Here is a 50,359-nt window from a genome sequence, read left to right on the forward strand (position 1 = left end):
TGAGGACAATACATTAAATTTAGATGAGATGTATCTAGGATCCGACATTAGAATAGGGGGGAGATTATTTGAGTAATTGGAACTTAAAATGATAGGAAAAAAACGTGCTATGTGTAAGTAATAGACCAATAGTCTAAATTGTCACTAACGTTATACTTTTTAATTTAAAATGTTGATGATTGAAAGTAAAGAAATCATGAACTCATATTTTAAAAAGCTCTATGTAGTGTGATAGCTTGATCTTCAAATGATAAATGCTATCATAATCGGAATAACATTTATCCAGTTTCCAATTTTAAAGAATAATCTGTACAGAATGATAGGAGGACTCATGAAAAGTCGAAAAATCATGATAATAGTTTCATCAATTGCAGCACTACTTATTGTAGGTGGATGTACTGTGAAACAGAAAGATGATACAAAACAAGGAAAAACGATTGCTGCTTCATCTACTAAAGACATCAAGGAAGATGAAGAAACTATAAAGAAAAAACAACTGGACTACCTAAAAGAACACGAACAGAAGGTAATTGATTTAGTCAAAGCACAAAATTCAAAAGTTGAATCCGTTCAGATTGATTGGGATCAGACACAATGGGGTGATGGTGGACTGACAACTCCTGAATATTATATGAATGTTTATGGACGTATAAATCATATTGAAGAATCGGGTTGGGGAGTAGATATCCCAATTAATGAGGACAATACATTAAATTTAGATGAGATGTATATAGGATCCGACATTAGAATTGGGGGGAGATTATTTGACTAATTGGAATTTAAAAAGTTTTGATAATCTATATGCTTCATTAGCAGAATCAGCTTACAGATATAGACCCAAAAAGTTTCCATATGAATGATTGGATCAATTCCAGGAAGAGCGTTCAAAGCTCAAATGGGAGTATGACAACGAGATAGATGCTTTCTATAAAAATCAGAAAAAGCTGGAATCGAAAGATAAAAAAAATCAGTAAGGTTGTCCTTACTGATTTTTTAGTTGGTTCCAGATGATGCTGTATCTGCGCCACTGTCTGTTGCTGTGGAGCCTTGGTCTTGTGCGGCAGACGAGCTAGATTCAGTAGCAGATGAGCTATCGGTTTCTTTTTGTGAACTTGTTTCTGTATTGCTTGAATTGGTTTGTGTATTGGTGTTAGCATCTGTATTAGTAGCGCTTGAGTCAGATCCCTTATCGTGGACCACGACGACGCTGGTGCTACTAGATGGTTTGTCTTCTGTTTTTTGATTGTCTTTATTGAGCAGACTCATGATGGTAAAGGAAGTGACGATAATCCCTAGGAGACTGGCAATCGTAGCTACAACCGTTTGAAATACGGACAAACCTTGTTTGACTTTCTCACCGCGAGATGGTCTTGTATCAACTTTTTCCTCAGGTTTTTGGTTTTTGTTACTTCTTGAATATTGTGACATGTTCATTCTCTTTCTATCAAAAATTGTTTTTTAACACTTTCCTATTATAAGTCATTTTCTGAAAAATGTCTAAAAAGAACTGATTTTTATAGAGTGATTTTGCCGGATCTCTCTTTATCAAATCCTTGTCCCAAGCGGTTAGAAATGATAAAATAGAAGTTACGTAAAAAGAAAGTGATGGATGCGTAGGACATGATCTATTTTGACAATTCAGCAACGACTAAACCCTATCCAGAAGCCCTTGCGACTTATACAGAAGTAGCGACTCGGATCTGGGGCAACCCTTCTAGTTTGCACAATCTAGGTAGTCAAGCTACTCGTATTTTGGAAGCTTCTCGGAAACAAATTGCGGAGCTAATTGGCAAGAAAGCTGAGGAAATTTACTTCACGTCTGGTGGGACAGAAGGGGACAACTGGATCCTAAAGGGTGTCGCCTTTGAGAAAGCTCCTTATGGCAAGCATATCATTGTCTCTGACATCGAGCATCCCGCTATCAAGGAGTCCGCTGCTTGGCTAAAGACGCAGGGATTCGAAGTGGATTACGCTCCAGTGGATGCGCGTGGCTTTGTCAAGGTGGATGCCTTGGCTAACCTACTCCGTCCGGATACGACCTTGGTCTCTGTCATGGCCGTCAACAATGAGATTGGCTCCATTCAGCCCATCCATGACATCGCGGCTCTCCTGGAAGATCGCCCAACGGTTAGTTTCCATGTCGATGCTGTTCAAGCTTTGGCAAAGGTAGCAACAGAAGTTTATCTACCAGAGCGCGTGGACTTTGCGACCTTCTCTAGTCACAAATTCCATGGACTTCGCGGAGTCGGCTTTGTCTACATCAAAGAAGGCAAAAAGATCACCCCTCTCTTAACCGGAGGTGGTCAAGAAAAAGAAATGCGCTCGACAACTGAGAATGTGGCAGGAATCGCAGCAACAACAAAAGCTCTACGCTTATCCATGGAAAACCAAGAAGCTTTTGCCAGTAAGACCCAGCAGATGAAAGAAGTCATCCGCAAAGAATTGGCCAACTATCCAGATGTCACTGTCTTTTCTGGTGAGGATCACTTTGCGCCTCACATCTTGACTTTCGGGATCAAGGGAGTTCGTGGAGAAGTAGTGGTCCATGCCTTTGAAGAGTTTGATATTTACATCTCGACCACTAGTGCCTGTTCGTCCAAAGCAGGTAAGCCAGCTGGAACCTTGATTGCCATGGGAGTGGACAAGAGTATCGCACAGACAGCTGTTCGCTTAAGCCTCGATCTTGAAAATGACATGAGCCAAGTCGAGCAATTCTTGACTAAGTTCAAACTGATTTACGAGCAAACACGAAAAGTACGTTAATTTTAGAAGGAAATCAACATGACCTTAACCTATTCAGAAATTATGATTCGCTATGGAGAGCTTTCTACTAAAGGAAAGAACCGTATGCGTTTCATCAATAAACTTCGCAATAATATCCAAGATGTTTTATCTATCTATCCAGCTGTCAAAGTGACAGCCGACCGCGATCGGGCGCATGCTTATCTGCATGGGACGGATTATGAGCCAGTAGCAGAATCCCTCAAGCAGGTTTTTGGAATTCAAAATTTTTCACCCGTTTACAAGATTGAAAAATCTGTTCCGGCCTTAAAAGCGGCAGTACAAGAGATCATGAAGGAGATTTACAAGGACGGCTTGACCTTTAAAATCTCAAGTAAGCGCAGTGACCATACCTTTGAACTCGATAGTCGCGAGCTCAACCAAACCTTGGGAGGTGCTGTCTTTGAAGCGATCCCAACCATCCAAGCTCAGATGAAAAAACCAGATATCAACTTGCAAGTTGAAATTCGAGAAGAAGCAGCCTATATCTTTTATGAAACCATTAAAGGAGCAGGCGGCCTTCCTGTTGGTACGTCTGGCAAGGGAATGCTCATGCTTTCTGGTGGGATCGACTCTCCAGTAGCTGGTTACCTAGCCTTGAAGCGGGGAGTGGATATCGAGGCAGTCCACTTTGCTAGCCCACCTTATACCAGCCCAGGTGCCTTGAAAAAGGCCCATGATTTAACACGGAAGTTGACTAAGTTTGGCGGCAATATCCAATTTATCGAGGTGCCCTTCACAGAGATCCAAGAGGAAATCAAGGCAAAAGCGCCAGAAGCTTACCTCATGACCCTGACCCGCCGCTTTATGATGCGCATTACAGACCGCATTCGCGAGGTTCGTGGTGGTTTGGTCATTATCAATGGTGAAAGCTTGGGACAAGTGGCTAGCCAAACCTTAGAGAGTATGCAGGCCATAAATGCGGTAACCAATACGCCAGTTATCCGTCCAGTGGTAACCATGGACAAGTTGGAAATCATCGATATTGCCCAAGAGATTGATACCTTTGAAATCTCCATCCAACCGTTTGAAGACTGTTGTACCATCTTTGCACCAGATCGTCCAAAGACGAATCCGAAACTCAAAAATGCGGAGCAGTATGAGCAACGGTTGGATGTGGAAGCTTTGGTCGAGCGTGCTGTGTCAGGCATCGTCGTAACGGAAATCACACCAAAAGCAGAAAAAGATGAGGTCGATGACCTGATCGAGGATTTGCTATAGGGGAGACTGGGAGTATCCAGCCTCTTTTTCTACTCAAATCTAAAGGAGACAAAATGAAAAAAATTATCGTATTAATGACAAGTTTGCTTCTGTTGACAGGCTGTGTCAAAGTATCATTTACTGGTCCGAAAAAAGAAGAAAAGACCAGCCAGTCAACCAGCAGTAAAAAAGAACCCCTCACATTTGTCAGAGCCGACCAGTACAAAGATCAGGACAACGAAGTCTTGGAAGCCTCTGAGAAATTTATCAAGGAACATCCAACGCTTGGAGAACCTGGAAAATTATTTGTCTTTTTCCCAGGCTATACCTTTGGAAATGAGGAAAACCGCTTCGCCTTGTTCTTTATCGTGAATCGTACCACCACAACCATTGATCGTGATGGATCCTTTGTTCTAAATTTGGAATATGATGGAGAGCCACTTTTTAAAGATGTCACAGTGGACTATGAAGTGAGCGAATCAGGGGTGTTGAAACCTAATACGGCTGCAGCCATTCCTATCAAAATCACCAAGGAACAAGAAGAAAAGATGAAGAGCATGAACGATTCTTCAAAAGCAAAAATGAGCTTCAATGACTTTAAATTTAAGGATAAGTAGATGAAGAAGTCGGACTGACAAGCGATCTTAAAATAAAAGATATAAAATAATCGATTTTATAAAAGAAATTCGTTTTCAAAGCGCAAAAATACTTGTCTTTGTCTGATAGAAGTGATATACTAAGAGAGTTGACTATGCACATGCCTGTGCAACCGCTCGAACATCGTCGCTCATTTCCATGAGAGTAAGTGGTTCGTCCCACGATGCTAGGCGAGTCTTCACAAAAATACGGGGAAACCCAAAAATACATAGGAGGTGCATAATGAGCACATACGCAATCATTAAAACTGGCGGAAAACAAGTTAAAGTTGAAGTTGGTCAAGCAGTCTACGTTGAAAAATTGAACGTTGAAGCTGGTCAAGAAGTTACATTTAACGAAGTTGTTCTTGTTGGTGGTGAAAACACTGTTGTCGGAACTCCACTTGTTTCAGGAGCTACTGTTGTTGGAACTGTTGAAAAACAAGGAAAACAAAAGAAAGTTGTTACTTACAAGTACAAACCTAAAAAAGGTAGCCACCGTAAACAAGGTCACCGTCAACCTTACACTAAAGTTGTCATCAACGCTATCAACGCTTAATTTTAGGAGAACACATGATACAAGCAGTCTTTGAACGAGCCGAAGATGGCGAGCTGAGGAGTGCAGAAATCACTGGGCACGCTGGAAGCGGTGAATACGGCTTTGATGTCGTGTGTGCATCGGTTTCGACTCTAGCCATTAACTTTGTCAACTCTGTTGAGAAATTTGCAGGCTACGAACCGGATCTAGAATTAAACGAAGAAGAAGGTGGTTTCCTTCGGGTGACGATCCCGACAGATATTCCACCTCATCAGAGAGAAATGACCCAACTATTCTTTGAATCATTTTTCTTAGGGATGGCAAACTTATCGGAGAACTCATCAGAGTTCGTCCAAACAAGAGTTATCACAGAAAACTAACATGGAGGAAAACAATTATGTTGAAATTGAATCTTGCTAACTTGCAACTTTTCGCCCACAAAAAAGGTGGAGGTTCTACATCAAACGGACGTGATTCACAAGCAAAACGTCTTGGAGCTAAAGCAGCTGATGGACAAACTGTAACAGGTGGATCTATCCTTTACCGTCAACGCGGTACTCACATCTACCCAGGTGTGAACGTTGGACGTGGTGGAGACGATACTTTGTTCGCAAAAGTTGAAGGCGTAGTACGCTTCGAACGTAAAGGTCGCGATAAAAAACAAGTTTCTGTTTACCCAATCGCAAAATAAAAAGGTTTCCTTAACCTTTTTATCCCGAGCCTTGATCCAAAGGTGAGGAAGCTAGAAATAGCATAAATCAAAGCTTTCCGGATTGACGGAAGGCTTTTTTCTTTTATCTATTATAAAAATATCATGTTTACTCTTGTTAATATAATGTTTGAATTTGTGTTTTTTGAAAAATGTAGTATAATAGAGACAAATATAGTAGGAATGGAAGTAGTACCATGAAAGATAGCAGACATGTTGAAATTCTTCAGGAGCTGGATCGAAAAAGTGTGGTATCGGTCAAAGAGCTCAAGGAACTCTTTGGGGTGACAGACATGACCATTCGTCGCGATCTGATCGATCTTGAAAAACAAGGTCTTTTAGTTCGTGTACATGGTGGGGCCCACAAAAAAGTCAAAGATAGTTTATTAGAAGCTTCTCACAGTGAGAAAAATCTGATCAATATTGATGAGAAACGATCCATTGCCAAAAAATGTGCAGACTTGATCGAAAATGGGGATACCGTCTTTATTGGCTCTGGTACAACAACAGACTTTATCGGAGATTATTTGGAAGGAAAAGAAATTAGCATCGTCACTAATTCCCTACCTATTTTTGAGAAACTCAAGGATTTCCCAAATTATGACTTGATCTTAGTTGGTGGTCGCTACCGGGTAAAGACACAAACCTTTGTCGGTCAATTTGCCAATAAACTCTTGAAAGAAATCAAGGTTTCTAAAGCCTTTATCGGGGTGAATGGAATCGATGGCCATAGTGTCTCTACAGCTAATGAAGAAGAAGGAAATGGCAATGCCATTATTCTGAACAATGCGATAGAAAAATATGTGGTAGCTGATAACAGCAAGTTTGATAGTTATTCCTTCTACAGTTTCTATCGAGTGGAAGATCTAAATGCCATTATTACCGATGATAGCATTCCTAAAAAGATCAAAGACAAATATGGCTTGTATACGAAAATCATTTAAGATCAAGTGGCTGGGACAAAAGTCCTAGCCTCTCGATTATTTTTGGATTGTCGAGCAAGACGCAGTGGTTGATGGGCTCTACTACGCTGATTTCATCAGCTTTTACAGCCCTACTCAACTGTGCGAAGGAGGGACGACGAAATCGAATTCTAACGAATTACCGATTTCTGTCCCACTCTCTTTTTACTTTTTTAATGATGTTGGAAAATGACGGTTAGGAAGCGCTTTAAAGAAGGGATGTAAACAAAAATAAACAAAATACGACAAAAAATGATTGACATTCAATCAATATAGTGATATACTGAAGCCATAAAATAAATAGTTAGATAAGGAGGTGGCAACAATGGGATTAAATCAACTCTTTAACAAAGATCTTGTATTTTGCCTACATGCCAAGGATCAAACAGATCTCTTTGAGCAGGTAGCAAGCTTATTGGAAGAGCGACAGATTGTGACACCAACCTATCGTTCCGCTTTGATTGAGCGTGAAAAGTCTTTCCCGACTGGATTAGACATGGAATTTCTTGGTAAGGACTTACCAAATGTGGCGATCCCGCACACAGACATTGTCCATAATCTCACTGAGAATGTGGTTGTGGTTCGTTTGGATCAACCGGTAACTTTCCATAATATGATTGCTCCAGATAAGGAAGTTCAAGTTTCACTCTTATTCTTTATTATCAATAATACGAGCTCAAGCCAAACGAATATTTTGGCCCAGCTGATGGATTTCTTTACTTCCAATGGAAATCTCGAAGCTCTATCAAAATTAGATAGTGAAGATAAGCTTTATCAATACATAACGGAAACTATTTCCTAAAACATTCGTAAATATTTATAATGGAGGACATCCAAATGATTAAAATTTTAGCTGCCTGTGGGGCAGGCGTTAACTCTAGCCACCAAATTAAGAGTGCGGTAGAAGAAGAGTTGTCAAACCGCGGTTATGATGTGCGTTGTGACGCTGTCATGGTCAAAGACGTCAATGAAGACTTGATTTCAGGTTATGATATCTTTACTCCAATTGCTGCAACTGATTTGGGATTCGATCCTGGTATTCCAGTGGTAGAAGCAGGACCAATTTTATTCCGTATTCCAGCAATGAGTGCGCCAGTCTTTGATAATATCGAAGCTGCCATTAAAGAACATGGATTAAGTTAATATTTTTTTAAAACAGTTTGTAAGCGTTATCCAATGATAAAATTGGGAACGATTAAAGCCTAATATAACAAATTATAAATCGGGAGGATTTATTATGAATGGCATTATTGATTTTGCCAATAAGTTTTTCAAACCCATCCTAGACATGGGTGCTCCGATCATCATGTTGATCGTCTTGACTTTATTGGCTCTCTTGTTTGGAGTGAAATTCTCTAAAGCCCTTGAAGGTGGTATTAAACTTGCCATCGCCCTTACTGGTATCGGTGCTATCATCGGTATGTTGAATGGAGCTTTCTCAGCGTCTCTTGCAAAATTCGTTGAGAACACAGGTATTCAATTGAATATCACTGACGTTGGTTGGGCACCTCTTGCGACCATCACTTGGGGGTCTGCCTGGACACTTTACTTCTTGTTGATTATGTTGATCGTCAACGTTATCATGCTTGCGATCAAGAAGACTGATACACTTGACGTCGATATCTTCGATATCTGGCACTTGTCTATCACTGGTCTTTTGATCAAATGGTATGCGGACAACAACGGTGTCAGCCAAGGTTTATCACTCTTCTTGGCAACTCTTGCAGTTGTCCTTGTAGGGATTATGAAAATCATCAACTCAGACTTGATGAAACCAACATTTGATGATTTGTTGAATGCACCAAGTTCATCACCTATGACTTCAACTCACATGAACTACATGATGAACCCAATCATCATGGTCTTGGATAAAATCTTTGACAAATTCTTCCCAGGTCTTGATAAATACGACTTCGACGCTGCTAAGTTGAACAAGAAGATCGGTTTCTGGGGATCTAAATTCTTTATCGGTTTCCTTCTTGGTATCGTCATCGGTATCATGGGTACTCCACATCCAGTAGCTGGTGTCCCAGATGCTGCCAAATGGGAATTGGTTATTAAAGGTTGGTTGAGCCTTGGTTTGACTGCCGGTGTCTGCTTGGAATTGTTCTCATTGATCGGTTCTTGGTTCATCGCAGCGGTAGAACCATTGTCACAAGGTATTACAAACGTTGCTACTAAACGTCTTCAAGGACGTAAATTCAACATCGGTTTGGACTGGCCATTTATCGCTGGTCGTGCTGAAATTTGGGCTTGTGCCAACGTACTTGCACCAATCATGTTGATCGAAGCAGTGCTTCTTTCTAAAGTCGGAAATGGTATCTTGCCACTTGCAGGTATCATCGCTATGGGTGTGACTCCAGCCTTGTTGGTTGTAACACGCGGTAAATTGATCCGTATGATCATCTTCGGAAGCCTTCTCTTGCCACTCTTCCTTCTTTCAGGAACATTGATTGCACCATTTGCAACTCAATTGGCTAAGAGTGTTGATGCCTTCCCTAAAGGGGTAGCTTCTACTCAATTGATCACTCACTCAACTCTTGAAGGACCAGTTGAAAAATTGCTCGGTTGGACAATCGGTAACGCAACAACTGGTGATATCAAAGCTATCCTTGGTGTAGTTGTCTTCTTGGCATTCTATATCGGAATCTTCGCTTGGTACAGAAAACAAATGATCAAACGTAACGAAGAATATGCTGCAAATGCAAAATAATCATCACATGTAGTTTGAAAACTGACACCATATCTTTTCTAGATATGGTGTTTTTATTTTAAAAAATGTTCGAAAATAAACAATTAAATGTTGACTTTCGTTCGAAATAGGTGTAATATAATATCAAAAGTAAGAAAATGTTTCTTTGTGAAAAATTAACAACAGGAATATTTGCTGAAACAAACAAAAGGAGGACAGGACATGTCTATTGTAATTGGTGCAGATGTTGCAGGATTAAGATTAAAAGATCTCGTGAAAGAGTTTCTTGTAAAAGAAAACTTCGATGTTGTAGATGTAACCGCTGAAGGTCAAGATTTTGTAGATGTGACACTTGCAGTTGCGAGCGAAGTGAACAAAAACGATCAAAATCTTGGAATCGTGATTGATGCTTATGGAGCTGGTCCATTTATGGTTGCGACTAAAATCAAAGGAATGGTGGCAGCAGAAGTTTCAGATGAACGTTCTGCTTATATGACACGTGGACACAACAATTCTCGAATGATTACCATGGGAGCTGAAATTGTTGGAGATGAATTGGCGAAAAACATTGCCAAAGGCTTCGTCAATGGTAAATACGACGGTGGCCGTCACCAAATCCGTGTTGATATGTTGAATAAGATGTGCTAATGAGAGGAGAATTCAAATGAGAATTGCAATTGGTTGTGATCACATTGTGACAAATGAAAAAATGGCTGTTTCTGATTTTTTGAAATCAAAAGGATACGAAGTGCTCGACTTTGGGACTTATGACCATACACGTACCCACTATCCAATCTTTGGTAAGAAAGTCGGTGAAGCCGTAGCAAGTGGCCAAGCAGATCTTGGAGTTTGTATCTGTGGTACTGGTGTTGGGATTAACAATGCGGTTAACAAAGTACCAGGTATCCGTTCTGCCTTGGTACGCGATATGACAACTGCTCTTTATGCAAAAGAAGAATTGAACGCAAATGTCATCGGGTTTGGTGGTAAAATTACGGGTGAATTGCTCATGTGCGATATCATTGAAGCATTCATTCACGCTGAATACAAACCAACTGAAGAAAATAAAAAATTGATCGCTAAGATCCAACATGTGGAAACCCATAATGCTCATCAAGCGGATGCTGATTTCTTTACAGAATTCCTTGAAAAATGGGACCGTGGTGAATACCACGACTAAGAGGTGACGTATGATATTAACGGTCACGCTGAACCCTTCGATTGATATTTCTTATCCTTTGGATGTACTCCAGTTGGATACAGTCAATCGTGTGGCTGAGGTGAGTAAGACAGCTGGTGGGAAAGGTCTCAATGTTACCCGTGTACTTTCTGAGATTAAGGATCCAGTGGCAGCGACTGGCCTACTTGGTGGTCGAACGGGGCAATTCATTCTCGATCATTTAGGAGAAGGAATAGAGGAACGTTTCTTTGAAATTGCTGGAGATACACGTAATTGTATCGCCATCCTTCACGAAGGCAAGCAAACAGAAATCTTAGAAAAAGGTCCAACCATTTCTGAGAAAGAAGGGCAAGACTTTGTCGACCATTATCGTCACTTGGTTGAACAAGTAGAGGTTGTAGCCATCTCTGGAAGTCTTCCTGCTGGTTTACCAGTGGACTACTATGCTAGCCTTGTCAAGGTTGCAAGGGAAGCTGGGAAACCAGTCGTACTCGATTGCTCGGGAGCTTCTTTAGAAGCTGCCATTCAAGCAGCTGTTAAGCCTACGGTCATTAAACCAAACAATGAAGAATTATCACAGTTGTTAGGAAAAGAAGTGAGTAAGAATGTGGAAGACTTAAAAGAAGTTCTTCAGGATTCTCTCTTTGATGGCATCGAATGGGTGATTGTCTCCCTTGGTGCAAATGGCGCTTTCGCTAAGCATGGGGATGTCTTCTATAAGGTAGATATTCCTAAGATTGCTGTCGTCAATCCAGTCGGATCTGGTGATTCGACTGTTGCAGGGATTGCATCTGGTCTCTATCATCATGAGAGTGACGCAGACTTGCTCAAGAAAGCAAATGTTCTTGGAATGTTAAATGCGCAAGAAGCAAAAACAGGACATGTCAACATGGGGCACTATGATGCCTTGTATCAACAATTAATCGTAAAAGAGGTATAAAATGGTATTAACAGAACAAAAACGCAACTATTTGGAACGTCTTAGTACAAAAGACGGTGTTATTTCAGCTTTGGCCTTCGACCAACGTGGGGCTTTGAAACGCTTGATGGCCAAATACCAAGACACTGAGCCAACTGTAGCACAAATGGAAGAATTGAAAGTTCTCGTAGCAGATGAATTGACAAAATATGCTTCATCAATGTTGTTGGACCCAGAATATGGTTTGCCTGCTACGAAAGCCTTGGACAAAGATGCTGGTCTCTTGCTTGCATACGAAAAGACAGGCTACGATACATCCAGCACCAAACGCTTGCCTGACTGCTTGAACCTTTGGTCAGCAAAACGCATTAAAGAACAAGGTGCTGATGCTGTGAAATTCTTGCTCTACTATGATGTAGATAGTGCAGAAGAACTCAACCAAGAAAAACAAGCTTACATCGAACGCATTGGTTCAGAATGTGTGGCAGAGGACATTCCATTCTTCCTTGAAATCTTGGCTTATGACGAAGGAATTGCAGATGCAACCTCTGCTGAATATGCGAAAGTGAAACCTCGTAAAGTCATTGAAGCTATGAAAGTCTTCTCAGATCCTCGTTTCAATATCGATGTCTTGAAAGTGGAAGTTCCAGTTAATGTGAACTTCGTGGAAGGATTTGGAGAAGGAGAAGTTGTCTATAGTCGTGAAGAAGCAGCTGCTTTCTTCAAAGAACAAGAAGAAGCAACCAACCTTCCATACATCTACCTCAGTGCAGGTGTATCTGCAAAACTCTTCCAAGAAACCTTGGAATTTGCTCATGCATCTGGTGCAAACTTCAACGGTGTTCTTTGTGGACGTGCGACATGGGCAGGTTCAGTAGAAGCTTACATCAAAGATGGAGAAGCAGCTGCTCGTGAATGGCTTCGTACAGAAGGTCGTCAAAATATTGAAGAATTGAATGCGGTCTTGGCTAAAGTGGCAACACCTTGGACAGAACGCGTGTAAGAAACAAATCGTTATTGCCTCCTAAAGCAACATTTAGAACATTGGAAGGAAGAAATTCCTTCCAATGTTCTTCATTATTTTTAGGCTTTGTTTATTTTTTATAAAAAAATGTTTAAAAATTTTCGCTGTAAGGGTTTACAAAATAAAAAACATATGATAGAATAAGTTCATAAGTTGAATAGCAGTGAGCGTTACTAAGTTAGATTAGGCGTGACCACAAGTAGACTGAACAATTAGTGTATGCTAGTTTTTTCAGTTGCTTCGTGGTCATTTTTATTTGCTTTTAACAAATTTTACAAAGGAGAGCCTCATGTATCGTATTATCCATCCAATGAACAATAATGTTGCTTTGGTTCAAAATGAACTACAACAAGAGTTGATTGTTATTGGGAGTGGGATTGCATTTGGGAAAAAGAAAAATGATCTAGTAGCTGATGATAAGGTCGAAAAAGTATTTCGTTTAAACACGGATGAGTCAAGAGAAAACTTTATGGCCCTTCTAAAGAATGTTCCTCTTGATTTCATTACAACCACTTATGAAGTGATTGATACCTTGTCTAAGAAATATGCCTATCCTGTTCAAGAATATATCTATGTGACATTAACAGATCACATCTTTTGTTCTTACCAGGCAGTTCAACAGGGAAGATATAAATACAGTGACCTTCCTGATGTGTCTGCTATGCATCCGATTCCCTATAAAATCGCAAAAGAAGCGATTGAGATCTTTCGAAAGCGGCTCTTGGATCAATTTCCTGACGATGAAGTGAATCGCATCGCTTATCATTTCATTAATGCACAAGGGGAAATGATTCATGAGCAAGATCCAGATGTTCAGGACCGACAAGTTATTTTGAAAGCTGTAGAAGAAAAACTAGCTCAAAATGGATTGAAACGGAAAGAAGAAAACAGTCATTTCTATGATCGCTTTATGATCCATCTCAATTATTTCCTAGATTCGCTAGATAAGGGAAGAGAAGATCCAGAAGGTTTGAGCGAGATGGAACAACTGATTCAGCTAAGTTATCCAAAGGCTTATGAGATTAGTCATCAAATCTACCAAACCATCGCTGAACAGACAGGAGCCAAGATATCTCCTAATGAAAAAGTCTATTTAGCCCTTCATATTCAACGTCTATTATAAAAATTTTCAAAAGGTATCATAAGGAGGAACCAACATGAATAAAGAAGAAGTCCAATTACTTGGCTTTGAAATTGTCGCTTATGCCGGTGACGCTCGATCAAAATTAGTGGAAGCCTTAAAAGCTGCTGAAAATGGTGATTTTGCTAAAGCAGAATCCTTAGTAGAAGAAGCGGGGTCTTGTATCGCTGAGGCTCACAAATCTCAAACGACCATGCTAGCGCATGAAGCAGCAGGAGAAGAAATCCCCTATAGCATTACCATGATGCATGGTCAAGACCATCTCATGACAACAATCCTATTAAAAGACGTGATTCACCATCTGATTGAACTATATAAAAGAGGAGCGAAATAATGAATAAACTGATTGAACTGATTGAAAAAGGGAAACCTTTCTTTGAAAAGATTTCTCGAAACAAATATTTGCGAGCGATTCGGGATGGCTTTATTGCAGGGATGCCTGTTATCCTTTTCTCATCTATCTTCATCCTAATTGCGTATGTACCAAACGCTTGGGGATTCCATTGGTCTAAAGATATTGAAACTTTCTTGATGACTCCATATAGCTATTCTATGGGCATCTTGGCCTTCTTCGTTGGTGGTACAACGGCTAAGGCTTTGACTGATTCAATGAACCGCGACCTTCCAGCAACTAACCAAATCAACTTCATTTCTACAATGTTGGCTTCTATGGTTGGCTTCTTGCTCATGGCTGCCGAACCTGCTAAAGAAGGTGGATTCTTAACAGCCTTCATGGGTACAAAAGGTCTGTTGACAGCCTTCATTGCAGCCTTTGTTACCGTTAATGTTTATAAGGTCTGTGTGAAAAATAATGTGACGATTCGCATGCCAGACGAGGTTCCACCAAATATTTCACAAGTATTTAAAGACCTGATTCCATTTACATTGTCAGTTGTACTCTTGTATGCACTTGAATTAGTTGTGAAAGCAAGCCTTCATGTAACGGTTGCTGAATCAATCGGTACCCTTCTTGCTCCACTATTCTCAGCAGCAGACGGTTATGTTGGTATTACGATTATTTTCGGTGCCTTTGCATTCTTCTGGTTTATTGGTATTCACGGCCCATCTATCGTTGAGCCTGCGATTGCAGCGATCACTTATGCAAATGCCGAAGTCAACTTGAACCTCCTTCAACAAGGTATGCACGCTGATAAGATCCTTACATCTGGTACACAAATGTTCATCGTCACTATGGGTGGTACTGGTGCAACTCTTGTTGTTCCGTTCATGTTTATGTGGTTATGTAAATCGAAACGAAATCGTGCTATTGGACGCGCTTCAGTAGTTCCTACATTCTTTGGTGTAAACGAACCAATCTTGTTTGGTGCACCACTTGTTTTGAACCCAATCTTCTTTATCCCATTCATCTTTGCACCAATTGCAAACGTATGGATCTTTAAGTTCTTTATTGAAACACTTGGCATGAACTCATTTACTGCCAACCTTCCATGGACTACACCAGGACCTCTTGGTATTGTTCTTGGTACAAACTTCCAGTTCTTATCATTCGCTCTTGCAGCATTGTTAATTGTAGTAGATATTGTTATCTACTATCCATTCCTCAAGGTTTATGATGAACAAATTCTTGAAGAAGAACGTTCAGGTAAATCAAACGATAGCTTGAAAGAAAAAGTTGCTGCAAACTTTAACACTGCAAAAGCAGATGCTATTCTTGAAAAAGCTGGTGTTGAAGGTGAACGAGTTCAAAACAATATCACAAAAGAAACTAACGTATTGGTTCTTTGTGCCGGTGGTGGAACTAGTGGACTTCTTGCCAACGCTTTGAATAAAGCTGCTGCAGAATACAATGTTCCTGTGAAGGCTGCTGCTGGTGGCTACGGTGCTCACCGTGAAATGTTGCCAGAATTTGACCTTGTTATTCTTGCTCCTCAAGTAGCTTCAAACTATGAAGATATGAAGGCTGAAACAGATAAACTTGGAATCAAATTGGCTAAGACTGAAGGAGCTCAATACATCAAGTTGACTCGTGATGGTAAAGGTGCTCTTGCATTCGTTCAAGCTCAATTCGATTAACGATAGGGACTGTGAAACAGTCTCCTATCGTAACGGAAATCGCTATGGCGATTTTCCTAATCGACTTGTTAATTCGTCGGTAAAAATATATCGTTTTTACCTCCTCATGTCACAATTCGGTGGCTTGGTACAAGAAGTGAGATGGAGATGGATGGCTCACTAACTCCTCTCCGCTCACTTTTCATTTGGTTCAATTAAGAAATAGGTGAAAAAATGACAAAAACACTTCCTAAAGATTTTATTTTTGGTGGAGCGACAGCTGCCTACCAGGCAGAAGGTGCGACTCATACTGACGGAAAAGGTCCTGTTGCTTGGGACAAATATCTAGCAGATAACTATTGGTACACAGCAGAACCTGCTAGTGATTTCTACCATAAATATCCAGTAGACTTACAGTTGGCAGAAGAATATGGCGTAAACGGAATTCGTATTTCTATTGCTTGGTCACGTATTTTCCCAACTGGCTATGGTGAAGTCAATCCTAAAGGGGTAGAATTCTATCATAAGTTATTTGCAGAATGTCATAAACGTCATGTAGAACCATTCGTAACTCTTCACCACTTTGATACTCCTGAAGCTCTTCACTCAAATGGAGACTTCTTGAATCGTGAAAATATCGAACACTTTGTAGATTATGCTGCTTTCTGTTTTGAAGAATTCCCAGAAGTCAACTACTGGACAACCTTCAATGAAATTGGCCCAATCGGTGATGGTCAATACTTGGTTGGTAAATTCCCACCAGGTATTCAATATGACCTTGCCAAAGTCTTCCAATCACACCACAATATGATGGTTTCTCATGCACGTGCTGTGAAATTGTATAAAGACAAAGGGTATGAAGGTGAAATTGGAGTTGTGCACGCTCTTCCAACTAAGTATCCGTTGGATCCAGAAAATCCAGCAGACGTTCGGGCGGCTGAATTGGAAGATATCATCCATAACAAGTTTATTCTAGATGCAACCTACCTTGGACACTATTCAGATGCAACCATAGAAGGTGTAAACCACATTCTTTCAGTTAATGGTGGTAGCTTGGATCTTCGTGACGAAGACTTTGCAGCGCTTGAAGCAGCTAAAGATTTGAACGACTTCCTTGGAATTAACTACTACATGAGTGATTGGATGGAAGCATTTGATGGTGAAACTGAAATCATCCACAACGGTAAAGGGGAAAAAGGAAGCTCTAAGTACCAAATTAAAGGTGTTGGTCGTCGTGTAGCTCCTGACTATGTGCCTCGGACGGATTGGGACTGGATTATCTATCCGCAAGGTTTGTATGACCAAATTATGCGCGTGAAAGCAGATTATCCAAACTATAAGAAAATCTACATCACTGAAAACGGACTGGGCTACAAAGATGAGTTTGTGGATAATACGGTTTATGACGATGGACGGATTGATTATGTGAAACAACACTTAGAGGTCTTGTCTGATGCGATTGCAGATGGTGCTAATGTCAAAGGTTACTTCATCTGGTCTCTCATGGACGTCTTCTCTTGGTCTAATGGTTATGAAAAACGCTATGGTCTCTTTTATGTGGACTTTGAAACCCAGGAGCGCTATCCAAAGAAATCGGCTCATTGGTACAAGAAAGTAGCCGAAAGCCAAGTGATTGAATAAGTATCAACTGGAACTGTTTTAGTTCCAGTTTTTTATTTTCACTTGATGAAGGTCTCTTAAACGGATCTCTTCTTTCAGCCCCTAATTTATGGTATAATAGATCGATACTGTAATAAGGAAAATAGAATGAATATACAACAATTACGATATGTAGTGGCGATTGCCAACAGTGGTACTTTTCGTGAGGCTGCTGAAAAAATGTATGTGAGTCAGCCTAGCTTGTCCATCTCTGTCAGAGATCTGGAAAAAGAACTGGGGTTTAAGATTTTTCGTCGGACTAGTTCTGGGACTTTTTTGACCCGTCGGGGAATGGAATTTTATGAAAAAGCGCAGGACGTGGTCAAAGGGTTTGATATTTTTCAAAATCAATATGCCAGTCCTGAAGAAGAGAAGAAAGAATTCTCCATTTCTAGTCAGCACTATGACTTTTTGCCACCTTTGATGACGGAATTCTCAATCCGCTATCCGGAAAATAAAAACTTCCGCATCTTTGAATCAACGACGGTTCAAATTTTGGACGAAGTGGCTCAAGGGCATAGTGAGTTGGGAATTATTTATCTCAACCGTCAAAATACCAAGGGGATTATGCAACGGGTTGATAAATTAGGGCTTGAAGTGGTGGATTTAATTCCTTTTCAGACTCATATTTACCTTCGCAAGGGACACCCTCTGGCTAAGAAGAAAAAACTGGTCATGGAAGATCTAGCTCAGTTGCCAACTGTTCGTTTTACCCAAGAAAAAGATGAGTACCTCTATTATTCAGAGAACTTTGTCGATACCAGCTCGAGCTCACAAATGTTCAATGTGACTGACCGGGCAACCTTGAATGGAATCTTGGAGCGGACAGATGCTTATGCGACGGGATCAGGCTTTTTGGATAGCCAGTCAGTGAATGGCATTACCGTGATTCCTTTAGAAGATAATTTAGACAATAAAATGGTCTATGTCAAACGCGAAGAGATGGATCTCTCCCCTGTAGCAGAGAAGTTTGTCGAGGTCATGGTAGAGTATTTTGATCAAAAGAGGTAAGAAATGAAGAGAAAAACAATGGTTCCGGTAGCAATCGTGCTATTGGTCCTACTGGATCAGTTGGTCAAATGGTATGTAGTCAAGAACATTCCACTGGGTGTCGTTAAGTCTTTTATTCCCCATGTGGTCAGCCTGACCTATCTTCAAAACACAGGTGCAGCTTTTTCGCTTCTTGAAAATCAGCAATGGTTCTTTACCCTCATCACTCTAGTCGTGATGGTGGGGGCCTTTTACTATCTTTATAAGCACCTCAAGGGGTCGCTTTGGATGGTGACGGGCTTGACCTTGGTGATTGCAGGTGGCTTGGGGAATTTTATCGATCGCCTGCGTCAGGGCTTTGTGGTCGATATGTTCCACCTGGATTTTATGAATTTTGCCATTTTTAATGTAGCAGATAGTTATTTGACAGTTGGAGTTTTCTTGCTCCTGATCCTGATGTTGAAAGAGGAAACGCATGGAAATTAAAATCGAAGTAGCCGGTGCGCGACTGGATAAGGCTTTGGCGGATTTGACTCCCTTGTCACGAGCTGTAGCCAATGAGCAGATCAAAGAAGGAAAAGTTCTGGTCAATGGAACTGTGAAAAAAGCTAAGTATACGGTCAAAGAAGGAGACATCATCCAGTATGAAGTCCCAGAAGTGGAAGAGGTCAGCTATGAAGCAGAAGATCTGCCCTTAGACATCGTCTATGAGGACCGGGATGTCGTCGTCGTCAATAAACCCCAAGGCATGGTCGTTCACCCAAGTGCCGGCCATACTAGTGGGACCTTGGTCAATGCGCTCTTATACCATGTTAAGGACCTTTCAGGGATCAATGGGGAATTGCGTCCAGGGATCGTTCATCGGATCGATAAAGACACGTCAGGTCTCCTGATGGTCGCAAAAAATGACCAAGCTCACGTCGCCTTAGCAGAGGAACTAAAAGACAAAAAATCTCTACGGAAGTATTGGGCCATTGTCCATGGCAACCTTCCGAACGATCGTGGGATGATTGAAGCACCAATTGGTCGCAGTGAAAAGGACCGGAAAAAACAAGCGGTGACGGCTAAAGGAAAGCCTGCAGTGACCCGTTTTCAAGTATTGGAACGCTTTGGAAATTACACCTTGGTAGAGTTGCAACTGGAGACTGGTCGGACCCACCAAATTCGGGTGCACATGGCCTATATTGGCCATCCCGTGGCTGGAGATCCTGCTTATGGTCCTAAGAAGACACTCAAAGGACAAGGACAGTTTCTTCATGCGCGGACACTTGGTTTTACCCACCCTCGCACAGGCGAGACCTTGGAATTTACAGCAGAAGTGCCAGCGATCTTTGAAAAAACGCTGGAAGACCTTCGAAAAGGATAATGAAGATGGCTGAATGGAGATTCAGTCACTTTCATTAGATACGAAATAAATAGTATTAGAAAGAAACTTAGCGATGAAAGCAAAACGAATCGTCTTTAAAGTAGGGACCTCGTCTTTGACCAATCCTGATGGGAGTCTCTCCAGACAGAAGGTCAAGGTCATTACCCAGCAGTTGGCTCTCTTACATGAATCAGGTCATGAGTTGATCTTGGTCTCATCAGGGGCAGTTGCTGCTGGATTTGGTGCCCTTGGTTTTAAGAAACGGCCGACCAAGGTAGCAGACAAGCAAGCTTCTGCGGCAGTTGGGCAAGGCTTACTGATGGAAGAATACACAGCCAACCTGCTCTTACGCAACATTGTTTCTGCGCAGATTTTGTTGACCCAGGATGATTTTGCGGATCAGCGCCGCTATAAAAATGCTCATCAGGCCCTTTCTGTCCTGCTCAATCGTGGGGCTATTCCGATTATCAATGAAAATGATACGGTCTCTATCGCTGAGCTAAAAGTTGGTGACAATGATACCTTGAGTGCGCAGGTTGCGGCCATGGCCCAAGCGGATCTTTTGGTGCTGTTGACGGATGTGGATGGCCTCTATACAGCCAATCCTTCTCAGGATCCAACAGCCAAGCGTTTGGAGCGGATCGAGCACATTTCTCGCGAGATGATCGAGATGGCTGGTGGTGCTGGCAGTAGCAACGGAACTGGTGGAATGCTGACCAAACTCAAGGCAGCGACCCTTGCGACCGAGTCAGGGGTTCCTGTCTATATTTGCTCGTCTCTTAAGTCTGATGCTTTGATTGAAGCAGCAGAAAAGCAAGCAGATGGCAGTTACTTCCTTGCAGAGGATAAGGGTTTAAAAACCCAGAAGCAATGGCTAGCCTTTTATGCAGAAAGCAAAGGTGCCGTTTGGGTGGATGCTGGAGCAGCGCAAGCCCTGTTGGATCATGGAAAGAGTCTATTGATTTCTGGTGTGACCAAGGCAGAAGGGGATTTTTCTTATCACGACATCGTCAGCGTCTATCATCAAGAGACTGGTCAATTACTAGGAAAAGGCAAGGTCCGTTTCGGCCAATCAGCTGTGCGCGATCTACTCCAATCTAAAAAAGCTAAGGGAATCCTCATTCACCGGGATGATTGGATCTCGGTAACTCCTGAGATTGAACTACTCTTTACAGAATTTTAGAGGAATTGTATGGAAACAACACAAGAACAATTAAGCTTAGCGAGATCAACTAAGAAAAGTATCAATACAGCCAGTACAGCTCTTAAAAATCAGGCCTTGGAGGCCATGGCCAGCCAGCTTCTGAAAGCGACGGAAGATATTTTAGCAGCCAATCAAATCGATATGGAAGCGGCACGCGGGAAGATCTCTGAAGTCATGCTAGATCGCCTATTTCTTGATCAAGAGCGGATTGCAGGGATGGCAGAAGGGATCCGTTCTTTAATCGATCTGCCAGATCCGATTGGGGAAGTGCTGGATACTGAAGTTTTGGAAAATGGCCTTGAAATCAAGAAAGTTCGAGTAGCCATGGGCGTCATTGGGATCATTTATGAAAGCCGTCCAAATGTAACGTCAGACGCTGCAGCGCTTGCCATCAAGAGTGGAAATGCAGTGGTTCTTCGTACTGGAAAGGATGCCTTTCATTCTGCCCAAGCAATCGTGACCGCACTTAAGGCTGGATTGGGAGAAGCTGAACTCAATCCAGACCTTCTCCAATTGATCCAAGATACGAGTCGAGCTTCCAGCCTTGCTATGATGAAGGCCAAGGGCTACCTAGACTTGCTTATTCCACGTGGTGGTGCTGGCTTAATCCAAGCAGTGGTTGAAAATGCCATTGTCCCCGTGATTGAGACAGGAACTGGAATTGTTCATGTCTATGTGGACAAGGAGGCTGATTTCCAGAAATCCCTAGCGATTATCGAAAATGCCAAGACCAGTCGCCCCTCTGTCTGCAATGCTATGGAGGTCTTGTTGGTCGATCGAGCGATCGCGTCTGATTTCTTGCCCTTGGTCAAAGAGCGCTTAGTGGATGAGCGGGAAAGATCGGTTGAGTTGCGTCTAGATGAGGACGCACAGGCTATCATTTCGGGGAGAGCAGCGCAGGAGCAGGATTTTGATACCGAATTTTTAGATTATATTTTAGCAGTCAAGGTTGTTGATGGAGTTGAGGAAGCGGTGGACCACATTGAAGCTCACAGCACCCATCATTCGGATGCCATTGTGACTGAAAATCCTGAGACAGCCTCTTATTTCACCAAGCAAGTAGATTCAGCAGCCGTTTATGTCAATGCTTCTACACGCTTTACAGATGGGGGTCAATTTGGACTAGGTTGTGAAATGGGGATCTCGACCCAAAAACTCCATGCGCGTGGACCAATGGGACTCCGGGAAATGACCAGTTACAAATATATCGTCAGTGGAAATGGTCAAGTGAGGTAAGAAATGAAAGTTGCATTTATCGGTCTTGGAAACATGGGGGCTAGTCTAGCCAAAGCAGTTGCAAAAGAAGTGGACGCGAAAGACCTGCTCTTGGTCAATCGTTCTCCTCAAAAGGTGCAAGAGTTTATCAGCCAGTATGGGGGAACGGCATCTGATCTTGAACAAGTCTTTCAAGAGGCTGAAGTAATCTTTTTAGGGGTCAAACCCTATCAGATTTGTCCTCTCCTAGGAGAGTATCAAGGCATCTTGGCCCAACGCTCTAATCTCTTACTGGTTTCCATGGCTGCAGGCCTGGAATTAGAAAAGATGGCTGAAGTGATCCAGAACGACCAGCTAGGGCTAATTCGCATCATGCCCAATACGCCTGTGGCCATTGGTCAAGGGGTTATCAGTCTGGCTCGCTCTCAAGCAGTGACAGATCAGCAAGTAGCCAAAGTCAACCAGCTCTTATCAGGTGCTGGGGCTCTCTATGAAATTGAAGAAAAATTGATGGATCCTGCAACGGCTGTTGCAGGCTGTGGTCCAGCCTTTGTCTATCAGATGATTGAAGCTATGGCAGATGCAGGAGTAAGCTTAGGGCTTACTCGAGAGCAAGCCTTGCAAATGGCGGCTCAGACCTTCCAAGGAGCTAGTCAAATGGTCCTAGAGACAGGCGAGCACCCAGCCCGCTTGCGAGATGCAGTTTGTAGCCCAGGTGGCTCTACCATCGCAGGAGTCAATCGCTTAGAACAAGTCGGCTTACGGGGCGACATTATTGCTGGAGTGGAAGCAGCCTATAAACGCACTCAAGAATTAGGACAAGAGGCAGCGAAGGAATAGAAGAAAAGATTGGTTTTCGCCAATCTTTCAAGTTGAAGATAAAGTCCTCTTAGAAACTTTCCTTAGGTGAGTACGGACGTCAGCGAACTTCGAAGAAGTTCCATGACTAATTATTGAGCCTAAGGTCTCAATAATTCCGAGTGCTAGAAACAAGAGTGTTTCTAGCACTTTTCTCACGACGGAAAAGTTTCCATAGAGGATTGGGTAACTCTGGTTTTGTTAGATTTGTATAAAAGAACAGTTCGTTAACGTTCTCCAAGATTGGTTTTTTGGCCAATCTTTTTTACGTCAGAGCGACTCTATTTCTACCAAACCATTTTCGGTCAGACGATAGATTTTTTTGCAGACTTCTTTGAGGAAGGTCCGGTCGTGGGAGACTGTAACCAGTCCGCCTGGGTAGTCTGCGAAAAGGCGTCGAATTTCTGGTTGGGAAGTGGGGGAAAAATTGCGAGTAGGCTCGTCCAAGAGTAGAAATTGGGGACTTGTGAGCACTAGTTGTAGGAGAAAGAGTTTTCCTTGCTGGCCACCAGAAAGTTCAGAGATCGGATGGTGCATTTCAGAATAGGTAAAGTTGAGGGAGGCTAAATGCAATTGAATGGTGTTGATTTCTTCGCGATCGCCTGAATGCTGTAAGAATTGAACTGGTGTCTTAGTCAGAGGGAGGCCTTCAGTGTAATCTTGAGGCATATAGGCAGTGCGGATGCTCTCATTCTTCTGTAGACTTTTCCATATCATTTTTAGGAAAGTGGATTTCCCCACACCGTTGGAACCGATAATCCCTATTTTATCCTGTCCTAGAAGAGTAAGGGAGAGGTTCTTGACCAGGACTCGGTCACCAATTGCGAGTTCTTCCTGATCTAATAGAAGGACTCGTTTTTGAGGAGACAAGGGAGTAAGGGGAGGAAAATGCAGATTGATGACTTCCTCATCATAGGGTTGAGAAGTCATGGATTGGAATTCTCGCTCGTAGCGCTTTTCTTGTGAGAGGAGGGACTTCATTTTCTTTGCCAGGAGACGTCCGGCAGTGCTATCCTTAGTGTTTCGTAAGGATGTTTCAACTTGCTGGCGGACGCGGCGATGCTTCTCCATTGTTTTCTTGTAGGTTCGTTGATCGTTGGCAGCTTGCTGGGACTGCTGCTTGAATTGTTGCTCCCTTTGGCTACTGTAGTCCTGATAGCCTATGTGCTCTACAATGGTTTCAGCCTCCTTGCGGTGTTTGATCTGTCTTAGGTGGATGATCGTATCCGCCGTCTGAGTCAAAAAATCCTCATGATGGGAAATAAATAGGATGGTTTGGGGACTGGTTTGGATCATCTGCTGGAGCCAGTCCAAGGTCTCCAAATCCAGATCGTTTGAAGGTTCATCTAAAAATAGTAATTCATGAGGACGGCAAAGTTCGTGAAGCAGTTGGACTTTGAGGGCTTCTCCTCCAGATAGACTTCCAATAATTTGGTCGCTTGAAAAGCGGTCGCTATCAAATTGCAATTGATCAGCCAGTCTGTAGAGGATGGCATAGTCTAGCTCGTCTTCTCCAAAAAAATATTCTTCCAATGTTTTTCCCTTCAATGCTTCCGGCAAAGACTGGGGAATATAGGCATAGGAGTGAAAATTAGTGGTGATTTCTCCTTCTATGGTCAGATAATCTGGTAGAGATTTTGGGGACATAAGGACTTGAAGTAAGGAAGATTTTCCATTCCCTTCTTCGCCAATAATAGCAACTTTTTCTCCTTCATGAATGGTCAGGGACAGATCACGAACCAGATCGCGTAAATCTTTTGTATGGCGGATAGTAAGGTGGGATAGTTTTAGCATAAGATTCCTTTCTACTGGGGCAAAAAAACAGCTCTACCTATTTAGTAGAGCTGTATTCAAGTGGAACCCAGGCAGAAAAAGACCTTATTTAGCCAAAAAAAGTTGGAAAATAGGCAAGAGGGTACACAAAAAGAGATAGAACAAGCAGTCCACTAAATAAAGTATTTTATTTAACGAAACTTAGTTGTTCATATCTCCTTACCTCCGAATATGATTAAATTTATTCTATTCCTTTTATTCCTTCTTGTCAAGGAATTCCTGACTTCTTATTCCCTTTTATTTTCGGACTCGGGGGGATTTTATGGTATAATTAAAGGTATGCATACAAAACCAACGTCCGCTTATGTCCACATCCCATTTTGTACCCAGATTTGTTTTTATTGTGATTTTTCGAAGGTCTTTATTAAGAACCAACCAGTCGATGCCTATTTGGAGCATTTGATCCAAGAATTTCGTCGGGAAGAAATCACAAACCTACGGACTCTCTATATTGGGGGTGGGACACCGACAGCTCTAACTGCGGATCAGCTAGCCTATCTTCTCAAGGAGCTGACCAAGTCGCTTGATCTGTCTCAGATGGAAGAGCTGACGATCGAGGCCAATCCTGGTGATTTGGATCCGGATAAGATTGCGGTCTTAAAGGATTCGCCGGTTAATCGGGTTTCATTGGGAGTGCAGACCTTTGATAATCGTTTGCTCAAGAAGATTGGTCGAAGCCACCAAGAGCAGGACATTTATGACAATATCGACCGTCTGAAACTGGCTGGTTTTGACAATATTTCGATTGACCTCATCTATGCCCTTCCGACGCAAACCATGGAGCAGGTCCAGGAAAATGTCGCTAAGGCTCTTGCCCTTGATATTCCCCATATGAGTCTCTATAGCTTGATTCTGGAGAATCACACTGTCTTTATGAATCGCATGAGACGGGGCAAGCTTCCTCTACCAAAGGAGGAGTTAGAAGCGGAGATGTTCGAGTACATCATTCAGGAGTTAGAGCGTGCGGGCTTTGAGCATTACGAAATTTCCAATTTCTCCAAGCCTGGTTTTGAAAGTCGCCACAACCTCATGTATTGGGATAATGCGGAGTATTATGGCTTGGGAGCTGGTGCATCCGGCTATGTCAATGGTGTTCGCTATAAGAATCATGGGCCTATCCGTCACTATATGCAGGCGGTCGAAGAGGGAAATGCGCGTGTCCAAGAAGAACATCTGAGTCAGACAGAAATGATGGAAGAAGAGATGTTTCTAGGACTCCGTAAGAAAACAGGCGTTTCCAAGAAGCGTTTCGAAGAAAAGTTTGGTGTGAATTTTGACCAACAATATGGACCAGTGGTTGAGAAATTGATCCAGCAGGGACTCTTGGTGCCTGACAAGGACATTGTTCGCATGACCAAGAAAGGTCTCTTTTTAGGAGACACTGTAGCAGAGAAGTTTATTTTGGAGTAGAAGATGGCAAAAACATTTGAATACAGCATGAAAATTCCTTTTGATATGAGCGATGTCAATGGATTTATAAAAATTCCCCAATTGATCTTGCTGTCTTTGCAGGTATCAGGCATGCAATCGATTGAGCTGGGCATGAGTGATATGTACATTTTAGAGAATTACAATCTAGTCTGGATTATCACGGATTACAATATGAAGATCGAGCGTCTCCCTGTTTTTGATGAGAAAATCACTATCGAAACCTATGCCAAGAGTCACAATCGACTTTTCTGCTACCGGGCCTTTAATATCAAGGATGAAGCAGGAAATACTATCATTGAGATGGTCGCGACCTTTGTCTTGATGGATCGTGATACACGCAAGGTTCATCCTGTTATGAGTGAAATCACGGATGCCTTTGACTCTGAATTTTCAAAAACCATGCTCCGTGGTCCCCGTTTCAAAGAATTAGAAGGCGGCGTCGAACAAGAATACCGGGTTCGGTTTTACGACTTGGATATGAACGGACATGTCAACAATAGCAAGTACTTGGACTGGGTTTTTGAGGTGATGGGAGCAGACTTCTTGACCCATCATATCCCTAAAAAAGTTCATCTAAAATATGTCAAAGAAGTGCTAGCAGGAGGTCTCATCACCTCTCAATATGAACAAGAGGGCTTGAAAACTCAGCACCAAATTACTTCAGATAGTCAGATCAATGCCCAAGCTGAAATTGAGTGGGAAGAAGTAGAAGAAAAGGGTTGGAATTATGGAAAGTAGAAGATTAAAAAATAAAAAACAGGAACTTGAAAGCTATCAAAAACGGGTTGTGGCCTATGCCAAGCGTCAAAAGAACCCTTTGTACATGTTGGGAGATTGGCTCTTGACTCTTTGTGCTTTGGGCATCATCCTGGTAGAGGAAATTTATAAATTTTTCCGCTATCGCTTGAATTTAGAGAGTTTTAATCGCTTTTTAAGAGAAGATGTACGCTGGTATCGGGTCTGGATCCATTTCACCTTGGCCTTTCTTTTACCGGTCATGATCTTCTCGATTGGGATTACTAGCCAATCAGGATCCTTCTGGTCCAATTTCTATCACCGCTTGTCTCAAGGCGTGCTCTTTAGCACAACAGTCAGCCTCGCTGCGACCTTAGTGACGGATTTTGTCGAGAATTTGCAACCAGAAACTAAGTCTGACGGGAAAAATCGGAGCACTAAACGCACGGTTTATCAAATCAGTGTGGATCAGGCAACCGTGATAGGCTTGTTATTGACCATTGTCATCCTCATGGTAGCATCCTTCTTGTTCACCCAATCGGGAAGTCAAGGGATTAATTTTACAGGTTTGGTGTTACAATTTGTCCTCTATGCTGGAGCCTTGCTCTTATATGGTTCTGGTGGACGAGTCGATGCAGAGAAGTTACATGACGAAACGGAAACAGAAAAGGAAGAATAAATGCACTATAAGGGCTATTTGATTGATTTGGATGGCACTATTTACAAAGGAAAATCACGAATTCCTGCAGGAGAAGCTTTTGTTCATGAACTGCAGGCGCGTGAGATTCCCTATCTCTTTGTGACCAACAATACAACCCGCACACCAGAGACTGTTCGGGATATGCTGGCCACTCATTTCAATATTGAAACCCCAGTTTCGACTATCTATACAGCTACCCTTGCGACCATTGACTACATGAATGACCAAAACTTGGGCAAAAAAGTCTATGTGATCGGAGAAGCAGGGCTCAAAGATGCTATTGAAGAAGCTGGCTATATCATCGATGAAGAAGCACCTGATTATGTGGTGATTGGACTGGATTGGCAAGTGGATTATGAGAAGTTTGCTATTGCGACCTTGGCGATTCAAAAGGGAGCTCACTTTATCGGGACCAACCCTGACCTCAATATCCCAACAGAGCGTGGCTTGCTGCCAGGTGCAGGATCCTTGATTGCGCTTGTTGAAGCAGCGACACGGGTCGAGCCAGTGATCATTGGCAAACCAAAGTCCATCATCATGGACAAGGCCATTGAACACCTGGGTCTTGCAAGAGAAGAAGTGGTTATGGTTGGCGACAACTACCTAACAGATATTCGTGCAGGTATTGACAATGGGATTCCAACCCTTTTGGTGACGACAGGTTTTACCAAACCAGAAGAAGTGCCAACCTTACCAATCGCACCGACACATGTTGTTGCCAGTCTAGCGGAGTGGGATTTTGATGCTTAAAAGTCTGAAATCAATTAACCTATTTTTCTTTATCTTGTCAGCTGCAATCCTTCTCACCATTGCTCTCGCTTGGGCCCTCTATCCCATGGAGATTCATTGGTTGGGGATTCAAAGCCGGACTGGTTTTTCGGCTTCTGTTATCATGAAGAATTTTAATGTCTTGATGAACTACTTGACCAATCCGTTTCAATGGGTGTTGAAGATGCCTCAATTCCCGTCTTCAAAAAATGGACTGCACCATTTTGAGGCCGTCAAGAACCTATTTCACTTAGTGACGGTCGTTTTTGTGGTCACACTACCTGGTTTTATCCAGTTTATGCGGACAGTTGTCAAAAAAGGCTACCTGGCCTTGTACCGTAGTCTCTTCTTTTGGATGATGGTTTTACCAGTAGTGCTTGCAGTGATAGCTGTTATGATTGGCTTTGATCAATTCTTTACGCTCTTTCATCAGGTCTTATTTGCTGGGGACAATACTTGGCTCTTTGATCCGCGCGTGGATTCGATTATTCTTGCATTACCAGAAGACTACTTTATGCATGCCTTTTTGATTTTCTTTGTCTTATACGAAGGAATGTGTGCGAGTTTTTATCTATTTTCTAGGAGGAAGAAATGAACCAATACAACCGATTATTAGACCCTAAAAAAGATATAGGAAGGTATTCCGGGACACTTGCCATTTATCTCTTGGTAATGACCTTGGTAACCGTCCTGTGGGAAGTCCTCCTTGGATTGACCATAGCAGGCTCTCTCAGAAAAGATCCAAGTCAAGTAACGGAGAAACTCAATGCCCTGAATGTTTGGGCAGGTATTCCCTACCTTATCTCTATTTCCATTGGACTCTTTCTCTTTAATGCCTATCGCAAGAAGGCCCTTTATAAATATGATCTTAAGCACAAGGGACGTAAGATGACTCTTTCAGTCTTCTTTATTCTTCTCGCCTTTCTTGGCTTTTCTCAAGTCTTTTCATCTGTGATGACACAAATGATTGAGCGCATGTTTGAGACCATTGGCCTTCATTCTCCAACACCCGATCTAGGTGATACGATTGAGCGATCATGGACTATGCTCTTGTATGCTGGATTTTTTGGTCCTATCACAGAGGAATTCTTCTTCCGTGGAGCCGGCTTGCGAGGCTTGGAACGGTATGGCAAAATCTTTGCCATTGTCATGACGGCTATTTTATTCGGCCTCTTCCATGCCAATTTTGACCAGCTCTTTTTCGCGGGTATCATTGGTCTAGGATTCGGTTACATTGCATTTGAATACAATATCTGGTGGGCGATTTTCTATCACATTTTCAATAACTTTGTCATTTCCCAAGGTTTGCATTATGTAGCTTATCATGTGGATGAGGGACTAGCGAATTGGCTCCAAATCGGTGTTTTAGCCATTGGTTCCATTGTCATGATAGTGGTTCTTGCGACCAAATGGCCAGCTATCAAGGCTTATATTCAGGCCAATAAACCTCAGCCGGGAGTTTTCCAGCGTGCCCTCGCTTCCTTCTGGTTCTGGTTCTTCGTGCTATTCACTATCCTAATGTCTATTGTTCCTTATGTGATTCCGCTCTTCCAGATGGCCAATCTTAAGGGGTGAGCTTGATCGATTATTAGCAAAGAGGGATCGTTTTAGATCCCTCTTTTTTGCTATTAAAAAGGGCAAGTGAAGATAAAGGATTGAGGATGACTATCTGATATACCTTTTAATAATTATTTTTTACTTGGTGAAGGTGGATAACAATAATACAAACATACTAGAGAGAGGCTACCCCCTCTCTTTTTTGCTATAATAGAGAGTATGAATAACTTGATTAAATCCAAGCTCGAGCTCTTGCCGACGAGTCCGGGCTGTTACATTCACAAAGACAAGAACGGTACCATCATCTATGTGGGGAAGGCCAAGAATCTTCGCAATCGGGTGCGGTCCTATTTCAGAGGGAGCCATGATACCAAGACAGAAGCGCTGGTATCTGAGATTGTAGATTTTGAGTTTATCGTCACTGAGTCCAATATTGAGGCCTTGCTTCTTGAGATCAACCTCATCAAGGAAAACAAGCCCAAGTACAATATCATGCTCAAGGACGACAAGTCCTATCCCTTCATCAAGATTACCAATGAGCGCTATCCGCGTCTCATCATCACGCGCCAGGTCAAAAAGGACGGCGGTCTCTATTTCGGTCCCTATCCAGATGTGGGAGCGGCCAATGAGATCAAACGGCTTTTGGATCGAATTTTCCCATTCCGCAAGTGTACCAATCCGCCTTCCAAGGTCTGCTTTTACTACCATTTAGGGCAATGTATGGCTCACACGGTCTGCCACAAGGACGAGGCCTATTTCAAGGGCATGGCCCAGGAGGTTTCTGATTTCCTCAAGGGGCAGGATGACAAGATTATCGATGAGCTCAAGCTCAAGATGACTACCGCTGCGCAAAACATGGAATTTGAGCGGGCAGCCGAGTACCGGGATCTAATCCAGGCCATCGGGACCCTGCGGACCAAACAGCGGGTCATGGCCAAGGATTTGCAGAACCGGGATGTCTTTGGCTACTACGTGGACAAGGGCTGGATGTGTGTGCAGGTCTTCTTTGTCCGTCAGGGCAAGCTGATTGAGCGCGACGTCAATCTTTTCCCATACTACAATGATCCAGACGAGGATTTCTTGACCTATGTGGGACAGTTTTATCAGGAGAAATCCCACCTGATCCCCAATGAAATCCTGATCCCTCAGGATATCGATGAGGAACCGGTCAAGGCCCTTGTAGATACCAAGGTCCTCAAGCCCCAGCGTGGGGAGAAGAAGCAGTTGGTCAATCTGGCCATCAAGAATGCGCGTGTTAGTCTGGAGCAGAAGTTTAATCTCCTTGAAAAATCCATGGAAAAGACCCAAGGTGCTATTGAAAATCTTGGAAAACTCCTGCAAATCCCAACTCCTGTGCGCATTGAGTCCTTTGACAACTCCAACATCATGGGGACCAGTCCGGTCTCAGCCATGGTGGTCTTTGTTAATGGGAAGCCAAGCAAAAAGGACTATCGCAAGTACAAGATCAAGACCGTTGTCGGACCAGATGACTATGCCAGCATGCGAGAAGTCATTCGCAGACGCTACAGCCGGGTTATGCGGGATGGCCTGACGCCACCAGACCTGATCGTTATCGATGGGGGTCAGGGCCAGGTTAATATCGCTAAGCAAGTCATCCAAGAAGAGTTGGGGCTGGACATTCCTATTGCAGGTCTACAAAAGAATGACAAGCACCAGACCCATGAATTGCTCTTCGGTGATCCCCTTCAAGTCATCGAACTCTCTCGGACTTCACAGGAATTTTTCCTCCTGCAACGGATCCAAGATGAAGTCCACCGTTTCGCCATCACCTTCCACCGCCAGCTACGGTCCAAGAATTCCTTCTCCTCTCAGCTGGACGGAATCGAAGGTTTGGGACCAAAACGCAAGCAGTTGCTGATGAAGCACTTCAAGTCACTGACCAAGATCAAGGAAGCTACTGTGGATGAGATCGTCACGGTCGGTATCCCACGAGCAGTCGCGGAGGCAGTGCAAGCCAAGCTCCATCAAGGAAAGCAAGAAGAAGCAAGTCCCTTGATGGAAGTTGCGGAGGATTCTGAATCATACCAATCATAAGGAGTTTAAAATGAACCATCGAATCGCTATTTTATCTGATATCCACGGAGATACAACAGCCCTCGAGGCAGTGATTGCGGATGCGCGTGCTCTAGGCGCGACGGAATACTGGCTTTTAGGGGACATTTTGCTTCCGGGTCCTGGAAGAGATGATCTTTTTGAATTGCTGGATTCGATACCTATTACAGCGGCTGTTCGTGGAAATTGGGACGATTGTGTCCTAGAGGCTTTGGATGGCGAGTACGGTCTTGAGGATCCGCAGGAGATCCAACTTCTACGTCTTACTCAGTATCTTATGGAAGGACTAGATCCTAAGCGGATCGATTGGCTTCGTTCGCTTCCATTGGTAGAGAAGAAGGAGGTCAACGGTATTCGCTTTTCACTGACCCACAATTTGCCAGAAAAGAATTATGGTGGAGATTTGCGTCCAGCAAATGCGACGGAGAACTTTGACCTATTGATGGATGACCATACGGATATGGCGATCTACGGTCATGTCCACAAGCAGTTGCTTCGCTATGGCAGTCAGGGCCAACAGATTCTTAATCCAGGGACTATTGGCATGCCTTATTTCGACTGGGAACCAATTCAAAACCACAGAGCTCAATATGCTCTGATCGATGTTGAAGAAGATGGAGTGACCAACCTGCAATTTCGTAAGGTGGCCTATGACTATGAAGCAGAGCTTCAAGATGCCAAGGAACAAGGCCTTCCCTTTATTGAGATGTACGAAGAATTAAGACGCGAGGATAACTATCGGGGCCATAACATCGAGCTTCTAACTAGCTTAATTGAGAAATACGGTTATGCTAAAGAAGTAGCTACCTATTTCAATCTTTCCAATGAATCATAGGTAGATCTCTTGTGTATTCAACCTATAAAAAAAGAAGCGGATCTTCAAAATGTCCGCTTCTTTTTTCACAATCTTAGGCTGTAAAACCCTGCAAGCTCTTTCATTTTGTGTTAAAATAGGAGTAACAGAAATAGAAAAGGAAGAAGCTTATGAAATTTCTAGAGCTCAATAAAAAACGCCATGCGATCAAGCATTTCACTGACCAACCGGTCGATCCAAAGGATGTACGGACTGCCATTGAGATCGCAACCTTGGCCCCTAGTGCCCACAATAGCCAGCCTTGGAAATTTGTGGTCGTTCGTCAAAAAAATGCAGAATTGGCAAAATTAGCCTATGGTGCAAACTACGATCTAGTCATGGAAGCACCTGTGACCATTGCCCTCTTTACAGATACTGATTTGCAAAAACGGGCTCGCAAGATTGCGCGTGTCGGTGGGGTGAAAAACTTCACAGACGAGCAGTTGCAATACTTTATGCAAAATCTTCCTGCTGAATTTGCGCGCTATGATGCTCAACAAACAAGTGATTACTTGGCTTTGAATGCCGGTCTTGTGGCCATGAACTTGGTACTTGCTTTGACGGACCAAGGCATTGGAACCAATATTATCTTGGGATTTGATAAATCAAAAATCAATGAAGTATTGGACATCGAAGAGCGTTTCCGTCCGGAAGTCTTGATTACGGTTGGCTATGCGGCTGAAAAAGTAGAGCCAAGCTATCGCTTACCAGTGGACGAAATCATTGACAAACGCTAAGCCAATTAGCAAATAGAAGATCAAGGAGGAATTCATGACAACAGTTGACTTTAAAGCAGAAGTAGAAAAACGTCGCGATGAGATGATGGCTGACTTATACAGCCTCTTGGAAATCAATTCTGAACGCGATGACAGCAAGGCAGATGCAGAGCATCCTTTTGGACCTGGTCCTGTAAAAGCTCTTGAAAAATTCTTGGAAATTGCCAAACGTGATGGCTATGAAACCAAGAATGTCGACAATTATGCCGGTCACTTTACTTTTGGTGAAGGAGAAGAAGAGCTTGGGATCTTTGCCCATATGGATGTCGTGCCTGCAGGTAGTGGTTGGAAGACAGCCCCTTACAAACCTGAAATTATCAATGGCAAGCTCTATGCGCGTGGCTCATCTGATGATAAAGGGCCTACAATGGCTTGCTACTATGGTTTGAAGATCATCAAAGATCTGGGATTGCCTGTTTCTAAGCGCGTGCGTTTTGTAGTCGGAACGGATGAAGAATCAGGTTGGGCTGACATGGACTACTATTTCAAGCATGTCGGTCTTCCAGAGCCAGATTTTGGCTTCTCTCCAGATGCAGAATTTCCGATTATCAATGGGGAAAAAGGAAACATCACGGAGTACCTTCATTTTGGAAATGACAACACTGGGAAGGCTAAACTTCATAGCTTTACAGGAGGCCTCCGTGAAAACATGGTGCCAGAGTCTGCGACGGCAGTCGTTTCGGGACAACTTCCAGATCTTGCTGGCCTCTTAGATGCCTTTGCTAAGGAACACCAGCTTCAGTATGAAATCTCAACTGTGGATGAAGAAACCTATACTGTTACAATTATTGGGAAATCAGCTCACGGATCAACTCCTGAAGATGGGATCAATAGTGCAACCTACTTAGCGCTCTTGTTGAACCAATTTGATTTTGGTGGCGCTGCTAAGGCTTACCTTCATGTGACAGCTTCGCTTCTTCACGAAGATTTTGCCGGTGAAAAATTAGGTATTGCCCATACAGATGCCAAAATGGGACCATTGAGCATGAATGCAGGTGTCTTCCATTTTGATGAAAGCCAAGCAGACAATACCATTGCCCTCAATATCCGTTACCCTCAAGGAACAGATCCTGAAACCATTAAAGCCATCCTTGAAAAGATCGAAGGAGTGGCTACAGTGAGCTTGTCAGCCCATGGCCACACACCTCACTATGTTCCGATGGATGATGAATTGGTATCCACTCTCTTGCGTGTTTATGAGAAACAAACTGGCCTCAAAGGACACGAACAAGTGATCGGTGGTGGTACCTTTGGTCGCCTCTTGAAACGTGGGGTTGCCTTTGGTGCTATGTTCCCTGACTATGTCAATACCATGCACCAAGCTAATGAATTCGCAGATGTCGAAGATCTCTATCGTGCAGCAACTATTTACGCAGAAGCCATCTACGAATTAATCAAATAATCCACTACTCGGCCAGTTTTTCTGGCTGAGTTTTTCCATAGAAGGAGGACTTATGTCAAGGATTGAAACCATTAAACAAGCCATTATGGCAGATCCTCAAAATAAAGCATATACGGATAAAGGAATCGAGCCACTTTTTGCAGCCCCAAAGACAGCTCGCATCAATATCATCGGACAAGCTCCAGGGATGAAGACGGAAGAAGCTGGTATTTACTGGAAGGATAAAAGTGGTGACCGCCTGCGCGAATGGTTAGGAGTTGACGAAGACACCTTTTACCATTCTGGTTTGTTTGCGGTCATTCCTATGGATTTTTATTTCCCAGGGCATGGAAAATCTGGTGACCTTCCACCTCGCAAAGGCTTTGCGGAAAAGTGGCACCCTCAACTCCTCAAGGAGTGTCCGGATATTGAGTTGACCCTCTTAATTGGACAATATGCGCAAGCTTATTACCTTCATGAAAAGGTTAGTGGCAAAGTAACCGAACGGGTCCACCATTTTAAAGACTATTTGCCAACCTATTTTCCACTTGTTCACCCTTCCCCTCGTAATCAAATCTGGATGGCTAAAAATCCTTGGTTTGAGGCAGAAGTTGTCCCAGAATTGCAAACCTTAGTACAAGAGATCATTCAAAAATAAAGGAGAGCGAAGATGGATCCTTATCAACAAGTTAAAGAAAAATTAGATGAGTTGGGAATTTCATTTGATGTGGTGGAACACCCACCTGCATTTACGACGGAGCAGGCGGATTCTTATATTGAAGGCTTAGAAGGTGTCCGCACTAAGACCATGTTTTTGACCAACAAAAAGAAAACTCAATACTATTTGCTCATCATGGATGACCAGAAGCCATTGGATATGGATGATTTCAAAGAGCAAGTGGAAGCCAACCGGATCCGCATGGCTTCAGCAGATTCTTTAGCTGAAAAAATGCAATTACCGCCAGGAACGGTTTCTCCATTTGGTTTATTGAACAATGAAGAAAAAGATATTCGGGTCTATTTTGATCAGGATATTGTGTCAGAGGAAATCATGACCTTCCATCCCAATACTAACGAAAAAACCATCTTTATTAAAACCCAAGACTTGTTCCGATTTTTAGAGTCTATTGACTTTAACTATGAAATCCTAACCCTTCCATAACATATCTTACAGGAGAAATCATGAAAGAAATTCCATTTTCAAGCTTTTACCAAGCTTATCAAAAAGGAAACATACACGTTCTTGATGTACGCGAGCAGGAGGAATATGATGCCCTTCACTTAGATGGGGTTCGTCTTCTTCCCTTATCTGAGTTAGCAGATCGCTACCAGGAATTAGACAAGGATCATCCCTATTATGTCATCTGCAAGTCTGGTCGACGATCAGCACGTGCTTGCCAATTTTTGGAAGAGCAAGGCTATGATGTGACCAACGTCCAAGGTGGCATGGATGCATTTGAATCCTAAAAAATGACCTCTGAAAAGAGGTCGTTTTCTTTACTAATTTCTAAAAATGAGTAGAATTTGTATGTTTTTCAAAAGATATTACAGGGATTTTCCAGTCTTTCATTGAAAATGGTTCAGAAATTTTGTATAATACCCTAGTATAAACAATAGTTAAGGAGATTCATTATGTCAAAACAAGATTGGCTGGATTATTTCGAAGCCGTAAATGGTCGTTCTGCTAGTGCAGAAGAAATTGCTCAAGCACTGGCTGCAGGAGAATTTCAAGAAGAAGTAGTGGTTCCAGAAACCCCACAAGCCCCAGAATTTGTCGCAGCACCAACTGCACCTGTGGAAGAACCAGTTGCTGCTCCACAAGCTCCAGAGTTTGTTGCAGCGCCAGCAGCTCCTCAAGCTCCAGAGTTTGTCGCAGCGCCAACTGCCCCTACTGAAGAACCAGTCGCAGCTCCACAAGCTCCAGAGTTTGTTGCAGCGCCAGCAGCTCCTCAAGCTCCAGAGTTTGTTGCAGCACCAGCAGCTCCTGCAGCACCAGCAGCTCCAACTGTTCCTACAGAAGAACCAGTCGCAGCTCCAGTTCAAGAGCCTGCCCCTCAAGCTCCACAGCAAGCCTACCAACAACCTACTCAAGCAGCTTATCAACAAGCTCCTTACCAAGGTCAACCAGGACAACCTTATCCTGCCCAACCAAGTCAATTTGGTGTAGCCGTTGGTGGTTACTGGAATTGGTTCCTTTCAGCTTTGAAACGTCCAACAGCTGTAGAAAAACCAAAAGCTCTTAACGGAATTTTACAGTATGTCTTGACTGCCTTTGTCTTGACACTATCAACTTTCTTCACAGCTAGTGGAGCTACAGGTGGTTATGGAATGGATTTCCGTGCCTTTATGTTGACATTGATTTCCCTATTCTTTAGCCTTTACGCCTTCCAAGTAGCTGGATTCTTTGTTCGTCGTGTGGTTCTTCAAGACAAGGAATATAGTTACGGTCGTTCATTTGAAGAGTTTGGACGTTTGTCTGTTTACACTTTGCCACTTGCCCTTCTTGCTTTCTTAGTAGGTCTTGTAAAAGTTTATGAATTTTATGGCTTTGTAAACTTCCTTATTTTCTTCTTGTTCTTTGTTGGAACATGCTATGTCGTTCATCAAGGATTGAACAAGACAAGCTTTAAAGCAGATAAATTCTTGCTTCTAGTAGCATCATCTGTTGTCTTGCTTCTCATTGCCATCTTTGTCATTTATGTGAATGCTCGTATTTTAGAACAAGTAGCCGTAGGATTTATTCCTAGTGCTCCAAATTTCTCTAACTTTGGATTCTAACAATATCACAAAACGGAAGGTGGGGGAACCCACTTTCCCTATTTTATAATGAGGGAGAAGAGATCCATGCAAAAGAAATGGGTTGAATTATTTGAAAAAGTGATTGGTCGCAAACCGTCACCAGAAGAGTTTATGGCTGGGAAAGCCTGTGGATTTGATTTAAAACAAATTCAGTCTATCGCAGGCAATGCTCCAGAAGAAGTAGCTCCTGTAGAGGAACCGGTGCTTGAACCAGTTGAAGAAGTGAAGAATGTCGATCCTCTTCTAGCAGCTCGTCAGGCTTGGTTGCAACATTTTGAAGAAACCTATGGGCGCAAGCCAAGTGCAGAAGAATTTACCGCGGCTAAAAGTCAAAACTTTGAGTTTTTTGTAGGACCTGTGCCTGAAGCAGAATTTGTAACCCCAGATGCAACTGAAGAAACACAGGAATATGTCCCTCAACAGCAAACTCAAGAGTATACGGCTCCACTTGCCGCTGAGCAAACGCAGGTCTTTGCTGGTCCAAATGTTACAGAAGCAGGCCCAGCTCAGAAAAAACAAAAGGCCCCTAAAACGAAGGGTGAAAAGAAACTTTCCAAGAAGAAAATTGGGATTATTTCTGCTATTGCAGTCCTTGTGATCGCTTTGGTAGCAGCCTTCTTTTACTTCCAGTCAACAACGCGTGTCGAAGTGACTGCAGATAAATTTATTAAGGCAGTGGACACCAAGGATTATCGCGAAGCAGCAGATCTGCTTTCAACCGATAACGATAAATGGACAAAGGATGAAGCCGAAAGCTTTATTACCAGCATGGAAGATCAAGGGATTGATATCGGTACAGAGTTGAACAAGATCATCGATAATGGTGGAGAAGGCAGCTATACGGATAAATCTGGAAACAAGATCTTTGGTTTGGAAAAGGCGGACAAGAAATTTGGAATCTTCCAAGAATATCGTGTGGCTAGCTATCCAGTGCAAGTGAAGGTCAAGACTAATTTGGATCAAGCCAAACTTAAAGTGGCTGCCAATAAAACGGTGACCTTGAAGAAAGATGCAGTGACAGACCTTGGTTCTTTCCATTACAATACAAAAGAAATGGGATTGACTGCTAAAACAGAGGTCGGAAATGTTACTTCTAAGATCCATCTCAATCCTAAAAAAGCAACCAAGAATAACTTAGAATTGCAGTTGAATTCTGAAAAACGCAATTTAGAAGTTGAGTTTCCAGATGAAGTTGAAAACCCAACAGATGTGAAGGTTGTGGTTAACGGCAAAGAAGTCGGAACCAGCACGACCTTTGAGGTAGATAGCATCCCTTATCAAGAAATTGAAGTGCATGCTGTCTTCAACATGAATGGGGAAACCTATACAACTGAGAAGGCTAAGGTGACGATTGAAGAGGGTGAGAACGATCCGATCGAACTCAAACTAGCCAAAGATACCCTAAAACGCATCAAGAGTGCACAAGATGCTAAGAAAGCGCAAGCAGCCAAAGAAGAACAAAATCGGACCTTGGCAGAAGAGTTCTTGAAAGAGTACCGCGACGCAGTCTTTAGCTCCGTTTCAAACCGAAACAACACCTACTCTAAATACTATGACACACAAAGTCAAGCGTACAAGGACATGGTTGAATTCACAACTGGTGATGGTGTTCGAAAGGCTAAAATTGACTACTATACTCCAGGAGCATTGGACATTCAAAGTGTCACTGAAGAAAATGGTGTGGTGACGATCAAGACTTATGAAGACTTTACCGTGCATTATACCGATAGCCATCCAGATTCACAAAACCGCAAGTACAAGACCTACACTTTGAAAAAAGTAGGTGCAAGTTATGTGATTACGGATATTGTCGTAACAAAAGAATCATAGGAGATTCCTCATGAAAGCAAGATTTTCCAAATTAACTTTGGTGACAGTTGCCTTGTTAACCTTGACAGCTTGCTCCCAATCTCAATCCACTAGTTCTAAATCTTCTGCAAGAGAAGAAACTAAACAAACGCAGACTAAGTCTTCCAAAGGAACGTCTTCTGCAAAGGATACGTCAAAAGAAACTGGCAAAGAAGAGTCGTCAAAAGCTGGTAAGTCAGATGTGAAAGTGGATTCTGGTGTCAGCTATAATGGTTCCTACTATAGTGTCAAAGGGAAATATGGTGAGGTCATGATCGCCAACAAACATTATCCCTTGTCACCTGACTTTAACCCAGGGGAAGATCCTGAAGCTGTTTCAGCCCTTCATGAATTGATTGCAGCTATGCAGGCAGAAGGTTATCCGATCAGTGACCAATATAGTGGTTTTCGTAGCTACGATACCCAAGTTGGACTCTATCAAAACTATGTCAATCAAGATGGTCAAGAAGCCGCAGATCGTTATTCCGCAAGACCGGGCTATAGTGAACACCAAACTGGTTTGGCCTTTGATTTGATCGATACCAGTGCTAATTTGGTAACTGAACCTGGACCAAGTAAGTGGTTGCTCAAGAATGCTGCTAAATATGGCTTTGTGGTTCGATACCAAGAAGGAAAAGAAAAAGTAACAGGCTACATGCCAGAAAGCTGGCATCTCCGCTATATCGGAAAAGAAGCACAAGATATCGCTGATTCAGGCTTGAGTCTGGAAGAATACTATGGCTTCACCGGCGGAGATTACGTTGATAAATAAGAAAAGGCTGGGATTTTAATCCCAACCTTTTTTATTGTATTGTTTTTAGAAATGCATCTAGCTCTTTTTGATTCTTGAGAGAGATGAATTTATCGGGATAGGTAGAACGGATATTTCGATACCTTTCTTTGGCCTTCTTAGTTCGACCGTCCCAAAGGATCCAACGGATGAATTCCCAGTCAAAGCGTTCGGGGCAACCTGCCGCCATACTCTCACGGACTCGGCCTTTATAACGGCGGTATCGTTTCCAGCCTCTAAAGAGGCAGTTCCAACGAGAGAAGTTGAGAAAGATAATCTGGTCCGCTTGCTCCATTCTTTCCTCATAGCAGCACCAAGAGTAATTGCCATCAATGACCCAGTCTCTATGATCGCTGAGAAACTGTCTCATCTCTTTCTCCATCCAATCCCGGTCACTGTCTATCCAGCCCGGTTGAAATTGAAGGGTGTCCATATGGAGCTTGGGAATGGAGTAGTAGCGAGCTAAGTTTTCAGCCAAGGTAGATTTTCCAGATCCAGAATAGCCGATAATAACGATTTTCATAAGCACCTCTCAAAAATTTAGGCACAAAAAAAGCTCCGGAGAGCTTGATTTTTATGCTGTTCTTGATTAACCAAGTTTCGCTGCAAGACGTGCTTTATCACGGCTAGCTTTGTTCTTGTGGATCAAACCTTTAGTTTCTGCTTTATCGATAGCTGAGCTAGCAGCGCGGTAAAGTTCTTCAGATGGGTTTGCTTCAAAAGCTTTGATTGCAGTACGCATAGCTGATTTTTGAGCTGAGTTTTTTTCGTTTTGTTTAACGTTCAATTCAGCGCGTTTGATAGCTGATTTAATGTTTGCCAAGTTATTCACCTCCATTGATAATCTAACTATCTCATTATATATGAAAAGTTAAGATTTGACAAGCCTAAAATAGCTTTTCCTTAAAAAAGTACCGTTAACAGGCCATTTTCTCTAGCGTTTGAGATAAATTTCGTCAATTTCATGGTTGGTTGCCTTATGGAGAATCAGATCAGCTCGATTTCTGGTTGGTTGGATGTAATGTTGCAAGTTGACTAAATTAATGGATTCCCAGACCTGATGGGCCATGCTTAAAACTTCTTCTAGGGGTTGCTCTGTAAATCGATAGTAGTAGTTATTGGGATCATTCTGAGCTAATGCAAGGAGTTTTTGGAAGCGATCGATATACCAAGATTCGATATCGTTGACCGCGGCATCCACATAGATCGAAAAATCAAAGAAATCGGTCATATAGAGACTGTCATTTTGCGGATTTTGAAAGACATTGATCCCTTCTACAATGACAAAATCAGCTGGTAAAATGGTTTGCTTCTCATCTGGAACAATATCGTATATTTCGTGGGAATAGACAGGGATTTCTACGCTCTTGTTGTTTTTGATTTGATTAAGAAAATCAAGGAGCAATTCCATATCATAGCTTTCTGGAAATCCTTTTCGATTGAGGATCTCTTGTTCTTTTAAGATAGCATTTGGATAGAGGAAGCCATCTGTTGTCACCAATTCTACTGTCGAGCCTTCGAAGGTTCGTGACAGCAGGATTTGAAGGAGACGGCTAGTGGTCGATTTCCCAACAGCAACACTCCCTGAAACTCCAATGATAAAGGGTTGGCGTTCACTCGTTTTTTGAAGAAAAATACCTTTTGAGAAGGCCAAATCTTCTTTGGAACGCTTGTAGATTCCAATCAGGTTTGTCAAAGGCAGGTAGACGTCACGTACATCCTGGAGGTTGATGCGGTCGTTAAAACTTTTAATAGAATTGAGCTCTGTTTGAGAGAGAGGTGGGGTGGTTTTGCGGTGCAAATTTTGCCACGTTTCCCGATTAATTTTTTCAAAATGTAGAAATTCTTTGTCCATATGTCACTCCTATTGTAGTCTTTAGTATACCAATTTTTAGAGGTCATGTAAACGATTTAAAAAAGGAGTGAATTATGATAAAATAACCTTATGAGTAAAATGTATTTCGATGTAAACCCAGATGCAGCCCATGATATTCATGATCTGGCTGTTGTTTTATTGGGGCAAAAGATGAATTTCTATACGGACGCCGGCGTCTTTAGTAAAAAAATGATTGACTATGGAAGTCAGGTGCTCTTATCAACCCTGGATTTTCAAGAAGGAGAAAGTGTCCTTGATGTTGGCTGTGGCTATGGACCAATCGGCCTCTCTCTAGCTAAAGCCCAGGGAGTTGCAGTGACCATGGTCGATGTCAATGAGCGGGCACTGGACTTGGCTAAGAAAAATGCCAGCCGAAATGGCGTGGAAGCTCAGATCTTTTCTTCGGATGTCTATGAAGCAGTAGAAGGGTTTTTTGACCATGTGATCAGTAATCCGCCGATCCGAGCTGGTAAGAAAGTGGTTCACCAAGTGATCACTGGTAGTTTTGAACATTTGAAACCAGGTGGAGATTTGACCATTGTCATTCAGAAAAAACAAGGAGCTCCGAGCGCTAAGGCCAAGATGGAAGAGACGTTTGGCAATTGTGAGACCGTAAAAAAAGACAAAGGCTATTATATTTTAAGAAGTGAGAAAGAATCATGAGAGCAGTAGATATCATTCAGAAAAAAAGAGATGGTCTTGCCTTAAACAAGGAAGAAATTGAATGGCTGATTGAGGGCTATGTGGCTGGAACAGTACCAGATTATCAAATGTCTGCTTTTGCTATGGCCGTTTATTTTAAAGGGATGACGACGGAAGAAATTTCTCATATGACCATGAAGATGGTCCAAACGGGGCAACAGTTTGATCTGTCAGCTATTCCAGGAATCAAGGTGGACAAACATTCAACTGGTGGTGTGGGAGACAAGGTGACCTTGGTCTTGGTGCCTCTGGTTGCAAGTTTCGGAGTACCAGTTGCTAAAATGAGCGGTCGTGGCTTAGGCCACACGGGTGGAACCATCGATAAATTGGAATCGATTAAAGGATTCCAAATTGAGCGGACTCAAGAGGAATTTATCCAGCAGGTACAGGAGATCGGCTTATCGGTTATTGGTCAATCTGATCAACTTGTGAAAGCAGATAAACTCTTGTATGCTCTTCGGGACGTGACGGCGACAGTGGATACCATTCCTTTGATTGCTAGCTCCGTCATGAGTAAGAAAATTGCTGCTGGAGCAGATGCCATCCTTCTCGATGTCACCGTTGGAGAAGGGGCCTTTATGAAGACCATTGAAGAGGCGCGTGAACTAGCTCGTACCATGGTGGATCTCGGTAATGCCGTAGGGCGCAAGACAATCGCTGTTATTACAGATATGAGCCAACCTTTGGGAACCAGTATTGGCAATCGTTTAGAGATTTTGGAAGCCTTGGATATTCTAAAAGGACAGGGGCGTGCTGATGTAACAGAGTTTATTTGTGAATTAGCACAAATCATGTTGAAATTGGCCAATGTAGATCAATCAATTGGAGCCATTCATGAACACTTGAGCAATGGACAAGCCTTAGCCAAGTTTGAAGAAATGGTCGTGGCACAAGGTGGAGACTTAGAGGATTTGCATCGTCCCGTCAAAGTAGAACAGGTCCTTGAAGTAACAGCAGATCAAGATGGCGTCATTGCGGCTTTACCTGCCATGGAATTTGGCCTGTTAGCCATGCGACTTGGTGCTGGTCGTGCTGTCAAATCGGATCCGCTTGATTATGAAACAGGGATTGTATTTGACAAAAAAGTGGGAGAGCAGGTTAAACAAGGGGAACGCATTGCTCGTATTTTCGTGAATGAAAAAAATTCACAAGAAAGCGTTACAGAATTCAAAAAAAATGTTAAAATACTAGAAGGGGCTGAAAGCGTTAAAGAAATTATTGAAATAATATCTTAAGTAGCTCAGGAGATTGTATGAAGTTAAATAAATATATCGATCACACTCTTTTAAAACCAGATGCGCAACAAGAACAGATCGAAAAATTGATCGAAGAAGCTAAGGCATATGATTTTGCGAGTGTCTGTGTGAATCCGACATGGGTGAATTTTGCAGCTGAGGGCTTGCGCGATTCAGATGTAAAAGTTTGTACCGTCATTGGTTTTCCTTTGGGAGCAAATACCCCTTTTGTCAAAGCGTGTGAAACAAAAAATGCTATTCAAAATGGTGCCGATGAAATTGACATGGTCATTAATATCGGTGCTTTGAAGTCTAAGAATTTAGCACTAGTTGAAGAAGATATCCAAGCTGTTGTCGAAGCAAGCGGTGATAAGCTGGTCAAAGTCATCATTGAGACGTGTCTCTTAACAGACGATGAAAAGATCGTTGCTTGTCAGATTGCTAAGTCAGCTGGAGCTGACTTTGTGAAGACTTCAACTGGTTTCTCAACTGGAGGAGCGACGGTAGAAGATGTAGCCTTAATGCGTCAAACAGTTGGACCAGACATGGGTGTTAAGGCTTCTGGTGGAGCTCGCTCTTATGAAGATGCTCTTGCATTTATCGAAGCTGGTGCGACCCGTATCGGAACTTCCTCTGGTGTAGCCATCATGGAAGGTAAGGTGGCTCATGGCGACTACTGAGTTGATTGACTTAGCAGTTGAAGTGAGTCAACAAGCCTATGTGCCTTACTCTCATTTCCCAATTGGAGCTGTACTGCTAACGAAGGATGGAGAAATCTATACAGGTGTCAATATCGAAAATGCCAGTTTTGGTTTGACCAACTGTGGAGAACGGACAGCCATTTTTAAAGCTGTTTCTGAAGGAGCTCGTGAGTTTCAAGAGCTCATTATCTACGGGCAAACAGAAAAGCCCATCTCTCCATGTGGTGCTTGTCGCCAGGTCATGGCTGAATTTTTTGAGCCAGACCTTCCTGTAACCTTAGTATCTAAAGATAAATCGACGGTCGTGATGACGGTCAAGGAATTACTTCCATATTCCTTTACAGACCTGACTTAATAGTTCTGTGAGGCGGTCTTTTGACCCTTTCAATACTTCGCAACAATGTTGCACAATAATTTAGGAGGTTCAGTAATGAACAAGAAACAATGGCTAGGCCTTGGTCTAGTAACTGTCGCTGCTATCGGACTTGCAGCATGTGGAAATCGTGCGTCTAAAAAAGATAGCGCAAACTCAGAATCAAAAACTGATTTGAAAGCTGCTATCGTTACCGATACTGGTGGTGTGGATGACAAATCATTCAACCAATCTGCTTGGGAAGGTTTGCAAGCTTGGGGGAAAGAAAACGGTCTTTCTAAAGGGAACGGATTTGACTACTTCCAATCAACAGATGAATCTCAATATGCGACAAACCTTGATGAAGCTGTTTCTAACGACTACAAATTGATCTTTGGTGTTGGTTTTGCCTTGCGTGATGCAGTAGAAAAAGCGGCTTCTGACAACGAAGAAACAAACTTTGTTATCATTGACGACCGTATTGAAGGTAAAAAGAACGTAGCATCTGCTGTCTTTGCCGACAACGAAGCTGGTTACCTTGCTGGTATCGCTGCTGCGAAAACTACAAAAACTAAACAAGTTGGTTTTGTAGGTGGTATGGAAAGTGAAGTTATCACTCGTTTCCGCGCTGGATTTGAAGCTGGTGTTAAATCTGTTGACCCATCTATCAAAGTTCAAGTAGACTACGCTGGTTCATTCGGTGACGCTGCTAAAGGTAAAACAATTGCTGCTGCACAATACGCTGCAGGTGCTGACGTTATCTATCAAGTAGCTGGTGGTACTGGAGCAGGTGTCTTCTCTGAAGCAAAAGACTTGAACGAGAAGAAAAATGAAGACGAAAAAGTTTGGGTTCTTGGTGTGGACCGTGACCAAAAAGCTGAAGGTGAATACACTTCTAAAGATGGTAAAAAATCTAACTTTGTCTTGGCTTCAAGCTTGAAGAAAGTCGGAGAATCTGTAAAAGACTTGGCTAAGAAAGCTGCTGACGGTAAATTCCCTGGCGGTAAAGTGATTACTTATAGCTTGAAAGATGGTGGAGTTGATTTGACAACTGACAACCTTTCTGCAGATGCTAAAAAAGCTGTCGAAGATGCCAAAGCTAAAATCCTTGATGGATCTCTTAAAGTTCCTGAAAAATAATATTTGATTGGGCGGCCCTCCCTTTAAGGGCCGTTTCTTTTAAAGTGAGACATTTTTGTCTCAATAAAATCTGTTAGTTCTCTAGCAGATTTTATTGAAATAAAAAATTTTGAAAGGAAAACACCCACATGACACATGAATATGTCATCGAAATGCGTGAGATTACCAAAAAATTTGGTGACTTTGTAGCAAATGATAAGATTAATCTTCAGTTGCGCAAAGGTGAAATCCATGCACTTCTTGGAGAAAATGGTGCAGGGAAATCTACCCTGATGAATATGCTGGCTGGTTTGTTGGAACCAACAAGCGGAGACATCGTGGTAAATGGAAAAACTGTTAACCTAGACTCACCTTCAAAAGCAGCTTCTTTAGGAATTGGAATGGTGCACCAACACTTTATGTTGGTTGAAGCCTTCACTGTTGTTGAAAATATCATCCTTGGTTCTGAAACCACTAAACATGGTGTTTTGGACCTTAAAAAAGCCAGCCAAGATATCCTTGATTTGTCTAAAAAATATGGCTTGGCAGTAGATCCACATGCTAAAGTTGAGGATATTTCCGTTGGTGCGCAGCAACGTGTGGAAATCTTAAAGACGCTTTATCGTGGAGCCGACATCCTGATCTTCGATGAACCAACTGCAGTGTTGACACCAGCTGAAATCGAAGAATTGATGACAATCATGAAGAACTTGTCGAATGAAGGAAAATCCATTATCTTGATTACGCACAAGTTGGATGAAATCCGTGCTGTTTCAGACCGCGTAACGGTTATTCGCCGTGGTAAATCGATTGAGACAGTCGAGATTGGTGGAGCTACTAACCAAGACTTGGCCGAAATGATGGTCGGCCGTTCTGTTTCCTTTAAGACTGAAAAAGGTCCTTCTCAACCGAAAGAAGTGGTCTTGTCGATCGAAAACTTGGTTGTAAACGAAAACCGTGGTGTCCCAGCTGTTAAGAATTTGTCACTGGAACTTCGTGCTGGTGAAGTCGTTGGGATCGCAGGGATTGATGGAAATGGTCAGTCTGAGTTGATCCAAGCGATTACAGGTCTACGGAAGGTAAAATCCGGTTCAATTAAGATTAAAGGCAAGGATGTTGTAGGACTACGTCCACGTCAAATCACAGAAATGAAGGTAGGGCACGTCCCTGAAGACCGTCACCGGGATGGTTTGGTCCTTGATATGATGATCTCTGAAAACATGGCTCTTCAAACTTACTACAAAGAACCTCTTAGCAAGAATGGTATTTTGAATTATCCAAATATTACCTCTTATGCCAAGAAGCTCATGGAAGAGTTTGATGTTCGTGCAGCTAGTGAAGTGGTACCAGCTAAGGCTCTCTCTGGAGGAAACCAGCAAAAAGCCATTATCGCGCGGGAAATCGATCGCGATCCAGATCTCTTGATCGTCAGCCAGCCAACTCGTGGTTTGGACGTTGGAGCGATTGAATATATCCACAAACGTTTGATTCAAGAACGGGATAATGGAAAAGCCGTTCTGGTTGTCAGCTTTGAATTAGATGAAATTTTGAATGTTTCTGACCGTATTGCAGTTATTCATGATGGGAAGATCCAAGGGATCGTAACCCCTGAAACAACGAATAAGCAAGAGCTTGGAATCCTCATGGCAGGAGGACAAGTAAAGGAGGGAGCATCAAATGAATAAGAATTTAAAACAAATTGCCGTTCCATTGGTGTCTGTCCTTTTAGGATTGGTCTTGGGTGCCATTATTATGTGGGCCTTCAGCTATGATGCCCTTTGGGGATATGAATTGCTGTTTAAGAAAGCCTTTGGTTCGATTAAGAGTTGGGGAAATATTTCCCGTGCCATGGGGCCACTGATTTTAGTTGCTCTTGGATTTTCAGTAGCCAGCCGGGCCGGCTTCTTTAACGTTGGACTTCCAGGTCAGGCTTTTGCAGGATGGATCATGGCGACTTGGTTTGCCCTTTCTTTCCCAAATATGCCTCGCTTACTGATGATTCCGATGACTGTTTTGATTGCGGCTATCGCAGGTGGATTTATTGGAGCGATTCCTGGTTTCCTTCGTGCCTATCTCGGAACCAGTGAGGTCATCATCACCATTATGATGAACTACATTGTTCTCTATGGTGGGAATGCCTTGATCCATAGCTTCCCAGCTTCCTTGATGAAAAACAAGGACTCAACCATTGATGTGGGAGCTAACGCTGTCTACCAGACAGAGTGGCTGCGTAATTTGACGGACAAATCACAAATGAACATCGGGATCTTCTTTGCCATCATCGCAGTGGTGGTCATCTGGTTCTTGATGAAGAAAACAACACTTGGGTTTGAAATCCGTGCCGTTGGTCTCAATGCGAATGCGGCGGAATATGCTGGGATGTCTGCAAAACGGACCATTATCCTTTCTATGATCATTTCTGGTGCTCTTGCTGGTATCGGTGGGGTAGCAGAAGGTCTGGGTATTTACTCAAATGTCTACGTTCAAACCAGCTCGATGAGTGTTGGATTTAACGGAATGGCCGTTGCCCTTCTTGCAATGAATTCACCAATTGGTATTCCATTTGCTGCCTTCTTGTTTGGAGCACTTCAAATTGGAGGAGTTGGTATGAAGCCAGCTGCCATCCCTGAAGAAGTCGTTCAAATTGTAACAGCATCCATTATCTTCTTCGTATGTGCTCACTACATTATTGAAAAGATGATCTCGATGCGTTCAGCTAAAAAAGGAGGAGCAAACTAATGAGTATTGTAACGATTTTAAGTATTCTTGTTTCCTCTATGATTGTGTATGCAGCGCCGCTGATCTTCACAAGTATCGGAGGAGCATACTCAGAACACGCTGGGGTTGTTAACGTTGGTCTGGAAGGAATCATGGTTATGGGAGCCTTCTCAGGAATTATCTTTAACTTGACTTTTGAGCCTGCCTTAGGAAGTTTGACACCATGGTTGTCCTTGATCGTTGCTGCAGGGATTGGAGTACTCTTCTCCTTGATTCACGCGGTGGCAACCATTCATTTCCGTGCTGACCATATCGTCTCAGGTACGGTATTGAACTTGATGGCACCTCCATTGGCGGTCTTCCTTGTTAAAGCGATGTATAACAAGGGACAAACTGATAATATCAAAGTTGCCTTCGGGAAAACATCCATTCCGGTCTTATCTAAAATTCCGGTAATTGGGGATATTTTCTTCAACAATGCCAGCATCATCGGCTGGGTTGCGATTCTCTTCTCATTCTTTGCTTGGTTCATCATGTTCAAGACAAAATTTGGATTGCGTCTTCGTTCAGTTGGGGAACACCCACAAGCAGCAGATACATTGGGAATCAATGTTTATAAAATGCGCTACTTAGGAGTGATGATCTCAGGTGCCCTAGCTGGTATTGGAGGAGCCATATACGCTCAATCTATTTCCGTTAACTTTGCGGTGACTACTATTGTTGGTCCTGGTTTCATCGCCCTTGCGGCTATGATTTTCGGGAAATGGAACCCAATCGGGGCCATGCTTGCTAGTCTCTTCTTTGGAGCTTCACAAAGTTTGGCTGTTATCGGGAATCAATTGCCTTTGCTTAAAGGTATCCCACCCATCTACTTGCAAATTGCGCCTTATGTCTTGACCATGGTTGTCTTGGCAGCCTTCTTCGGACAAGCAGTTGCGCCAAAAGCAGATGGTGTTAACTACATTAAATCGAAATAATGCACAGAGAGAGGTTGGGACAAAAGTCCTAGCCTCTCAATTGTTTTTG

At 42.7% G+C, this 50,359-nt stretch carries 54 protein-coding genes and 1 other annotated feature; of the genes, 49 read left to right on the plus strand and 5 right to left on the minus strand.

Annotated features, from left to right (window positions below; genetic code table 11):
• Positions 1 to 331: 331 nt before the first annotated feature.
• Complete coding sequence (locus HMPREF3002_RS03510; protein WP_070665296.1) at positions 332 to 772, plus strand: hypothetical protein; 441 nt, start codon at positions 332 to 334, stop codon at positions 770 to 772.
• Between the two features lie 221 nt (positions 773 to 993).
• Here the strand turns inward: HMPREF3002_RS03510 and HMPREF3002_RS03515 are convergent, their stop codons facing one another.
• The gene (locus tag HMPREF3002_RS03515; protein WP_049498239.1) at positions 994 to 1,428 is read right to left on the minus strand and encodes a DUF6556 family protein; all 435 of its coding nucleotides are present in this window, start codon (positions 1,426 to 1,428) and stop codon (positions 994 to 996) included.
• Positions 1,429 to 1,620: 192 nt separating this feature from the next.
• On the opposite strand from HMPREF3002_RS03515, the gene HMPREF3002_RS03520 reads away from it, so the two are divergent.
• The 24 genes from HMPREF3002_RS03520 (at position 1,621) to proC (ending at position 23,068) form a co-directional block, all read left to right on the plus strand.
• Positions 1,621 to 2,763: a cysteine desulfurase family protein gene (locus HMPREF3002_RS03520; RefSeq protein ID WP_070665297.1), complete on the plus strand. Its 1,143-nt coding sequence runs from the start codon at positions 1,621 to 1,623 to the stop codon at positions 2,761 to 2,763.
• 18 nt (positions 2,764 to 2,781) lie between these two features.
• Positions 2,782 to 4,002: a tRNA uracil 4-sulfurtransferase ThiI gene (gene thiI, locus HMPREF3002_RS03525; protein WP_070665298.1), complete on the plus strand. Its 1,221-nt coding sequence runs from the start codon at positions 2,782 to 2,784 to the stop codon at positions 4,000 to 4,002.
• A 53-nt stretch (positions 4,003 to 4,055) separates the two neighbouring features.
• Complete coding sequence (locus tag HMPREF3002_RS03530) at positions 4,056 to 4,598, plus strand: membrane lipoprotein lipid attachment site-containing protein (RefSeq protein WP_070594946.1); 543 nt, start codon at positions 4,056 to 4,058, stop codon at positions 4,596 to 4,598.
• Between the two features lie 140 nt (positions 4,599 to 4,738).
• Positions 4,739 to 4,826 (plus strand) — a sequence feature (ribosomal protein L21 leader region).
• Positions 4,827 to 4,860: 34 nt separating this feature from the next.
• Complete coding sequence (gene rplU / locus HMPREF3002_RS03535; RefSeq protein WP_003007734.1) at positions 4,861 to 5,175, plus strand: 50S ribosomal protein L21; 315 nt, start codon at positions 4,861 to 4,863, stop codon at positions 5,173 to 5,175.
• A 14-nt stretch (positions 5,176 to 5,189) separates the two neighbouring features.
• The gene (locus tag HMPREF3002_RS03540) at positions 5,190 to 5,534 is read left to right on the plus strand and encodes a ribosomal-processing cysteine protease Prp (protein WP_003002581.1); all 345 of its coding nucleotides are present in this window, start codon (positions 5,190 to 5,192) and stop codon (positions 5,532 to 5,534) included.
• Between the two features lie 17 nt (positions 5,535 to 5,551).
• Positions 5,552 to 5,845, plus strand: coding sequence for a 50S ribosomal protein L27 (gene rpmA, locus HMPREF3002_RS03545; protein ID WP_003002805.1), 294 nt, complete (start codon positions 5,552 to 5,554; stop codon positions 5,843 to 5,845).
• Between the two features lie 215 nt (positions 5,846 to 6,060).
• The gene (locus tag HMPREF3002_RS03550; RefSeq protein WP_049498244.1) at positions 6,061 to 6,807 is read left to right on the plus strand and encodes a DeoR/GlpR family DNA-binding transcription regulator; all 747 of its coding nucleotides are present in this window, start codon (positions 6,061 to 6,063) and stop codon (positions 6,805 to 6,807) included.
• A gap of 343 nt (positions 6,808 to 7,150) precedes the next feature.
• Complete coding sequence (locus HMPREF3002_RS03555) at positions 7,151 to 7,627, plus strand: PTS sugar transporter subunit IIA (RefSeq protein ID WP_023918370.1); 477 nt, start codon at positions 7,151 to 7,153, stop codon at positions 7,625 to 7,627.
• A gap of 35 nt (positions 7,628 to 7,662) precedes the next feature.
• The gene (locus HMPREF3002_RS03560) at positions 7,663 to 7,968 is read left to right on the plus strand and encodes a PTS sugar transporter subunit IIB (protein WP_003010999.1); all 306 of its coding nucleotides are present in this window, start codon (positions 7,663 to 7,665) and stop codon (positions 7,966 to 7,968) included.
• A gap of 94 nt (positions 7,969 to 8,062) precedes the next feature.
• Complete coding sequence (locus HMPREF3002_RS03565) at positions 8,063 to 9,538, plus strand: PTS transporter subunit IIC (protein ID WP_049474601.1); 1,476 nt, start codon at positions 8,063 to 8,065, stop codon at positions 9,536 to 9,538.
• A gap of 201 nt (positions 9,539 to 9,739) precedes the next feature.
• Positions 9,740 to 10,165, plus strand: a complete 426-nt coding sequence (gene lacA, locus HMPREF3002_RS03570; protein WP_070665299.1) for a galactose-6-phosphate isomerase subunit LacA — start codon at positions 9,740 to 9,742, stop codon at positions 10,163 to 10,165.
• 16 nt (positions 10,166 to 10,181) lie between these two features.
• Complete coding sequence (gene lacB / locus HMPREF3002_RS03575; protein ID WP_003002763.1) at positions 10,182 to 10,697, plus strand: galactose-6-phosphate isomerase subunit LacB; 516 nt, start codon at positions 10,182 to 10,184, stop codon at positions 10,695 to 10,697.
• 10 nt (positions 10,698 to 10,707) lie between these two features.
• Positions 10,708 to 11,637, plus strand: a complete 930-nt coding sequence (locus tag HMPREF3002_RS03580; RefSeq protein ID WP_070665300.1) for a tagatose-6-phosphate kinase — start codon at positions 10,708 to 10,710, stop codon at positions 11,635 to 11,637.
• Between the two features lies 1 nt (position 11,638).
• Positions 11,639 to 12,619, plus strand: a complete 981-nt coding sequence (lacD, locus tag HMPREF3002_RS03585) for a tagatose-bisphosphate aldolase (protein ID WP_070449092.1) — start codon at positions 11,639 to 11,641, stop codon at positions 12,617 to 12,619.
• Between the two features lie 310 nt (positions 12,620 to 12,929).
• Entirely contained in the window at positions 12,930 to 13,763 is an 834-nt protein-coding gene (locus HMPREF3002_RS03590; RefSeq protein ID WP_023918365.1) for a PRD domain-containing protein, read from the plus strand.
• Positions 13,764 to 13,797: 34 nt separating this feature from the next.
• Positions 13,798 to 14,115 carry a PTS lactose/cellobiose transporter subunit IIA gene (locus HMPREF3002_RS03595; RefSeq protein ID WP_003007713.1) on the plus strand — a complete coding sequence of 106 codons (318 nt, stop codon included), beginning with the start codon at positions 13,798 to 13,800 and terminating at the stop codon, positions 14,113 to 14,115.
• A complete protein-coding gene (locus HMPREF3002_RS03600; protein ID WP_070665301.1) occupies positions 14,115 to 15,815 on the plus strand; it encodes a lactose-specific PTS transporter subunit EIIC in 1,701 nt (566 codons plus the stop codon). The genes HMPREF3002_RS03595 and HMPREF3002_RS03600 overlap by 1 nt, the downstream gene beginning before the upstream one ends.
• Positions 15,816 to 16,028: 213 nt before the next feature.
• A complete protein-coding gene (gene lacG, locus HMPREF3002_RS03605) occupies positions 16,029 to 17,435 on the plus strand; it encodes a 6-phospho-beta-galactosidase (protein ID WP_049515214.1) in 1,407 nt (468 codons plus the stop codon).
• Positions 17,436 to 17,561: 126 nt separating this feature from the next.
• Positions 17,562 to 18,464: a LysR family transcriptional regulator gene (locus HMPREF3002_RS03610; protein WP_003001728.1), complete on the plus strand. Its 903-nt coding sequence runs from the start codon at positions 17,562 to 17,564 to the stop codon at positions 18,462 to 18,464.
• A gap of 3 nt (positions 18,465 to 18,467) precedes the next feature.
• Complete coding sequence (lspA, locus tag HMPREF3002_RS03615) at positions 18,468 to 18,929, plus strand: signal peptidase II (protein ID WP_003001852.1); 462 nt, start codon at positions 18,468 to 18,470, stop codon at positions 18,927 to 18,929.
• Positions 18,919 to 19,809, plus strand: coding sequence for an RluA family pseudouridine synthase (locus HMPREF3002_RS03620; protein ID WP_049515211.1), 891 nt, complete (start codon positions 18,919 to 18,921; stop codon positions 19,807 to 19,809). The genes lspA and HMPREF3002_RS03620 overlap by 11 nt, the downstream gene beginning before the upstream one ends.
• 73 nt (positions 19,810 to 19,882) lie before the next feature.
• Positions 19,883 to 20,992, plus strand: a complete 1,110-nt coding sequence (gene proB, locus HMPREF3002_RS03625; RefSeq protein WP_070665302.1) for a glutamate 5-kinase — start codon at positions 19,883 to 19,885, stop codon at positions 20,990 to 20,992.
• Positions 20,993 to 21,001: 9 nt separating this feature from the next.
• Complete coding sequence (locus HMPREF3002_RS03630) at positions 21,002 to 22,249, plus strand: glutamate-5-semialdehyde dehydrogenase (RefSeq protein WP_070665303.1); 1,248 nt, start codon at positions 21,002 to 21,004, stop codon at positions 22,247 to 22,249.
• 3 nt (positions 22,250 to 22,252) lie between these two features.
• Entirely contained in the window at positions 22,253 to 23,068 is an 816-nt protein-coding gene (proC, locus tag HMPREF3002_RS03635) for a pyrroline-5-carboxylate reductase (protein WP_070665304.1), read from the plus strand.
• Positions 23,069 to 23,356: 288 nt separating this feature from the next.
• Here proC and HMPREF3002_RS03640 read toward each other — a convergent pair whose 3' ends face one another.
• Positions 23,357 to 24,880 (minus strand): ATP-binding cassette domain-containing protein, encoded by a 1,524-nt coding sequence (locus HMPREF3002_RS03640; RefSeq protein ID WP_070665305.1) that lies wholly within the window; start codon positions 24,878 to 24,880, stop codon positions 23,357 to 23,359.
• Between the two features lie 318 nt (positions 24,881 to 25,198).
• Between HMPREF3002_RS03640 and hemW the strand changes: the two genes are divergently transcribed.
• The 16 genes from hemW (at position 25,199) to ldcB (ending at position 40,612) form a co-directional block, all read left to right on the plus strand.
• The gene (hemW, locus tag HMPREF3002_RS03645; protein ID WP_049491868.1) at positions 25,199 to 26,329 is read left to right on the plus strand and encodes a radical SAM family heme chaperone HemW; all 1,131 of its coding nucleotides are present in this window, start codon (positions 25,199 to 25,201) and stop codon (positions 26,327 to 26,329) included.
• 3 nt (positions 26,330 to 26,332) lie between these two features.
• Positions 26,333 to 27,088 (plus strand): acyl-ACP thioesterase domain-containing protein, encoded by a 756-nt coding sequence (locus HMPREF3002_RS03650; protein ID WP_049491865.1) that lies wholly within the window; start codon positions 26,333 to 26,335, stop codon positions 27,086 to 27,088.
• On the plus strand, positions 27,078 to 27,764 hold the full coding sequence (locus HMPREF3002_RS03655) for a hypothetical protein (RefSeq protein ID WP_049491863.1): 687 nt from the start codon (positions 27,078 to 27,080) through the stop codon (positions 27,762 to 27,764). Before HMPREF3002_RS03650 ends, HMPREF3002_RS03655 begins: the two co-directional genes overlap by 11 nt.
• Positions 27,765 to 28,535 carry a TIGR01457 family HAD-type hydrolase gene (locus tag HMPREF3002_RS03660; protein ID WP_070665306.1) on the plus strand — a complete coding sequence of 257 codons (771 nt, stop codon included), beginning with the start codon at positions 27,765 to 27,767 and terminating at the stop codon, positions 28,533 to 28,535.
• Positions 28,528 to 29,148: a TIGR01906 family membrane protein gene (locus tag HMPREF3002_RS03665; RefSeq protein ID WP_070665307.1), complete on the plus strand. Its 621-nt coding sequence runs from the start codon at positions 28,528 to 28,530 to the stop codon at positions 29,146 to 29,148. The genes HMPREF3002_RS03660 and HMPREF3002_RS03665 overlap by 8 nt, the downstream gene beginning before the upstream one ends.
• The gene (locus HMPREF3002_RS03670; RefSeq protein ID WP_070665308.1) at positions 29,145 to 30,128 is read left to right on the plus strand and encodes a CPBP family intramembrane glutamic endopeptidase; all 984 of its coding nucleotides are present in this window, start codon (positions 29,145 to 29,147) and stop codon (positions 30,126 to 30,128) included. Before HMPREF3002_RS03665 ends, HMPREF3002_RS03670 begins: the two co-directional genes overlap by 4 nt.
• A 201-nt stretch (positions 30,129 to 30,329) precedes the next feature.
• Positions 30,330 to 32,165 carry an excinuclease ABC subunit UvrC gene (gene uvrC, locus HMPREF3002_RS03675; protein ID WP_070665309.1) on the plus strand — a complete coding sequence of 612 codons (1,836 nt, stop codon included), beginning with the start codon at positions 30,330 to 30,332 and terminating at the stop codon, positions 32,163 to 32,165.
• 10 nt (positions 32,166 to 32,175) lie between these two features.
• Positions 32,176 to 33,018, plus strand: a complete 843-nt coding sequence (locus HMPREF3002_RS03680) for a metallophosphoesterase family protein (RefSeq protein WP_070665310.1) — start codon at positions 32,176 to 32,178, stop codon at positions 33,016 to 33,018.
• A 149-nt stretch (positions 33,019 to 33,167) separates the two neighbouring features.
• Positions 33,168 to 33,773 (plus strand): nitroreductase family protein, encoded by a 606-nt coding sequence (locus HMPREF3002_RS03685; protein ID WP_070665311.1) that lies wholly within the window; start codon positions 33,168 to 33,170, stop codon positions 33,771 to 33,773.
• A 34-nt stretch (positions 33,774 to 33,807) separates the two neighbouring features.
• Entirely contained in the window at positions 33,808 to 35,214 is a 1,407-nt protein-coding gene (gene pepV, locus HMPREF3002_RS03690) for a dipeptidase PepV (RefSeq protein WP_070665312.1), read from the plus strand.
• 52 nt (positions 35,215 to 35,266) lie between these two features.
• Positions 35,267 to 35,851 (plus strand): uracil-DNA glycosylase family protein, encoded by a 585-nt coding sequence (locus HMPREF3002_RS03695; RefSeq protein ID WP_070665313.1) that lies wholly within the window; start codon positions 35,267 to 35,269, stop codon positions 35,849 to 35,851.
• A 12-nt stretch (positions 35,852 to 35,863) separates the two neighbouring features.
• On the plus strand, positions 35,864 to 36,355 hold the full coding sequence (locus HMPREF3002_RS03700; RefSeq protein WP_070665314.1) for a prolyl-tRNA synthetase associated domain-containing protein: 492 nt from the start codon (positions 35,864 to 35,866) through the stop codon (positions 36,353 to 36,355).
• 20 nt (positions 36,356 to 36,375) lie between these two features.
• Positions 36,376 to 36,660 (plus strand): rhodanese-like domain-containing protein, encoded by a 285-nt coding sequence (locus HMPREF3002_RS03705; RefSeq protein WP_070665315.1) that lies wholly within the window; start codon positions 36,376 to 36,378, stop codon positions 36,658 to 36,660.
• A gap of 165 nt (positions 36,661 to 36,825) precedes the next feature.
• Positions 36,826 to 37,971: a DUF6574 domain-containing protein gene (locus HMPREF3002_RS03710; RefSeq protein ID WP_070665316.1), complete on the plus strand. Its 1,146-nt coding sequence runs from the start codon at positions 36,826 to 36,828 to the stop codon at positions 37,969 to 37,971.
• Between the two features lie 66 nt (positions 37,972 to 38,037).
• A complete protein-coding gene (locus HMPREF3002_RS03715; protein WP_176745562.1) occupies positions 38,038 to 39,822 on the plus strand; it encodes a TcaA second domain-containing protein in 1,785 nt (594 codons plus the stop codon).
• A gap of 10 nt (positions 39,823 to 39,832) precedes the next feature.
• Positions 39,833 to 40,612 carry an LD-carboxypeptidase LdcB/DacB gene (gene ldcB / locus HMPREF3002_RS03720; RefSeq protein WP_070665318.1) on the plus strand — a complete coding sequence of 260 codons (780 nt, stop codon included), beginning with the start codon at positions 39,833 to 39,835 and terminating at the stop codon, positions 40,610 to 40,612.
• Between the two features lie 31 nt (positions 40,613 to 40,643).
• Here the strand turns inward: ldcB and HMPREF3002_RS03725 are convergent, their stop codons facing one another.
• From HMPREF3002_RS03725 to coaA, 3 genes are all read right to left on the minus strand, one after another.
• On the minus strand, positions 40,644 to 41,153 hold the full coding sequence (locus tag HMPREF3002_RS03725; RefSeq protein WP_023918313.1) for a DNA topology modulation protein: 510 nt from the start codon (positions 41,151 to 41,153) through the stop codon (positions 40,644 to 40,646).
• A gap of 66 nt (positions 41,154 to 41,219) precedes the next feature.
• Positions 41,220 to 41,468, minus strand: coding sequence for a 30S ribosomal protein S20 (gene rpsT / locus HMPREF3002_RS03730; protein ID WP_003007640.1), 249 nt, complete (start codon positions 41,466 to 41,468; stop codon positions 41,220 to 41,222).
• Positions 41,469 to 41,564: 96 nt separating this feature from the next.
• A complete protein-coding gene (gene coaA / locus HMPREF3002_RS03735; protein WP_023918311.1) occupies positions 41,565 to 42,485 on the minus strand; it encodes a type I pantothenate kinase in 921 nt (306 codons plus the stop codon).
• A 90-nt stretch (positions 42,486 to 42,575) separates the two neighbouring features.
• Between coaA and HMPREF3002_RS03740 the strand changes: the two genes are divergently transcribed.
• The 8 genes from HMPREF3002_RS03740 (at position 42,576) to HMPREF3002_RS03775 (ending at position 50,310) form a co-directional block, all read left to right on the plus strand.
• On the plus strand, positions 42,576 to 43,169 hold the full coding sequence (locus HMPREF3002_RS03740; RefSeq protein WP_037599331.1) for a class I SAM-dependent methyltransferase: 594 nt from the start codon (positions 42,576 to 42,578) through the stop codon (positions 43,167 to 43,169).
• On the plus strand, positions 43,166 to 44,443 hold the full coding sequence (locus HMPREF3002_RS03745) for a pyrimidine-nucleoside phosphorylase (RefSeq protein WP_070665319.1): 1,278 nt from the start codon (positions 43,166 to 43,168) through the stop codon (positions 44,441 to 44,443). The genes HMPREF3002_RS03740 and HMPREF3002_RS03745 overlap by 4 nt, the downstream gene beginning before the upstream one ends.
• Before the next feature lie 17 nt (positions 44,444 to 44,460).
• Complete coding sequence (deoC, locus tag HMPREF3002_RS03750) at positions 44,461 to 45,123, plus strand: deoxyribose-phosphate aldolase (protein ID WP_021153359.1); 663 nt, start codon at positions 44,461 to 44,463, stop codon at positions 45,121 to 45,123.
• Entirely contained in the window at positions 45,110 to 45,499 is a 390-nt protein-coding gene (locus tag HMPREF3002_RS03755; protein ID WP_003007631.1) for a cytidine deaminase, read from the plus strand. Before deoC ends, HMPREF3002_RS03755 begins: the two co-directional genes overlap by 14 nt.
• 75 nt (positions 45,500 to 45,574) lie before the next feature.
• Complete coding sequence (locus HMPREF3002_RS03760) at positions 45,575 to 46,636, plus strand: BMP family lipoprotein (protein WP_003001669.1); 1,062 nt, start codon at positions 45,575 to 45,577, stop codon at positions 46,634 to 46,636.
• A 128-nt stretch (positions 46,637 to 46,764) separates the two neighbouring features.
• A complete protein-coding gene (locus HMPREF3002_RS03765) occupies positions 46,765 to 48,300 on the plus strand; it encodes an ABC transporter ATP-binding protein (RefSeq protein WP_070665320.1) in 1,536 nt (511 codons plus the stop codon).
• Complete coding sequence (locus tag HMPREF3002_RS03770) at positions 48,293 to 49,354, plus strand: ABC transporter permease (protein ID WP_003007621.1); 1,062 nt, start codon at positions 48,293 to 48,295, stop codon at positions 49,352 to 49,354. Before HMPREF3002_RS03765 ends, HMPREF3002_RS03770 begins: the two co-directional genes overlap by 8 nt.
• Complete coding sequence (locus HMPREF3002_RS03775; RefSeq protein WP_070665321.1) at positions 49,354 to 50,310, plus strand: ABC transporter permease; 957 nt, start codon at positions 49,354 to 49,356, stop codon at positions 50,308 to 50,310. The genes HMPREF3002_RS03770 and HMPREF3002_RS03775 overlap by 1 nt, the downstream gene beginning before the upstream one ends.
• The last annotated feature ends 49 nt before the right edge of the window (positions 50,311 to 50,359 follow it).

Source organism: Streptococcus sp. HMSC065E03 (assembly GCF_001815045.1).
Classification (GTDB): Bacteria; Bacillota; Bacilli; order Lactobacillales; family Streptococcaceae; genus Streptococcus; species Streptococcus parasanguinis_AD.

Coding starts and splice junctions, on each gene's coding strand:
- HMPREF3002_RS03715 (WP_176745562.1), top strand. CDS start 38,038: ATGCAAAAGAAATGGGTTGAATTATTTGAAAAAGTGATTGGTCGCAAA.
- lspA (WP_003001852.1), top strand. CDS start 18,468: ATGAAGAGAAAAACAATGGTTCCGGTAGCAATCGTGCTATTGGTCCTA.
- HMPREF3002_RS03610 (WP_003001728.1), top strand. CDS start 17,562: ATGAATATACAACAATTACGATATGTAGTGGCGATTGCCAACAGTGGT.
- HMPREF3002_RS03600 (WP_070665301.1), top strand. CDS start 14,115: ATGAATAAACTGATTGAACTGATTGAAAAAGGGAAACCTTTCTTTGAA.
- rpsT (WP_003007640.1), bottom strand. CDS start 41,468: ATGGAGGTGAATAACTTGGCAAACATTAAATCAGCTATCAAACGCGCT.
- hemW (WP_049491868.1), top strand. CDS start 25,199: ATGCATACAAAACCAACGTCCGCTTATGTCCACATCCCATTTTGTACC.
- HMPREF3002_RS03765 (WP_070665320.1), top strand. CDS start 46,765: ATGACACATGAATATGTCATCGAAATGCGTGAGATTACCAAAAAATTT.
- pepV (WP_070665312.1), top strand. CDS start 33,808: ATGACAACAGTTGACTTTAAAGCAGAAGTAGAAAAACGTCGCGATGAG.
- HMPREF3002_RS03775 (WP_070665321.1), top strand. CDS start 49,354: ATGAGTATTGTAACGATTTTAAGTATTCTTGTTTCCTCTATGATTGTG.
- HMPREF3002_RS03695 (WP_070665313.1), top strand. CDS start 35,267: ATGTCAAGGATTGAAACCATTAAACAAGCCATTATGGCAGATCCTCAA.
- HMPREF3002_RS03655 (WP_049491863.1), top strand. CDS start 27,078: ATGGAAAGTAGAAGATTAAAAAATAAAAAACAGGAACTTGAAAGCTAT.
- HMPREF3002_RS03530 (WP_070594946.1), top strand. CDS start 4,056: ATGAAAAAAATTATCGTATTAATGACAAGTTTGCTTCTGTTGACAGGC.
- deoC (WP_021153359.1), top strand. CDS start 44,461: ATGAAGTTAAATAAATATATCGATCACACTCTTTTAAAACCAGATGCG.
- HMPREF3002_RS03685 (WP_070665311.1), top strand. CDS start 33,168: ATGAAATTTCTAGAGCTCAATAAAAAACGCCATGCGATCAAGCATTTC.
- HMPREF3002_RS03680 (WP_070665310.1), top strand. CDS start 32,176: ATGAACCATCGAATCGCTATTTTATCTGATATCCACGGAGATACAACA.
- proC (WP_070665304.1), top strand. CDS start 22,253: ATGAAAGTTGCATTTATCGGTCTTGGAAACATGGGGGCTAGTCTAGCC.
- HMPREF3002_RS03520 (WP_070665297.1), top strand. CDS start 1,621: ATGATCTATTTTGACAATTCAGCAACGACTAAACCCTATCCAGAAGCC.
- HMPREF3002_RS03565 (WP_049474601.1), top strand. CDS start 8,063: ATGAATGGCATTATTGATTTTGCCAATAAGTTTTTCAAACCCATCCTA.
- lacG (WP_049515214.1), top strand. CDS start 16,029: ATGACAAAAACACTTCCTAAAGATTTTATTTTTGGTGGAGCGACAGCT.
- HMPREF3002_RS03515 (WP_049498239.1), bottom strand. CDS start 1,428: ATGTCACAATATTCAAGAAGTAACAAAAACCAAAAACCTGAGGAAAAA.
- rplU (WP_003007734.1), top strand. CDS start 4,861: ATGAGCACATACGCAATCATTAAAACTGGCGGAAAACAAGTTAAAGTT.
- coaA (WP_023918311.1), bottom strand. CDS start 42,485: ATGGACAAAGAATTTCTACATTTTGAAAAAATTAATCGGGAAACGTGG.
- rpmA (WP_003002805.1), top strand. CDS start 5,552: ATGTTGAAATTGAATCTTGCTAACTTGCAACTTTTCGCCCACAAAAAA.
- lacB (WP_003002763.1), top strand. CDS start 10,182: ATGAGAATTGCAATTGGTTGTGATCACATTGTGACAAATGAAAAAATG.
- HMPREF3002_RS03620 (WP_049515211.1), top strand. CDS start 18,919: ATGGAAATTAAAATCGAAGTAGCCGGTGCGCGACTGGATAAGGCTTTG.
- lacD (WP_070449092.1), top strand. CDS start 11,639: ATGGTATTAACAGAACAAAAACGCAACTATTTGGAACGTCTTAGTACA.
- HMPREF3002_RS03665 (WP_070665307.1), top strand. CDS start 28,528: ATGCTTAAAAGTCTGAAATCAATTAACCTATTTTTCTTTATCTTGTCA.
- HMPREF3002_RS03670 (WP_070665308.1), top strand. CDS start 29,145: ATGAACCAATACAACCGATTATTAGACCCTAAAAAAGATATAGGAAGG.
- proB (WP_070665302.1), top strand. CDS start 19,883: ATGAAAGCAAAACGAATCGTCTTTAAAGTAGGGACCTCGTCTTTGACC.
- HMPREF3002_RS03650 (WP_049491865.1), top strand. CDS start 26,333: ATGGCAAAAACATTTGAATACAGCATGAAAATTCCTTTTGATATGAGC.
- ldcB (WP_070665318.1), top strand. CDS start 39,833: ATGAAAGCAAGATTTTCCAAATTAACTTTGGTGACAGTTGCCTTGTTA.
- HMPREF3002_RS03540 (WP_003002581.1), top strand. CDS start 5,190: ATGATACAAGCAGTCTTTGAACGAGCCGAAGATGGCGAGCTGAGGAGT.
- HMPREF3002_RS03770 (WP_003007621.1), top strand. CDS start 48,293: ATGAATAAGAATTTAAAACAAATTGCCGTTCCATTGGTGTCTGTCCTT.
- HMPREF3002_RS03660 (WP_070665306.1), top strand. CDS start 27,765: ATGCACTATAAGGGCTATTTGATTGATTTGGATGGCACTATTTACAAA.
- HMPREF3002_RS03555 (WP_023918370.1), top strand. CDS start 7,151: ATGGGATTAAATCAACTCTTTAACAAAGATCTTGTATTTTGCCTACAT.
- HMPREF3002_RS03760 (WP_003001669.1), top strand. CDS start 45,575: ATGAACAAGAAACAATGGCTAGGCCTTGGTCTAGTAACTGTCGCTGCT.
- HMPREF3002_RS03710 (WP_070665316.1), top strand. CDS start 36,826: ATGTCAAAACAAGATTGGCTGGATTATTTCGAAGCCGTAAATGGTCGT.
- HMPREF3002_RS03550 (WP_049498244.1), top strand. CDS start 6,061: ATGAAAGATAGCAGACATGTTGAAATTCTTCAGGAGCTGGATCGAAAA.
- HMPREF3002_RS03700 (WP_070665314.1), top strand. CDS start 35,864: ATGGATCCTTATCAACAAGTTAAAGAAAAATTAGATGAGTTGGGAATT.
- HMPREF3002_RS03640 (WP_070665305.1), bottom strand. CDS start 24,880: ATGCTAAAACTATCCCACCTTACTATCCGCCATACAAAAGATTTACGC.
- HMPREF3002_RS03705 (WP_070665315.1), top strand. CDS start 36,376: ATGAAAGAAATTCCATTTTCAAGCTTTTACCAAGCTTATCAAAAAGGA.
- lacA (WP_070665299.1), top strand. CDS start 9,740: ATGTCTATTGTAATTGGTGCAGATGTTGCAGGATTAAGATTAAAAGAT.
- HMPREF3002_RS03745 (WP_070665319.1), top strand. CDS start 43,166: ATGAGAGCAGTAGATATCATTCAGAAAAAAAGAGATGGTCTTGCCTTA.
- HMPREF3002_RS03510 (WP_070665296.1), top strand. CDS start 332: ATGAAAAGTCGAAAAATCATGATAATAGTTTCATCAATTGCAGCACTA.
- uvrC (WP_070665309.1), top strand. CDS start 30,330: ATGAATAACTTGATTAAATCCAAGCTCGAGCTCTTGCCGACGAGTCCG.
- HMPREF3002_RS03740 (WP_037599331.1), top strand. CDS start 42,576: ATGAGTAAAATGTATTTCGATGTAAACCCAGATGCAGCCCATGATATT.
- HMPREF3002_RS03725 (WP_023918313.1), bottom strand. CDS start 41,153: ATGAAAATCGTTATTATCGGCTATTCTGGATCTGGAAAATCTACCTTG.
- HMPREF3002_RS03595 (WP_003007713.1), top strand. CDS start 13,798: ATGAATAAAGAAGAAGTCCAATTACTTGGCTTTGAAATTGTCGCTTAT.
- HMPREF3002_RS03560 (WP_003010999.1), top strand. CDS start 7,663: ATGATTAAAATTTTAGCTGCCTGTGGGGCAGGCGTTAACTCTAGCCAC.
- HMPREF3002_RS03590 (WP_023918365.1), top strand. CDS start 12,930: ATGTATCGTATTATCCATCCAATGAACAATAATGTTGCTTTGGTTCAA.
- HMPREF3002_RS03755 (WP_003007631.1), top strand. CDS start 45,110: ATGGCGACTACTGAGTTGATTGACTTAGCAGTTGAAGTGAGTCAACAA.
- HMPREF3002_RS03580 (WP_070665300.1), top strand. CDS start 10,708: ATGATATTAACGGTCACGCTGAACCCTTCGATTGATATTTCTTATCCT.
- HMPREF3002_RS03630 (WP_070665303.1), top strand. CDS start 21,002: ATGGAAACAACACAAGAACAATTAAGCTTAGCGAGATCAACTAAGAAA.
- thiI (WP_070665298.1), top strand. CDS start 2,782: ATGACCTTAACCTATTCAGAAATTATGATTCGCTATGGAGAGCTTTCT.